The organism is Inquilinus limosus (assembly GCF_002195995.1).
Classification (GTDB): Bacteria; Pseudomonadota; Alphaproteobacteria; order DSM-16000; family Inquilinaceae; genus Inquilinus; species Inquilinus limosus_C.
In genome coordinates this window covers 55,775-98,487 of sequence record NZ_NHON01000013.1, presented here as the reverse complement: position 1 = coordinate 98,487, position 42,713 = coordinate 55,775, and the positions used below count along the sequence as shown (strand labels likewise).

Below are 42,713 nucleotides of genomic sequence, written 5' to 3'. Positions count from 1 at the left end.
GGGCAGGGGGAGGGGGTTGTCGATGACGAGCACCCGAACCAGCCAACCCATGACCGATCGTTCGGTCAATTTCCAGCCGGCAGTTCCAACGGCGCGCGCCCCCTCCCCCTGCCCCCCTCCCGCAAGGGGAGGGGGGACTCAGAGAGCACGCTCCACCTTGTCCCGCATCCCCCTGCTCCGCACGCTGCGGGACGGCAGCGGCTTCGATGTGGTGCTGGTGCTGTGCGCGGTCGGCTACCTGTTGGTCTTCGCCGCCTTCCCGCTGCTCTACACGCTGGTGATGTCGCTGCAGCAGGTCGACATGTTCTCGCTGGCATCGTTCGACCGGCCCTTCGCCGGGCTGGACAACTACCGTGACGTGTTCGCACGGCCGGAGGCGCTGCAGATCCTGAAGAACACGGTGATCTTCGTGGTGCTATCGATCACCTTCCAGCTCAGCATCGGCTTCGGCCTGGCGCTGTTCTTCCAGCAGCCCTTCCCGGGCGCGACCTATATCCGGGGCGTGTTCCTGGCCGGCTGGATCATGCCAGCGCTGGTGGTCGGCGCGATCTGGAAATGGATCCTCGCCGGCGATTTCGGCGTGCTGAACTACGCCTTGACCAGCCTGCACCTGACCGGCGGCAAGATCTTCTGGCTGTCGGACCCGGACGTGGCCCTGTTCGCGGTGATCATCGCCAATATCTGGCTCGGCATCCCGTTCAACATGATCCTGCTGTCGGTCGGCTTGGCGGCCATCCCGCGCGACCTGTACGAGGCGGCGGAGATCGACGGCGCCCGCGCCGGCCGGCGCTTCCTGCACATCACTTTGCCGATGATGCGGTCGACCCTGGGCGCCGTGGTGTCGCTGGGGATCATCTTCACGCTGCAGCAGTTCGACCTGATCGCGGCGCTGACGAAGGGCGGTCCGGCCAACGCCTCGAACGTCGCCCAGTACTGGTCCTGGCAGATGTCGTTCGAGACCTATGAGATCTCGGCCGGCAGCGTCGTCGCCGTGCTGATGATCGCGCTGGTGATCCTGGTCGCGGCGCTCTATGTCCGGTCGACCGAGCGGGAGCACGCGGCATGATCCGCGCGGATCGGATCGCAGCCTCAGGCCGCCTTGTCGGCATGCGGCTCGATCGCCGCCAGTGTGTCGGCCAACTGGTCGCGCGTCGTCTCGAGGTCCCATTTCGACTGCATATTCATGAACCACTGCGGGTCCACGCCGAAGAAGCGGCCGAGCCGCAGGGCGATGTTGGCGGTGATGCCCTGCCGGCCGTGGCAGATCTCGTTGATCCGGCTGCGCGGCACGCCGATCGCCCTGGCCAGCGCATAGACGGACAGACCCATGGGATCGAGGAACTCCTCCTTCAGGATCTCCCCCGGATGGGGCAGCGGAATGTCGCGCGGCATGGTGAACGGTCCTCAGTGATAATCGACGAACTCGACGTCGTAGGCGTCGCCGTCGCGCCAGGCGAAACAGATCCGGAACTGGTCGTTGACCCGGATCGAGTGCTGGCCCTTGCGATCTCCCTTCAGAGCCTCCAGCCGGTTGCCGGGCGGCACGCGCAGATCGTCGAGCCGGGTCACGGTGTCGAGCAGGAACAGCTTCGTCACGGCGCGGCGGAGGCTGTCGGCCGGAACGCCCTTCACCGCGATGCTCCGGGCGATCTTCTCGGTCCGGGCGTTGGCGAAGGATTTGATCATCGATGCAGAAGCGTACAGGTTTTTTGTACGCTCCGCAAGCTCGAGGGAGTCGGGCCATGAAGCCGGCGAAGCCCTTCATCCTGCTCGGCCTGGCCCTGCTGTTCGCCGCGATCTACCTGTTCCCGCTGTACTGGATGTACGTCACCGCCCTGAAGTCGGGCAGCGAGATCTTCGCCTTCCCGCCGAGCTTCTGGCCCAGCGACCCGCAATGGCAGTTCGGCCGGATCTTCGCCGAGCATGCGATGGATCGCTACCTGTGGAACTCGCTGCTGATCGCGGTCGGCACCACGGTGGTGGCGACCCTGATCGGCACCGGCGCTGCCTATGCCCTGTCGCGCCACCGCAACGCCTGGACCGCGGTGGCGCTGTTCCTGGTGCTGATGCTGCAGGTGCTGCCGCCGTCGCTGATGGTCACGCCGATCTTCGTCGCCTTCAGCCAGGTCGGCCTCCTGGAGACGCCCCGTGCGGCCGTGGTGCTGGCCCAGACGGCCAAGGTGCTGCCGCTCTACATCGTGCTGTGCCGGTCGACCTTCCTGCAGGTGCCGCGCGAACTGGAGGATGCGGCGCGGGTCGACGGCGCCTCGCGCATCGGCGCCTTCCTGCGGATCATGATCCCCCTGGCCCGCAACGGCATCCTGGTGGTGTCGGTGCTGATCTTCCTGCAGTCCTTCGGCGAATACGTCTATTCCCGGTCGCTGATCGCGGCGGAGACCCTGCAGACCGCGACGGTCGGCCTGTCCTCCTTCATGGGCCCGAACACCAATGACTGGGGCGGGATCATGACCTATGCCGCGATCTATGTGACGCCGATCCTGATCGTCTTCGCCCTGCTGCAGCGCCGGATCGTCAGCGGGCTGACGGCCGGGGCGCTGAAGTAAGGGCCCGGCGGAGCCCGGCCAGCAGGACCAGCGCCCAGATCGCCACCGCGAGGATCCCCAGCGTGCCGGCGATCGGCCGCTCGAAGAAGGCCAGCAGGCTGCCGTCTGCCTTGATCATCGAGGTGAAGAAATGATCCTCGAGCATCGGCCCGAGGATCAGGCCCAGGATCATCGGCGCCACCGGAAAGCCGTTCTCCTCCATGACGAAGCCGATCACGCCGAAGACCAGGATCACCAGCACGCCGAGCAGCGAGTTCTCGATCGCGAAGGCGCCGACGATGCAGAACATCAGGATCAGCGGGCTCAGCAGGCTGCGCGGCAGCAGCAGGATCTGCCGGGCCGCCCGGATGGTGGCGAGGCCGAGCGGGATCATCACGATGTTCGCCAGGATGAAGATCAGGAAGATGGCGTACATCTGCGGCGCCTGCTCGAGGAACAGGGTCGGGCCGGGATTCAGCCCCTTCAGGTACAGGACGCCGATGGCGATCGCGGTGATCGAATCCCCAGGGATGCCGAAGACCAGCGCCGGCACCCAGGCGCCGGCCAGGGCCGAGTTGTTGGCCGAGCCGCTTTCGATGATGCCCTCGACATGGCCGGTGCCGAACTTCTCCGGCGTCTTCGAGAAGCGCTTGGACACGGCGTAGGACATCCAGGCGGCGATATCGGCCCCGGCGCCCGGCAGGATGCCGATCACGGTGCCGAGCACGCTGCCGCGCAGGAAGCTTTTCGGATAGGTGAACAGCAGCTTGAACTGGCCGGCCAGCACGTTGCCGGCCGGCTGGCGCGCCACCTCGACCGGCTGGCGGACGGCCAGGACGGCGCGCATCACCTCCGACACCGCGAACAGACCGACCATGACGTTGATGGCGTTGATGCCGCCCATAAGGTCGACGCTGCCGAAGGTGAAGCGCGGCACGCCGGCCGGGTTCTGAAGCCCGATGCAGGAGATGAAGAGGCCGAGCAGCAGCGCCGCGATCCCCTTCGTCACCTGGGCGCCGGAGATGAAGACGGCGCAGGACAGGCCCAGCAGCACCAGCCAGAAATACTCGAAGGAGCTGAAGTTCAGCGCGAAATCGGCCAGGGCCGGCGCCGCCACGATCAGCACCGCCGTGCCGAACAGCCCGCCGAGCGCCGAGAAGAACAGCCCGGCGCCGAGCGCCACCTCCGCCCGCCCCTTGCGGGTCATGGCGTAGGCCTCATCGGTGTAGGCGGCCGAGGCCGGGGTGCCGGGCATGCGCAGGAGGCAGCCCGGGATGTCGCCGGAGAAGATCGCCATCGCCGTGGCGGTGACGATCGCCGCCACCGCCGGGATCGGCGGCATGAAGAAGGTGACCGGGATCAGCAGCGCGGTCGCCATGGTCGCGGTCAGCCCCGGAATGGCGCCGACCAGCATGCCGTAGACGGCCGAGCCGGCGATCACCATCAGGACATAGGGGTCGAAGACCAGTTCGAGGGCCAGCAGCAGGTCGGTCATCGCATCACCCCAGGAGCAGGCCAAGCCAGCCGCGGGGCAGCGGCACGCGCAGCCCCTGGGCGAAGCCGAGATAGAGACCGACGGCCATGACCGCGGCGAAGACCGTCGCGGTCACGATGCGGGCGCCGAGCGTCGCCGCCAGCACCAGCAGGATCGCGAAGGTCACCGGCACGAAGCCGATATGGTCGGCCGCGACGATATAGACGGCCGGCGCTGCCAGGGTCAGGGCGAGGTCGCGCCAGCAGCGGGGCGACCGCGCCCAGTCGCCGAGGCTGAGCGCCGGGCTGCGCTGGCGCAGCCCGGACAGGATCAGCGGCAGGGCGGTGACCGCCAGCGCCACGCCGATGACGAGCGGGAACGACCCCGCCCCGAAGGCCTGGCCCGGCATGGGCGGCTGCCCCGCCGCGGCCCAGGCGATGGCGATGCCGGCCAGCAGCAGGACGGCACCGAAGATCGCGTCGTTGAAGCGCACGGGATGGCTACTGCTTGGCGAGGCCGGTGGCCTTCATCACCTCGCCGAGCGCGTCGTTCGAGGACTTCATATAGGCCGCGAACTCGCCGCCCAGCGCCACCTTGGTGCCGAAGCCGCGGGACTTGACCATGTCCTGGTACTCGGCGCTCTGGACGATCTTGCCGATCGCCTCGGTCAGCTTCCTGGTCACGTCCTCGGGCATGCCCTTGGGCCCGCCGACGCCGCGCCAGGCGCCCATGGTCCAGCCGCTGCCGGTCACGCTCTTCAGCGTCGGCACGTCCGGGTAGAGGGCGCTCGGCTCGGCATCCATGATCGCCAGCGCCTTGACCTTGCCGGCATCGATCAGCGAGCGCGCCTCCGGCAGCGACACCGGGGTGAGCTCGACGCCGCCGGCGACCAGGTCCTGCAGCCCCGGCGCCGCGCCCTGGCTGGGCACCCAGGTCACCGCCGCCGGGTCCAGCCCGGCATCGCGCAGCATGCCGGCCAGCGCCAGGTGCCAGATGCCGCCCTGGCCGGTGCCGGAGGCCTTGAACTTGCCGGGATTGGCCTTGATCGCCTCCAGCAGCGCCTTGACGTCGGCATGCGGGGAGTCGGCCGCCACCTCGATCGCCGCCGGATCGGCGTTGACCAGGGCCAGCGGCGTGTAGCTCTCCCAGGTCAGGTCGGTCAGGCCCTGCCAGTGCATCATGTTGATCTCGACCGTCAGCGTGCCGATGGTGTAGCCGTCGGCCGCGGCGGTCGCGATCGCGGTGTGGCCGACCACGCCGCTGCCGCCGGTGCGGTTCACCACATTGACCGGCTGCCCCAGCTCCTTCTCCAGGAAGGAGGCGAGGATGCGGGAGACGGCGTCGGTGCCGCCGCCGGCCGCCCAGGGCACGATGTAGGTGATCGGCCGCTCCGGCCATTCGGCCTGGGCAGCGGGCGCCGCCACGGCGGCCAGCAGGACGCCGGCCAGGCCGGCGATCACGGTCTTGAGCATGGTTTCCCCCTTCTGTTTGTCGTGAAGTCTGATACGTCCCGGTCTTGGCGCCGGGTTCAGCGCAGGGTGCCGGTCAGTAGCCGCCGCCCTTGGCGTCCTTCCTCGCTCCTTCGCGATAGGCCGTGTACGCGGCCACCGAATCCGAGGCCGCCTGGCGCAGATAGGGCACGTCGCCCCCGCCGGTGACCATCTGGTAGCCGCGGTCGAACAGCTCGGCCCAGGTCGAGGCGCTGCTGGGCACGGTGCCGAGCGGCGTGCCGGTCGGCCGCACCGCATCCTCGATCTGCTTCACCAGCTCCTGCACCCGCGGGTCGTGCAGCTGCTCCAGGAGGCCGATCGAGCCGCCGAGGTCGTTGACGCCGATGAACACCATGTCGATGCCGTCGACCCGGGCAATCGCCGCGGCCTCTGGCACCGCGTCCTTCGACTCGATCTGGGCCAACAGCAGCAGGTTGTCGTTGGCCTTGCGCATGTAGTCCGGCTCGAAGCCGTAGGTCGAGGCGCGTACCGCGCCGGCGGCATAGCCGCGGCGGCCGGCCGGCGGATAGCGGCAGGCGCGGACCAGCGCCTCGGCCTCGGCCGCGCTCTCGATCATCGGCACCATCAGGCTGTCGGCGCCGGCGTCCAGCACCCGCTTCAGCCACACCGGGTCATGCGCCGGCACCCGCACCACCGCCGGGGTGTCCGACGCCTGCACCGCACGCAGCAGGCCAATGGTGTCGTCGATGCCGCCGGGCCCGTGCTCGGTGTCCAGGATGACGAAGTCGAAGCCGGCATGGGCCATGATCTCGGCCACGGTGGGCGAGCCGCTGCCGACCCAGGCGCCGAACAGCTGGTCGCCGCGGCGCAGGCGTTCCTTCAACCGGTTGGGGCGAAACATTCCGGGCTTTCCTCCTCGCTTTGCCGTGAGTGTACGCATCCCGCGTTATGTCCGACAACAGGCCAGCATGGCCGACCCGACCATCCGCCGGTTTTCCCGGCGCCGCTCCGCCCCTATATTCTGCCCGCCATGAACTCACTCGGTTTCGACAAGCCTCCGGCCGCGACGCGGGTCGTGGTCGCCATGTCCGGCGGCGTGGACAGCTCCGTCGTCGCGGCCCAGCTCGCCGAGCAGGGCTACGACGTGGTCGGCATCACGCTGCAGCTGTACGACCACGGCATCGCCATCCAGCGGAAGGGCGCCTGCTGCGCCGGGGCCGACATCTACGACGCCCGCACCGTGGCCGACCGCATCGGCTTCCCGCATTACGTGCTGGATTACGAGAGCCGCTTCGGCCAGGCGGTGATGGATGATTTCGCCGACAGCTATCTGCGCGGCGAGACGCCGATCCCCTGCATCCGCTGCAACCAGAAGGTCAAGTTCCGCGACCTGATGGAGACGGCGCGCGACCTGGGCGCCGACTGCCTGGCCACCGGCCACTATGTCCGCCGGATCGAGGGGCCGCAGGGGCCGGAGCTGCACCGCGCCGTCGACCCGGCCAAGGACCAGAGCTACTTCCTGTTCGCGACCACGCCCGAGCAGCTGGCCTTCCTGCGCTTCCCGCTGGGCGGCAACGCCAAGGCCGCGACCCGGGCCGAGGCGGCGCGGCTGGGGCTGGTCGTGGCCGACAAGCCGGACAGCCAGGACATCTGCTTCGTGCCCGAGGGCCGCTATGGCGAGGTGGTGGCGCGGCTGCGCCCCGGCGCCGTGGGGCCGGGCGAGATCGTGCATCTCGACGGCACCGTGCTGGGCCGGCACCAGGGCATCGTCCACTACACCATCGGCCAGCGGAAGGGCCTGGGCATCGGCGGCCGCAAGTCCAACGACGACCCGCTCTATGTCGTCAGGCTCGACCCCGAGGCCCGGCGGGTGATCGTCGGCCCCTGGTCGGCGCTGGCGCGGCACAGCGTCGCCCTGACCGAGCTGAACTGGCTGGATCGGACGCCGGGCCGCGAGGGCCGGCTGGTCGAGGCCAAGCTGCGCTCCGCCCAGTCGCCGGTGCCGGCCACGGTGCGGCTGACCGGCGCGGGGGAGGCGGTGCTGGAGCTGCATGCGCCGCAGCACGGGGTGGCGCCGGGACAGGCCGCCGTGCTTTATGACGGCGACCGCGTGCTCGGCGGCGGCTTCATCGCCCGGGCCGAGCGCGCCGCCGCCTGATCACAGCATTTCGCGGACAGAAAGGACCCTTTGCCCATGTCGCTCGACGCCCTCGCCGAAGCCGTGCGCGGCCGCGCTGCCGGCGGCCCCGCGCTCGACGCCCGCGTCAAGTTCGACCTCGGCGCCGACGGCTTCATCGTGCTCGACGGCACCGGCCCGGCCCCGGCTGTGTCGATCGGCGACGCCCCGGCCGATGTCACCCTGACGATGAAGGCGGAGACGCTGCGGCGGATGGTCGATGGGTCGCTGAGCCCGACCATGGCCTACATGACCGGCAAGATCAAAGCCAACGGCTCGCTGACCGTAGGAATGAAGCTGGCGGCGCTGCTGGACGACTGAGCGGCCGACGGTAGAGGATCGTTCCTCCGCTTTCTCTTTCCTGTCATGCCCGGGCTTGACCCGGGCATCCAGAGAGCGTCGACACCTTCTGGATTGCCGGGTCAAGCCGGCAATGACAGAGGAGGAAGGCTGCCTCGCCACCAGCCGCCACATTTCGACGGCAGCCGCAGCGTCCGCGCACGACAGGCGCCCGCGCGCAGGGCATGGTCGGGGCACTCATCGAGGAGCCTCCCATGTCCGCCCACCGCCCGCCCGTCACCGACTATCTGCTGCTGGCGCTGCTGGCCACCGTCTGGGGCGCGTCCTACAGCTTCATCAAGCTCGGCGTCGCCACCATCCCGCCGGTGACGCTGATCGCCGCGCGCACCCTGATCGCCGGCGGCATCCTGCTGCTGGTGCTGCGGCTGCGCGGCATCCGCATGCCGACGGACGGGCGGACCTGGCGGCTGTTCGCGGTGCAGGCGCTGGTCAACAGCACCATCCCCTTCGTCATGATCGCCTGGGCCGAGACCGAGGTCGATGCCGGGCTGGCGGCGATCCTGAACTCGACCTCGCCGATCTTCACCTTCCTGTTCACCTGGGCGATCACCCGGCATGAGGCGGTGAGCGGCCGCAAGCTGGTCGGCGTGGCCGCCGGGGTCGCCGGCATCACCCTGGTGATCGGCCTGGACGCCCTGTCGGGCGCCGGCCGGCAGATGCTGCCGCAGCTGGCGATCGTGGCGGCCACCGTGTGCTACGGCGTCGCCGCCATCTTCGGCCGCAACTTCAAGGGGCTGGACCCGATGGTGCCGGCCGCGGGGTCGATGCTGTCCGGCGCCGCCATGCTGATCCCGCTGAGCCTGGTGCTGGACCGGCCCTGGACGCTGACGCCCTCCGCCGCGTCGCTCGGCGCGCTGGCCGGCCTCGCCGTGGTCTCGACCGCCCTGGCCTTCGTGCTCTATTTCCGGCTGATCGCCTCGCTCGGCTCGGTCGCCACCATGGCGCAGGCCTATCTGCGGGTGCCAGTGGGCGTGGCGATCGGCGTGCTGGCCCTGGGCGAGACACCGGCCCCGACCGCGCTGTACGGGCTGGTGCTGGTGGTGATCGGCGTCGCCGCCATGACCTTGCCCGGCCGGGCGCGGAAGGCCCAGGCCGCGTAGCAAGATTTCGTTACAAAACAGCCTCTTCCGGCCCATGGGCCAGGCCATCTATGGTCGACCCGTCCCGACCCGACGACAGATCCTCTCGTGCCTCAGGTCGGGACGCATGGATCGGCCACGGCCTTCCCACAGGCCAGGAGAAGTTTGTGATCCGCCTTGCGACCCTGATCTTGGCCCTGACCCTGGGGCTCGCGGCCTGCGCGCCGCCTCCGCCGCCCCTTCCGGGACCGCCGCCACCGCCCGGCCCCGGCCTCCGTCCCTAGGCGGCCTCACAGCCGGCGCCTCCCCGGCGCCGGCTGTTCGCGTCAGCTGGCCGGCGTGCCCGCCACCACCGCGGTCGGGTCCTTGATCTGCAGCACCCGGGCGGCCACGGCCTTCACCTGGGCGGGCGTCACCGCCTCGATCAGGCCGGGATACTTGTCGATGAAGTCGCGGCCGCGGCCGGCCAGCTGCAGCGACAGCACGTAGGACGCCAGCGCGTCATGCGAGGCGAAGCCCAGCGGATAGCTGCCGATCAGATAGCTCTTCGCCTCCGCCACCTCCTGGTCGGTCGGGCCGTCCTTGGCCAGCCGCGCGATCTCGTCCTGGATCACCGACAGGCTCTCCCCCGCCTTGTCGGCCCGGGTGCCGGCGGTGATCAGCAACAGGCCGGTGTGCTGGAACTGCAGGGTGTTGCTGTCGACCGAATAGGCCAGGCCGCGCTGCTCGCGCACCGCGCGGTACAGCCGCGAGGTGAAGGTCGATCCGCCGAGGATGTGGTTCATCACGATCGCCGGGAAATAGTCCGGGTCGTCGCGCCGCGGCGAGGGGAAGCCGAGCTGGATCGAGGCCTGCGACACCGCCATCGGCACTGTCGCGGTGCCCTTGGCGGCGGGCACGATGTCCGGCACCGGCGTCAGCTCGCCCTTGGCCGGCAGGCCGCCGAAGACCCGGTCCAGCGCCGGGCCCAGCGTGGCGGCGTCGATGTCGCCGACCACGGCCAGGCGCAGCCCGTCGCGGGCGAACATCCGGCGGCGCAGATCCTGCAGGTCGGCGGTGGCGATGGTGGCGACGCTGTCCTTGGTGCCGATCGACGGCCGGCCATAGGGATGGCCGGGGAAGGCGGCGGCGGACCAGCGGTCGTCGGCGATGGTGCCGGGGTCGTTCTCCTGGAAGTTCAGCTCGGCCAGGCGACCGGCCTTGATCCGGTCCAGGTCGCCCTGCGCCAGCTTCGGCTCGGCCAGGGCCAGGCGCAGCAGCTCGAAGGCGGCGTCGCGCTCGGTGGTCAGCGTCTTCAGCCGGCCGCCATTGTAGTCCTGCGAGGTGGAGAAGCCGAGCTGGATCGACCGGTCGGCCAGGGCGGTCTTGAAGCCCGGCGCGTCATAGGGACCGGCGCCCTCGGTCAGCATTTCGCTGAGCAGCGAGGCCAGCCCGGCCTTGCCCTCCGGGTCCTGGGCGGCGCCGCCGTCGAAGGAGAAGGAGACGGTGACGGCCGGGACGGTGTGGTCCTCGACCAGCCAGGCCTCGATGCCGCCGGGGCTGACCACGCGGTCGATCGTGGTCGCGGCGGCGGGCAGCGTGGCGGCGGCGAGCAGAAGGCCGGCTCCGGCGAGAGCGGCACGCAGCGGGGAAAGAATCGGCTTCATAGCGTTTTTCCTTGGCTCGTGCCGGAGGCCATCCCTTCCCCCAACGTGTCATCGCCGGGCTTGACCCGGCAATCCAGGGGCCACCCGGAGCGACATCGAGAGTCCCTGGCTGCCCGGGTCAAGCCCGGGCATGACAGTGAGGAGAAGGGCAGGACCATTCCAGGCATCCCGAGACGGTCAGGGCTGCTTGGCCTGGGTCGCGTCCGCCGGCCGGGTCAGGAACCCGGTGACGGAGCGCTGCGGCTGCAGGTAGGTCTGCGCGGCCTTCTGCACGTCGGCGGCCTTCACTGCGGCGATGGTGCCGGGCCAGTCCTGCACGTCGGCGACGCTGCGGCCCAGCGCCGCCGCCTCGCCGAAGGCCCGGGCCAGCGCGCCCGGATCGTCCTGGCCGTAGATCGCGCCGGCCAGCAGGCGGCGCTTGGCGCGCGCCAGTTCCTCCTCCGGCACCGGCCGGTCGCGCACCTCGGCCAGCACCGCATCCATCGCCGCCTCGAGATCCGGCAGGGCGACATCGCCGCGCGGCACGGCGTAGACGGCAAAGGGGCTGTAGTCGAGCGCGTCGGCGTCATAGCCGGCGCCGGCCATGGCCGCCTTGCCCTGCCCGGTCACCAGGGCGCGGTAGAGCCGCCCGGTCTCGCCGGTCAGCACCGCCGACAGCACCTGCAGCGCCGCGGCCTCGCCCGGCGCCGCGGTCACCACCGAGGGCGCCAGGTAGTTGCGGCGCAGATAGGGCTGGCCGGCGCGGGCGTCGGTCAGCTCCAGCCGTCGCGGGGCGATCGGCTCCGGCTCCTTCGGCCGGACCCGCGGCGGCGGCTCGGCCCGGCGCTTGACCGGCCCGTAGATCTCCTCCGCCTGCGCCTTCACTGCGGCGGGGTCGACATCGCCGGCGATGATCACGGTGGCGTTGTTCGGTGTGTAGAACCGGTCATAGAAGGCCAGCGCCGTCTCGCGCCGCAGCGCCTCGATCTCCGACGGCCAGCCGATCACCGGCGCGCGATAGGGGTGGTTGAGATAGAGCACGGCGTTCATCACCTCGCCCAGGCGCGACGACGGCTCGTTCTCGATCCGCATCCGCCGCTCCTCCAGCACCACGTCACGCTCGGCGTTGACGCGCTTCTCCTCGAGCACGAGGTTCTGCATCCGGTCGGCCTCGTAACGCATCACCAGCGGCAGGTTCTGCTTGGCGACGGACTGGTAGTAGGCGGTGTAATCGGCGGTGGTGAAGGCGTTCTCGACCCCGCCGATCGCCGCCAGCTCCTGCGAGTAGCCCTGCGGGTGCGAGGTGGTGCCATGGAACATCAGATGTTCCAGGAAATGGGCGATGCCCGACTGGCCTGGCGCCTCGTCGGCGGCGCCGACGCGGTACCACACCATCTGCGTCACCACCGGGGCGGTGCCGGCCGGGATGACGATGAACTGCAGCCCGTTCTCGAGGGTGAAGCTCTGCGCCTGCGGCGCGATGCGCAGGTTGTCCGGCAGCGGCGCCGGCGCCGCCAGCGGAGGCCCGCCGGTCGGTGAGACGGGGGGCGCCGCGTCCTGGGCGAAGGACGGCGCGGCGACGGCGGCGCTCAGCACGAAGGCGGCGGCCAGCCGGCGGACGGAGAGGGGCATCGCGGTCATGTCTCTAGGTACCGGAAGCGCCGCCGCCGCGGCAAGCGATGCGGCGATAGTGCGACACTGTCCCGGGCGGCTTGACACGGGCCGCGGCGGGCGCGTATACGCTCGGCCCCGATGGCTGGGTAGCTCAGTGGTAGAGCAGGGGAATCATAATCCCTTGGTCGGGGGTTCAAATCCCTCCCCAGCTACCATCGAATTTCCCGAACGTCCCCGCGGTTTTCCGTGTCGGGACAAGGGCTTGGAAGGTGGAGAGACCGGTCGCGGTTCTCCGCCTTTTTCGTTCGCATCCGTTCTTTTTCGGCAATTCTGGCAATTCCACGCCAGACGATACGCCAGACGGGTTCGCTGAATGTTCCAGAGCGTCGACTCGATTCAATAGCATTGGCCGCAGCCGTGATGGGCCTCACTCTCAGGCATGTCTGGTCGTCATCTTCCTTGCCTGGCTCGCCTCGTCGGCGCCGAGGCCGCAACAGACTGATGGGCTGCCCCTTCCGAAGCGTCCTTTCCCCCCTTCGTAGGCAACAGCATCTCTCTCTGGCGAGGGTCAGGGATTTTGCGGCGCTTGATGGCTTTCTTCTCGCGTGCAGCGGCCGCGGCCGGCTGCATCGGCTCGCCCCAGCTAACCGGAAGGTCGAATCCATTGCGATCAAGAAGTTGGGCAACCGTCCGGATTTGAATTCTAGCGACCGGCCGGCCGGGCAAATCGGTCATTCCAGCAGCTGCCGCCTCACGCTCCATCTCTCGCGTTGGCGGCCGGAGCAGGATCAATAGTCCGCAAGCTGCCCCCTCTCGCTCGATCGTACCACGCAAATCGCGCACCATCGCCGGATTGAGATGATCGCCGCCCTTCACTGACATAAGGGCTTGGGCGACGTCGCCCGAGCCGGTTGGGAAAAAGCGTTGGCCGTCCACTCCCCGGTCTCGCCCCTTCTTACCATCCTGGTATGGGGTGCCTTGCGCCAACCATATGGCCCAGATCTGGAACTGATGCTTGTTCCTGCGGGCCAGCTCTACTGCCCCTTCGAAGTCAGTCGGCCGCCCGATCACGTCGAACTCGGCCCGATCGAACGCCTTGACGATCCTGCCCTCGATTACCTCGATTGCAAGGTGAGTCACGTCGATACCAATCCAGCGTCTATCTAGCTTCTGAGCAGCATGAACTGCAGTGCCACAGCCGCAGAAGGGGTCCAGAACCAAATCGCCGGGCCTAGATGCCGCGGAAACGATGCGTTCGAGAAGGGCGAGAGGCTTCTGCGTGGGATAACCAATTCGTTCTTGCGCCTGAGAGTTGACCGGAGGGATGTCGACCCACACGTCGCCCACTGCTACGCCGCGGCTGCACTCCAGATAGCGCTTTTCTCTCGGTACGGCTCCAGGGCGTGACTGCAAAACCCTACCGTCTCTGATCATCTGGTCCATGCGCTCTTTCGAGTAGCGCCAATAACGTGTAACCCCAAGAACCTCGTAGCTGGGGTTCCCTTTAGCGGCCCCTCCTGGTCCGGTCATGTCCCACAGACCATAGCGGCGCCCTTCTTCATCAAGGTATGGATATTTACTTTTGATATAGCTCTCTTCATGATCAATGAAAATTGGAGCAAATATTGCATTCGACGTCTTTCCATAGAATAAAATCGAATCATGTACTCTCGGAAAATAATCCGTACCCTGACTATAGTTGCTCTTTGAACTCGTTCTCTTCCAAATGATCTCGTTTTTGAAGCCGGCCGATCCGAATATAGAATCCAGAATGATTTTCAGATAATGACTTGAGGTCGGGTCGCAATGCAGACAGAGCGATGCTGTCGGGCGCAGGCATCGATGCAGCTCCATAAGGCGAACTGTCATCATTGCAAGATAGGCCATTACGTCGCTTTCGCCGAGAAAACTCCTTAGTGATCGGAGAAGACCTGCGGCGTCAGAACCCATCCGAATCACATCGTGATAGGCCCCAGCCGCAGCATCCCCCCAATGCCAGGTGTCGTCGAAAGCCTCGATTTGGGCATCCGCTTGCCGGCCAGACGCAGACCGAAACAATAGGTTGTATGTGGCGTTGCTGTTGAAGGGCGGATCTAGGTAGACAAGATCAACCGTTTCGTCCTTGATGTGCTCCCTCAGGACATCAAGATTGTCACCAAAATAGAGGTGATTCATGTGAATGCCTCCAGAATATTCTGGAAGCTTGCTCATGCATTGTTACGCGATGCAAGAGGGGGTGAAGCAGGGATTCAACCTGCGTCCCCTCCCGTGTGAAGGGAGTGCTCGCGGACATGGAGTTCGAATCCCGAGCGGCTGAGTTCGAATCCCGAATAGGGAGCCGCGTGTTTTCAGGCGCTTACCTCGGCGCCTCACCTACCGTTCCGCTGCGCCTTGCCGCCGGAGGGCGTCCCGCCTACGCTATCCGCCTGGGGATCGTCACCACAGCCGGGATGGGCATCCATGGCGACCCCAGAGCGCAAATTCGCGGTCCGCTACTACTTCATTGATCCGAAGGACGGCCAGATCCTGGTGGCCAGCAAGGCGTTGCTCGACGCCTTCCTGACGCGGCGCCGGTTTATCCCGAATTGGGCTGGGATGAGGATCCGCATGGTACAGGTGATTGCCAGGGTCGCCGGCGACCGATTGCACATCGCCGATATCAAGGGAAGCTACATGCACTTCGATGGCGAGGGTCACTGGGATCGATCCAGGGAGGCGGCGACGGCAATGGCCCATTTCGAGCTCGCATACCCCGGCGACCTCCCGGACGATCATCACCGCCGTCGCTTCATCCAGAGACGGGTTGCCGCGAGCCGATGGCACGTGGGCGGCCACGTCTTGGCGGCGATCCTGGATGACGTCGAAGGTGGCAAGCGGGTGAAAGGTAAGGCGCCATGGCGATGGGCGCCTCTGTCAGAAGCTGATGCCGACTTCGAATAGGCCCGCAATGCCTCTCCCCTCCGATATCGACCTCTGGCGGTCGGCCGGCATCATGGTCCGCAAGCATGGATCGCAGGCGCCGACCGCATCGAACGACCGGGCGAAGCACCTTGAGGCGGCGGGGAATCGGGACGGCGCTGCGGCCTGGCGCCTGATCGCGCAGCGGTGCGAGCAGCTGTTGAACCAGGAAGGGACGAGGCAGTAGACATCGGCCCATGCGCGCCGTGATAGCCCTCCTCCTCGCCCTCTCCTCCCCTGCCCTCGCCGCGGTCGAAGTCGTCGACGGCGACACCATCCGTGTCGACGGCCAGCGGGTTCGGCTGTGGGGCTATGACGCGCCCGAGCGCCGGCAGACCTGCATGATCAATGGCGTCGAGCGCGCGATCGGAGAGGAGGCCACAGAGGGGCTGAAGGCGATCCTTGCCGGCGGCGAGCTGCAGTGCGTGACCAAGGACCGCGACCGCTACGGCCGGACGGTCGCCGACTGCCAGGCCGGCGGCCAGAGCATCGGCGACGCCATGGTCCGGTCGGGCTGGGCCTGGGCCTTGCCGCGGTACAGCCGAGAGCGATTTCTACCGGCGCAGGAGGAGGCAGAGAGGACTGGTCGCGGGGTCTGGGCAGGGCACGCCAACTGTGAGGCGCCGGCGCGGTTCAGGCAGGAACATCGCCGATAGATCAGCGGCTTGGGTCACGGTCGGCCTTGCGTCATGGCTGTGTCGCCTTCAGTCGCAATGGCACTTTGATATACAATTCATCTTTATTTTCGCAAAACTACACTATATTAAACGACCCATCCCGGTGAAAATCGGTAATTATTAAATAATATGGCGATTATATATTTCATGCTGCTGATAACATTATAATGACCACTCCAAACAAAATTCCAAAATGCCTGTTTTCCACAATTGTGCGTTGAGAAGGCCACAAAGAAATGCTCTGAATTTGGCGTTACCAACCTTCATTTGGAGCTAGCCATGGCGACCTTCACCGGCACTGAAGGTGCAGATATTCTTCCATCACTCCTTCTTGGTCCCGTTCAGGCCCTCGGCAACGACACGATTAACGGGCTGGGCGGCGACGACATCATTGCCGGATATTCCGGCAATGACATTATCAACGGAGGGGCCGGCGCCGACGTCCTGATCGGCGGCATCCTCAACGTTGTCGGCGGTATCGGTGGTATCCAGCTCTCGGGCGTCGATACGGCGGATTATTCGACATCGACGTCTGCCGTCTTTGTCAACCTCGCCGCCACGGGCAATCTCGACATCGACATCCTTGGCATCCACCTCGGGCTGACGGGCGTCACCACCGGCCGCGGCGGCGAAGCCGAAGGCGACAGCCTGATCGGCTTCACCAACCTGTCGGGGTCCAGCTTCGACGACTATCTGGGCGGCAACTCCGACGAGAACACCCTGACCGGCGGCGCAGGCAATGATAACCTGGCGGGGAACGGGGGCGCCGATGTGCTGGATGGCGGTGCCGGCACCCAGGACATGGCCGACTACATCGCTTCCAGTGCGGGGGTCACGGTCAGCCTCGTCACTGGCACCGGCACTGGCGGCGACGCGGCCGGCGACACGCTGACGGGCATCGAATGGCTGCGTGGCAGCGCCTTCAGCGATTCCCTGACAGGCGATGGTGGTGCCAACCGTCTGTCCGCGCACCGGCACTGGCGGCGACGCGGCCGGCGACACGCTGACGGGCATCGAATGGCTGCGTGGCAGCGCCTTCAGCGATTCCCTGACAGGCGATGGTGGTGCCAACCGTCTGTCCGGCCTGGCCGGCACGGACACGCTCGACGGCGGTGACGGGAACGATCAGTTGATCGGTGGTGCCGGGGCCGACGTTCTGACCGGTGGCGCGGGATTCGACACCGCTCTCTACGACAACGCATCCGTCGGCGTGACCGCGAACCTGGCCAATCCGTCAGCGAATACGGGCGATGCCGCCGGCGACACGTACAGCAGCATCGAGAACCTCGTCGGCAGCGCCTTCGCGGACACTCTGACCGGCGACAGCGGTTCCAACTATCTCCAAGGATGGAACGGTGACGACGTGCTGAACGGCGGAGGCGGTGCCGACATCCTGAACGGTGGGCTTGGTGCGGACACCTTCGTCTTCTCCTCCATCGCGGACTCCACCGCCAAGGCGCCGGACCGCATCAACGACTTCTCCCAGAGCCAGGGAGACAAGATCGACCTGTCAGGCATCACCCATGGCAGCGGCACTTTCATCGGCACGGAGGATTTCACCCATCACGCCGGTGAGGTCCGCATCGTCGAGGGAACAACCCAGACTGCCGTGTATATCGACGCCAATGGCGACGGCACGGCCGACGCACAGATTCGCTTGTTCACAGCGGTCGCTCTGACGGCGAGCGATTTCACGCTCTAATCGAACCGCGCCGTCGGAAAAGGGGCTGTCTGTTCGCTCGGGCAGCCCCGAAGCCTAGGAGCGGGGCATGCCAATCGCGAGACGCCAGCGTGGCTCGGATGGGAGCATGGCGGCAGATTCCTGCTGGGCATAGAACTTCCAAACGGAACAAGTTCCTGCCGTTGTGCGTCAATAGGATGGGGTGCCCGCAAGCGCCCCAGACTCCCCTCGGCCCCGCCCAGTTTCGGCGGGGTTCTTTTTGAGGGGCGTCGACCCGATTGCAAGGGAGGTCCTTACGAAGCGGGTCGACGCCGGGCGCCGGTTGTCGGTGACGTGCGCCCGAGACATAAAAACCTATTCCTGCGATGCGTTCCATCAGCAGGAGGAACCTAGCCAATTGCTGCCCGTTTAGGCGTAAGAGAATTTCGGGTTTTGAACGCCATGGCGACCACAAATTACGAGGACCCGGCTGCCTGGAGGGTCGAAATTTACGACAACCGCGGCGTTGCATCCTGCGGTCGTTATCGCGCTGTTGTCCGGTTTCGTGGCGGCGGTCCCTTGTGCCTGGTTTGGACAGAAGCGCCTGACGCGGAGCTTGGCAGTGCGAGGCTGCAGGCCGTGGTTCGCGAGGCCTGCTATCGGGCGCTGGGCGAGGGCAAATAGCGTGAGTTGGAGACGACACAACGCCCGACTGCCGCGAGCATCCCGGCTGCACGGCTTGGGGAGCGTTCGGGTCGCCCGGTCCGCGTGGGGAGGCCGTCTGGCACTGCCAGGAGCGTGACCCGTTCGGCGGGAGGGGAGCGAGGGGAGAGCGCAGCAACGCGTCGTCAGATGACCCGGATCGCGATCCGCTGTATTCTGGTCCGCTGCATCCCGATATCCCAGATGATTTCCGAGCGAGATTTTGATTGTCTGCAGAGTTGCGGCGCGCCAAAGAGCGCTACGAACGCGATCGTGACACAGCCAGGCGGGAAGCCGCCCTCAACCTCAGGCCGCATTTGGCGGTCGATTTTCGCTTGTCCGGATGGACAGGGAAAACCCTGGGCGCCTACTTCGACCAGTGGGGGCCGGCCGACCGCCATCCCGATGGGGATTGGGATTGGCCTGAAATCATCCGCAGGCACAATGACGCAGACCGGTTAGATATCGCCATTTGGGGGCCCGACGATAGGTTATGCGGTTTGGCTCTGGGCCTCACAAAAGGTCGTGCCATCGAGATCCGATATGTGGAAGGTGACCCAAGGGCCGATTGCCCCCTAACCGGAAGGCGGATTTTGATCGTCCTTGAATGTGCCGCAATTTATGCGCAGGCTATGGGCAAGGCAGAATTGCATGTGCAGCCAGTGAATGCGTCGCTTGTCGATCTATATCAGGTGAAGTACGGGTTCACGCTCGCGTCGCCGAGAAAGCAGAGCCCATATTACTGGAAGAAGGTGTGAAATGAAAGCGCTTCAGTGGGCGAAACGGGCTGCGGCCAGAGTTTCGCTGTCCCAGAAGCCGCTGCCTGAGCCCGAGGCCGTCAATGCTCAGCCTCGGGATCGCACTGGCTTCTTCGCCGGCCTTACGGCTGAGCAAAGGAAGATGGCCTTGGATTATCGAGGCCCCGAAAATCATGGCGATATCCAGTTTCGCCGCAACCGCCCAGCCAAGGCTTAGGCGACCAGATGGCAGCAGAGCCCCGCTTCGGCGGGGCTCTTTCGTTTCACCGCAGGCTGTAGAACAGCAAGACGGCATTCATCGCGACCCTGAGCGCCGCATTGATCTTGTCCTGGGTCGAGCCGTCGATCGGATAGCTCTTCGCCTCCGCGATGGCTTGGTCGGCGACGGCGGATGCCTTGGCCACACCATCGGCGAAGGCCGGGCTCGAACACACCGGCAGCTTCAGGGCGATGCAGGTGGCGGCCGCGGCCTTCCCGACCGCGACGTACCCCTCCGCATAGGCGATGTTCTTCTGGATGCCGCTCGTATCTGCAGGCGCAGCGCCGCCAGCAGCAGGAGCGCAGCCAGACAGAAACCCGATCACCGCCAGTGCGGCGAGGAAGGCCACGCCGGTGGCGACGGGCGGGCTGCGGAGTACGGAATTGCTGGACGGCGTTACCTTGGCGTCGGCGGCCAGCTTCTCCTTCGGCAGGTAGCCGCCGATCAGGGCGCCAAGCGCGGTGCCGATCACGGCCGCCACTGTCGCCGGCATCTCCGCGCCGGTGCCGGCCAGGCCGAACACGCCATTCCAGAGCCACAGGATGACACTGTCCAGGCCGCTGACGGTCGCGGTGCCAGCGGCGATTGCGCCGACCACGGCGCCGAGCACCTTGCGGCTGAGGTCGCTCCAGTTGCGGGTCACGGTCTCCATGGTCACTTCTCCTCAGCAGGAAGGGCGACGCGAGCCGGCTGGAAGATGGCCCTGTTGACGGCCATGAAGCCCTGCTCGATGTGGGCGCGGCCGATGGCGTACCAGCGCTGATCGACGACGCCCGGCGCCGCAGTGGCAGCGAGGTCGTCGAGAAGCCGGAGCACGCGCTCCTCCATCTCCTTGTTGCGGTTCACGAGCGCGACCTTGTCGTCGCTCTGCGGGCGGTAGCCGGCGACCGGCAGGCCCTGATGTTCAGCCATGCTGATGCCCCTCCTCCGGGCATAAAAAAGCCCGCTCGAAGGCGGGCGGGTTGATCTGGCAGGTATCTACGGCAATGCCGCATATTCGCTTGCGCTCGATACGGCATTGCCGTATATCATGTGCGCATGAAGACCGTCGTCGAAACCCCCGCCTACCTCGCCGCCGCCAAGGATGCCGGCATGACCGAGGCGGAGCGTACCGCCGCAGTCCTGACCCTCGCGGCGAACCCGGAAGCCGGCGACCTGATCCAAGGGACCGGCGGCTGCCGCAAGGTTCGCGTCGCCGGTCGCGGCAAGGGCAAGAGCGGCGGGTATCGGGTGATCACCTATTTCGCGCTGGGCGCGGGCCGGGTGTTCCTGCTGACGGTCTTCAGCAAGGGCGAACGGTCGGACTTGTCGCCGAAGGAGAAAGCGGCCCTCGCCGCCGTGGCGAAGACGATCGATAGATAGGAGGACAGCAATGGCGAAGAAGGCTTTCGACAAGATCATGGCCGGGCTGAAGGATGCCCAGGCCATCGCCGCCGGGACGGCCGACCCGGCGACCTACCGCGTTCACGTCCCGGCCACGATCGACGTCAGGACGATTCGCCGCCGGCGCGGACTGTCGCAGCAGGCATTCGCCGATCGCTACGGCTTCAGCGCTGCCGCAGTGCGAGATTGGGAGCAGGGCCGCAGGGCGCCCGAAGCCGCAGCGAGGTCGTTCCTGCTGGTGATCGACCGTGAGCCGGATGCCGTCGACCGGGCGCTGGCAGGCTGATCACGCCTCCAGCTCCGCAATCGCATCGTCGACCGCCGCCCAGGTCTTCGGGCCTGCGTTGCCGTCCGTGACCAGTCCGTGCGCCGCCTGGAACTGCCGCACCGCCTCCGCAGTCAGCGGGCCAAGCGCGCCATCGGTCGCCAGCTTGGGCGCCGCGCCCAGGCGGTTCAGGGCGCGCTGGAGGGCCACGGTCGAGCGGGAGCCGATAGACGGCGCGGTCGCGCCCCAAATCGCCTTGGCCTTCGCCGTCAGCGCGATGCGCTCGGCCTCATGGTTCGCCGGCTTGTCGCTGCTGGCCGAGCCACGGTTGATGGCCCGGCTCACGGAAGCCGCGTCGTCCGCGTCCGCCCAGCGGTTCAGGTTGTGCTCTGACCAGTACATGCAGGCGACGATGGCCCCAAGCGCCGGCGTCGCTACCAGATCGGGCTTCGCCAGAAGCGGCAGCCCGAGGGCCTGGCCGGCCTTGGCGTAGTTCGTGTCCCAGGTGAGTTGGATGCAGCCGCGGCCGAAGTACGGGGCGTAGCGGGCCTGGGAGCCGCCATACTCGCGCAGCGTCCGGAAGTGGTCGGTCTCCAGGCACGTCTGGGCGACGAAGTGCGCGACCCGAAGCGGCGTGTCGATCTGCCAGACAGGCAGCAGCAGCGCATAGGCCGGCGCGAGCGCATCCACCAGCGGCACGTCGGCACCGGGCGCGAGCGCCAGCATCTGGTCGGCGGTGATCATGGTCTCTCCTATCTGGGGGCGCCGCGGCGCCGGCTGTGCTGGACGGCCTTCGCGCGCCGGCTGTCGCATTCCTCGATGGCGCGATCGGCCAGTTCGCGGTCGGCCTTGCGCCCCGCCGCCATCTCCTCGGCCGTCGCCGGCAGCTCGATCGGCCGCCAGTCGATGCTGCACGTCACCGTCACGCCCTTGGGAAGCCGAGGCTCGCGCGGCGTGTCGACCGGCGCCATGACGGGCTTCTCCACGACGGTCGTGCCGCAGCCGGCCAGCAGCAGCGCGACCAGCAGGAACGCCCTCATTTCGGCCTCAGCGCCTCGATGACGCCGACCCGCTGCTCGAGCTGGCCGAGCCGGCCTTCGGTCTCCCGCTGAAAGCTCTGCCGCTCCTGGCGGCCCTCCTTGGCGGCCGATTCTGCCGCCTGCTGGCGCTGGTCTAGGAGGTCGACGCGGTTCGAGAGCGCGTTCAGCGAGGCGCTATAGGCCTCCAGCTTGCCGTCCAGCTTCGACAGGTACGCCGTAACGCCCGCGATCTGCTCAGTTGTCGCCTTCCCCTGCGCAGCGGTCGCCAGAGCCTGCGCGTCGATCTTGGCCGACAGGTCGACGTCATTCCGATCCTTGGTCGCGATCCAGGCCCCTCCTCCGAGGATCGCGGCCAGCAGCACGGACGTCATGATCTGGCCGATGTTGATCTCGGGCAGCACCCGCGGTCTCGATATCGCCATGCTGGTCCCCTCCAGGCATGAAAAAGCCCGCGCGAGGCGGGCGTGGCAGATCGCAGGGATTGCGGAAGCGCCTAGACGGCGGGGGCCTCGGCTTCGGCCTCTGGGTCAGGCTCGGGCACCGGAACCGGTGTCAAAGCAACCACCTGCGTCGCCAACTGATCGCGCTGCGTCAGGAGGTCGGCGTTCTCGGTCTCCAGATCGGTGACCCTGCGCAGTGCCGCGGCGGTCGCATCGGACATGATCTCCGACACTGCGAGCCCATCGAGCGACAGCGGCGCAGCCGGCAGGACGTCGTCCTTCAGAATCTCGCCGTCGAGCATGACGATGCGCCGCCACTGGACATGCGCACCTTTCGGCGTTCCGGCTTCGTCGAAGCGGATCAGGATTTCATAGGGGACGGTGGTATCGGAAAGGGCCATGTCTCTTCCTCACGAAACGGTCGTAGCTGTGTTGAGCCACTGCCAAACGGTGCCGTTCGACGTGGCAACGCGGTTAGATCCGGTGCCGTCTGAGACCCAGATCAACTGCGTCGCCGTCGCGGCGCTCGGCACGGTCGCAACGGTGTAGGATCGGAGCTGGAAGTGTCGGGCCGCGCTGATGACCGTGTCCGGCGTCGTGCCCATCTGGAGCGCGCCAGTGTGAGCAACACGGAGGCGCTCAAGAGGGGCTCCGGTGCCATCTGATGTAAAGATCCTGACCGACCCGGAGGGATAGGTGCCGGAGGCCAAGGTTGCGACGAAATTGATCGCAACGCCCTCGCGGACGGAGCCACCGACCACGCCCGCCGCGCTGATCGTGGCCATGGTGTCTTCGGCGCTCATGTTCGCCAGGCTGTTCACGGTTGCGCCGCGCGACTTGGCGAACAGCAGTCGCGGCGCTGTCGCATCCGCGCTGAAACGCGCAATCAAGGCCGATGCTTCGTCGCTCGTCAGGCCGAGTACCTGCAGCAACGGCGTGACGTTGGCGGCATTGCCGATGGTGGTGGTGAAGTTCGACGTCGGCGCCGACTGCGAGAAGGCGGTCGGGCCGTTGATGACGCCGCCTGCGGTTGAGGAAAAAGCGCGGGTGACTGCCATTTAGCCGTCCCTCAGGATGGTGCGGCGCATGGTCACCGAAGCAGCGATATCGGTCTGCATGGCCTGCAGCTTGTTGTCGACGGTGATCTGGAAGGAGAGGTTCGTAGAGCCCATGTCGGAGAAGGCGACGTTGCCGGCGCTGTCGACATGCACCTTCAACTCCGCGTTGTGCGTTGCCGCGGCGGCTTTCCGCCGGAGGCCGATGAGGAAGGTCCGGCCGAAAGGGGTCGCCCCGACCGTGCTCTGGTCAAGAACCGTGACCCAGGTGTTCTGCGGGAAGAGGATGTCGCTGTCGCTGTTGTAGATCCGCGCATTCGCGGCGCCGAGATAGACGTCCGGCAGCCGCGGGACGAACAGATCGCCATTGGACTCCAGGAAGAGCCGCGGCGAGCCGCTGGTCAGGTCGTATAGCAATGCCTGGGTGGGCGACGACAGGATGCGAACGCCCATGATGTCGTTGTACATGGTTGTGTTCTCACCGCCGTTGGCTCCCTGGTTGCCGCCGAAGATGGTCATCGAGTTGAGGCACAGGTCGTGCCCCCGAACGCCGCCGATCCACGGGCCCTTGACGCTGCTGCGCTGGAATGGCGTCTCGAAATCGCCCGGGATCACGTCGAAGAAGAAGCGATTGGCCGCGATGCCCGGGCGAGGATGGTCCGGGGTGATGGCGGGGTTGCCATCGTCCGCCGTCACAATGGCGGCGATCGTCGTCGTGTCGGTGCCGTTGGAGATCGTCTCTCCGACCTGAAACGGAGAGCCATTGTTGTAGACCGGGGTGTCGTGCATCACCAGGATGCGCTCCAGCCCGGCGAACCTGTATTTCGTCAGGATCTGCGCGACCGCGCTGCTCGTCTGGCCGGTGATGTTCTGATATGGGCTGAAATTGGCGTTATCGGCGACCTGCAGCTCGGACAGGTACTGGCCGCCCGTGTCCAGATCCGCGATGATGTCGCTATAGCGCGACTTGCGGAGCAGCGCGACGTTGCCCCACCGATTGCCGGCGATCCGGTCGAAATGGATGTACTGCGCCTCGACGATCGGAATGCCCGCGGCGCCCACAGTCGTCGGGCCGTCTGCCAAGAAGCCGACGTTGTTGCCGGTGATGAAGCCGCCGGTCCACCAGTTGTCCGACACCCCGAAATTGGTCGCTGTGTTCCGGATGCCGATGTTGCAGTCGAAGATGCCCCCGATTTCGAACCGGCACTGCGAGGCGCCGTTCTGCTGAGACAGCGGCGCGGTCGGGTGCCCGGAGCCATTGCCGATGCCATCGGCCAGGCGGCCATTGCCGTCCAGGTAGCCGAAGCGCCCGCGGATGTTGACCAGGTTGCCGGTCGACCCGACGCGCCCGAGCCCGATCAGCGGCTGCTTGCCCAGCACGCCGGCAACGCCGGGGGTGAAGCTGTCGTGCGCCTTGATCCGGGCATCGTAGAAATCCAGGGTGAAGCCCTGCCGGTTCTCGGCGACGGTGCTGTATAGCCCGCTGATTTCCCAGGTAGACCCGAACGCAAACCGCCCCTTCCCCGTCACACCGTTGCGGCTGTTCGCCTTGGCATAGGTCACCGCATCGCGGAACGCCTGCACACTGTCGGCGACGCCTGTCGGGTCGGCGCCAAACATCATCACATCCACATTGCCGCCGCCGGCCCCGTTCTGCAGGGCCGTGATCTCCGTCGCCGCGATCGTGAAGTTGTCCCTGGAGCCACTGAAGTTGTTGCGCACGCTCGTCGTGGTCGGGCGGCCGGTTGCCGGCTTCGTGGCATCGATCAGGTTGGGGTCGATATTCGAAGGCATATCGGTGATCCCTAAAGAATTCGAGAAATCTGGACGGAAACGCGTGCCGGATCGAATGGAGCGGGCGAGCTATTTCCGTTGTTTGTGACGATTTGGACGCCTGTCGCTGTCCGGGTGCCTGCGACAACGTAGGATTGCGCATTCTCGCCAGTCGGCGAGTGGTCAATGGTGATTGAGACGTGCGCGTGGCCGCCGCCAATACTCGGGAAACTGATCGTGTAGAGACCAGGCCCGTTGCGGACGACAGCCGCGCCGCCGAAGGTCGCGATCGTGTTGCCCGCGCCTCCAAAGGCGATCGATGCCCAGGTTGTCCTGCGCACGCCGTCGCCGCTCAGGTTGTCCAGCGTCTTGTGGGCGGCATCGACCGCAGCATTGAACTGCCCGCTGCCGTTGGCGATCTCCGGCAGGTTGCCGGAGGCGGTGCCGACGTCGCGGAGCGCGGCGCTGCCGCGGTCCGCGCCCCATGGCGAGAGCATCCGGAACGACGTCCCGATATCAACGACCTCGTAGGTCGTGCCGGTGCGGAGATCACCGATCTCCAGCAGCCCGCCATCAGTCTTCCGGATCGGCTTGGCGCCCTTCCCGTCGATGTTCAGCAGGCAGCTCGGCGAGTTATCGACATGGACGTTGAAGGTATAGATGCGCCCCGTCGTATAGGCAGCGATAGGGGGCGTCATGGCGAGGGTGTAGCTGCTTGACGTCCCGGCCGTGGTCCCACCGTATGTGGCCGCGCCTCCGATGGAGCCGTCGCCCAATTGTCGGATGACGGACATCATGTCCCGCATCGTGTCGTTGACGGTCGACGGCGCCATTCCTTCCGGGGCCCCTTTGGGCGGCGTCGCGTTGTTGTTCGCCGGAGTGGCGCTGTAATCGAGGTACGTCGTCATCCCGGCCGGGCCCCCAAACGAAGCGACCCGCTACGACGAGCGGGCCGGATGTGCTAAACTGGCGGTATGCAGGAAAATCAGGACGAGCCGCCGAAGCTCTACAGCCTCGCGGTATTCGCAAAGCCTCGTGAAGAGCAGCCCCAACAGTGGGTCGTCGACATAGACGACAACCTCCGGGACGATTGGGCCTTCAACGGCTGGCACCTTCTCCCAATCGCGACCCAAGCAGCCCTGGTACTGATACTCGCCCTGCTGCTCCGAGCAGCCCTGCGATAGGCTTCGGCTGTTTCGGCGTGAACATCAGGCGCTGAAGCTCGTCCATCACTTGGGCACGAGACTGCGGGTCATTGGCGAGCAGGCGCCGTCCGATCTCACGGGCGACATTTTCATCCATGCCTTGTGCACGTCGTGCCGCAATGCCGATACCGGCTCGCGCCATCCGTATCGGGGAGCCCGACAGGACAGCCTCTCCGGCCTGCGCCATCTCGCCGAGATTGGAAATCTGGTCTGCGTCCTCGGCCAGCCGCTCCGCCGTCTGTGAGCCGCTGCGCGCCACCCGATCGGTGCCGACCATCTGGCTTTCGCGGCGCACGGCGTCTTCAAGCGCCTCATAGCTCTGCCGATCCGGGAACAGCGGCTCAAGCCGACCCCGCATCTGCGGCGACAGCAGCCCGAGCGCCTGATTGCGCGTTTCGGTGCCGCGAGAGATCATCTCGGCAAGCTGGCGTGCGACGCCCAGCCGAGCCATGTCCTTGTCACCAGCGGACAGGCCGTTGAAGCGCCTGAGCAGCGGCTCCAGATCCGATCCGCCGCGAGCGATGGAACGGCCGAGCCACAGCGCTTCCTTGCTCTGCGCCGGGCCGGCCCAGGCAGCGCGGGCCTGCTGGTATTCAGCCGGCGCCACGTCGTCTAGCGTCTTCACATAGGCCTTGCGGACCATCTCGATGGCGCGCCCGCGCTCGTCCAGCGCCAGCTTGCCGGTGGTCGTGTCGCGATAGCCCTCCAGAATGTCATCCAGCCCACGCTTCGCAGCGTCGAGCAGACGCATATTCGGCACCGCGCCGATGACCGGGTCTCCGGCCTCGTTGAAGCCGGTGATGGCGTAGTCGCTCGGATTGAAGGACTTGTTCTGCGCCAGGGCCTCCAGGCGCTGGATCTCCAGTCCCTTCCGGATGCCCTGCTGCATGATCGGGTCCTGCAGGAAGCCCTGGATCCGGTCATTGGTGATGGCCTGGTTCTCGGCAAAGGCCTTCTCGTAGAGCGGCGCGGCCTTGGCCTTTTGAACCTGCGTCAGGTCGTCGATGGTCGTGTAGAAATCCTCCGGGGCGCCGAAGCTGCGACGGATCACGTCGCCGAGACGCTGCGGGCGCAGGGCACCCCGTGCGTCCAGAACCTCGCTGATGACCGCCCTACCCTCCCCCGGAGCCCGATAGGCCGAGCCCAGCAACCGCTGCATGTTGGGGCCCAGGTCGGCCGGTGTCATTGGCTGGCTGCCAGCGGCGTCCATTGCCTGCGTCGCGGTCTCCGGCGTCAGGCTGTCACGCCGCATGGCGCCGGCAATGAGCCGATTGGCCTGTTCGTCGGCCGGGCGCGTCCTGAACAGCGTCTTGAACATGTCCGAGCTGCGGCGGATGAGAGCCCCGGTCGCCGGGATCGCGCCGCCGAGAAGGCCGCCGACGGCGCCTCCTGTGGCCGCGCCTTCAAGCCTGTTCTCTGCGCCGCCCTCGCCGCTCAGGAAGCCGCCAGCGGCGCCCGCGCCTGTCCCCAGCCCAACGCCCTGCGCGACACGCCCAAGAAGCGATGGCGCAGCCTTGACGAGGCCGGCAACCGGAGCAGCGAGCATCGCGCCGCCGCCAAGCTGCGCAAGCATTGACATGCCGGGGTTATCGGAGGCGAAGTCGGCGTTGTCCTGCCGCGCCGTATCAACGCCCGCCTGATAGCCGCGGCCCGTTACCATGCCCGCGAGGCCGCCAAGAGCCTCATCGGCGCCGCCGAGCGTCAGGCCCTGGGCGATCTGCCCCGTGATGCGCGGGTCAAAGAGGGCGCGCATCTGCTGACGCCCATTCTCGCGGCGCCGATGAAGCTGCTCGCGGACATTAGCAAGGCCCGCGATATAGCGTTCATGCGCCGTAGGCTCGGCGGCGGGGGGCCCGTTGGTGGGTGGCGCGCTACCGTAGCGAGCCCACGGCCCGTCTGCCGGTGCCTGCTGCTGATACTTTTCCCAGGGGCCGGCCATCTACTGAACCTTCTCCCAGGAGTTCGGATCGGCAGGATTGCCGCCCTTGAAACGGTAGCCGGACTCGACTGCGCCGACCGGCGGAGCGCTCTGGATCTGCTGCTGGGACTGCTGAACTCGCGCCTCTCCCGCCATCGCCGAAAGCTGCTGACGCTCCTGGTCAGACAGGACCTGCACCCCGGCGATCTGTTTCTGGGCATCGACAGGACTGATTTCACCGGAAAGCGCCCGGTTGGCAATCTCGCTGATCTGCCGCTGCGCCCTCACCGATCGCGACAGGATCGACAGGATGGTCTGGTTCGCTCCCGGCGTGTTCGAGAGCTGCGGCAGCGTCGACTTGAACAGCTCGACGTCGCGGTCAGACATGGTGCCGGATCCGGCCATGCGCAGCGTCGGCACGATCTGGTTCGCGATGGCCTGGATGGCCTGTGCCTTATCGGCAACCTGGCCTTCGCCGAGGCCAAGGGTGCGGCCGACGTTGCTCAACCACGCCGTCGTCTCCGCGCCCGTGCCCTGCGGAGCGCTCTGCAGCAGTGTCCCGAGCTGAGATAGCTGTAGTTCACGCTGCCCGATCTGCGGAAGCTGCCCGGCGAGGTCGGCGAAGCCCTTTGCCTGCACCTCGCCGGCCGTCTTGGCGAACTGCGTCTCTCCGGCGTTGTTGACGTTGACCGTCGTGCCATTGCCGCCGATCTGGGACACCTTGCCGGTGGCGTCGATTTGGAACGGGACGCCTGCGGGCAGGCCATACTGCTGGCGTTCCGCCTCGGTAACGGGGCGTGAGCCAGGAGGCATGCCGGCAGGCGTGATGTCCTGCGCAGACCCCTGCGGCGACACGGCGACAAGGCGCCCGTTCAGCTCACGCACCTCCGGCCGCTGCGGCGTGATGCCGGCAGCCTGGAGGCGCTGATCCGGCGTGAGAGTGGACGGATCGACGCCGAGCAGGTTGAAGTTGCGGCCAAGCTCGGTCTGCTTCTGCTGCGGGGAGCCGATGGCCGAGAACTGCGTCGGGTCGTTCTTGTTGACCGCGATCGGGTTGCCATTGGCGTCCTGTGTGATCTGGTAATCCGGCACCTGTGGCGTGATGAACTGCCGTGAATTGGGGTCATATGCCCGGCCGCCGATGTTCATGACGTCCTGCGGCGTCATGCCGGCGGCCAAGACGCGCCCCACTGCCTCGGGACCGCCAAGGGCATAGAGCGATGCCAATTGCGGATTGCTCTTGGCGAGCCCCTGGAGTGCCGTCTGCTGGCGTTCCTGCTGCGCATCCTGCTTCCGCTGACGCACGGCGCCCTGGATGGCCTGACCGCCCAGCAGTCCCCAATCCTGCCGCCCCGAGCCGGCAGCGGCCAGCGCCGCGCCGATACCAGACAGCCCGGCCCCCAGCTTGTCCTGCCAAGTGGGCTGTGCGGTCGCCAGAAGCCCCTGCGTGACCTCCGGAGGCAGATTGAGCAATCCCTGACCGGCCATTCCATTACCCCCAATCGGCTGCGCTGGCGCCGGGTTGCTCGCTGCGGCCGAGATGACATCGCTCCCGGCGCCCCCATATAGCGTGTCGGCACCCTGCCCTCCGGCGATCTGGTTGGCGTACCGCACACGGTTCTCATAACCGCTGGCCTGCGTCGGGTCGCCGCCGGGGGACCATCCAGAAGGGCGCTCAAAGCCCAGGAAAGCGGTAGCGGCTTCTGCCGGCGTCTTCGCCGTCTGCAGGAGCGCCCCCGTCTTCCCCTCGCTGGTGCGCAGCTCCTGGTTCAGGAAGTCCAGCTGCGTGTATGGGTCGTTGACATCCTTGCCGACCCTGCGGGCATAGTCACGAAGGGCCGTCATGCGCCCCTGTCCCGGCTGCGGATCGCGCCAGCCAGCTAGGCCAAATCCGGTGCCATTGTCATGAACGGCGGTCGGATTGAAACTGCTTTCCTGCTGCAGGTTCCCCAGGATGCCGGCAGCAGCCGCTGGTGACCATCCGAGCTTTTGCAGATGGAGCAGCCCGCGGCCAGGAGTGAAGGGGGTCATGTCGCGGCCTCAGAGGAACATAGAGGCGCCCTGGAGGCCGAGCCCCAGCGCCTGCAGCCAGGGGCTCTGACCGCCGCCGCTGGTCCGTGTCGTGCCACCAATGCCCTGCATTCCGGACAGCGCAGAGTTATACTTGCCTGCCAGATCCAGCAGATACTGATTGGCGGAAAGCTGCTGCCCCTGGCGCTCCTGACCGACCTGCCCCAGGATACCGCCCGGCAGCGTTGCCAGCCCGGGCGCCGACGTCATGGCGGCATTCTGACGGGCGCGCTCGTCGCTGTAGTTCTGATAGGCCAGGCTGCCGGCGGTGTCGCTCAGGGCGCCGGCAAGCGTCTTCTCGGCGCTGTTGCGGGCGTTGGCGTAGAGACCAGACCCCGCGCGGCCCGCCTGCAGGAACGTGGCGTCGATGCCAGGCGCAATCTGCTGGTTGAACTGGTCAACCATCGGCTGCGTCGCCTTGGAATACATCTGCTGGAAATACGGGTTGCCCGCCGACAGGAAATTGCCCTGTACCGTCTGGTTCGCCAGCCCGAGCGAGTTGTTCAGCAGCGAATTCGGATCGGTCGCCTGGCTCGTCAGCGCCCCCCAGCCCTGCTGCGTCGCCGGGTCGATGCCGGGGAAGCCAGCACTCCGCGCGGCATTGTAGCCGTGGTCGGCCGCCACTGCGGCGTTGTGCAGTTGGTCGGCGACGCCGCTCCACGGCTCGCTCTTCGTCTTCTGGGTGCCGCCGCCGTTCATAGGTCCCTCACCAAGTACGAGCCGACCGCTCGGATGCCCCGTTCAGTCCTCAACCAGCCGGGCCGCCCCCGGACCTCAAGTCTCGTGCACCCGCGGGCCTTGGCTCCCGTCGCGATATGTCGCTGGATCTCCACGACCTCTTCCAGGTCACCGCCGGCCAACCAGATCACGCAGGCCTTCACGCGCGGGTAATTCAGGATCTCCGTCACCAGCGCGCTCTTTTCTCCCAGCCAGAGCTGAGAAGAGCCCGTTGCCAAGCAGTCCAGCACATCGGCTGGCCAATGAGTGCCGGCCATCTCGATTGCTGGCTTGAGCCGCGGGAGTGCCTTTTCCCAGGCCATAGCCAAAGCCCGCCGATTGGCGTGATCGACCGGTTCAGCCGAGAACGACATACCGGAACGTCTGGTCGGTGAAGGCCGCAGACGGATGCACGATCAGGATTTCGCCATTCTGGTTAATCTGGACCAGCATGCCGCCCGCCTGTGCCGCATATGCCGACGCCGTCAGCGGCATCAGGCCGATGAAGCTGGACGTCGACGCAAGCGGATCGATCACGGTCGTCACGACCACGTTCGGCGTCAGCGTGAACTCGCGCACCGAGTTGAGCTTCCCGTCGCGGACCTCATTGACCACCTGGTTGACGTCCCGCTGCCCGGAGGTCGGATAGAGCTTGCGAAACGTGGTCATGTCAGGCCGCTCGGCTGCGCCATCACGTCAACGCCGGTCGCCTGGGACCAATTGCCGGCGATCTGCATGCGAACCCGATGGAATCGGGCATCGATGATCGGATCGAATTTGCAATCTCCGGCACGGGTTGGAGACTCCGCGGCGCTGAGCGACACGTCTTCCCACTGGTTGTCGCGATAGCCGACCTGAACCGTGGGCGATCCATCGCATAGCGGGCGCACCGACTGCAGCAACGCACGCAGATCGCCCCCAAGCGTCGCCTCGCCAGTTTCGATCGCCGCCGGCAGAGGAGCGCCGTTGAACAGGCCGAACTCATTGGCGATGGTGAAGGCGCCGAAGTAGACGGAGCCCCCGGCCCAGCGCTGGCTGTCCAGCGAAGCCGGAAGGGCGTCGATCGACGTAGAGACGGTGTCAAGCTGGTCCAGCGAGAGAGGCTGGGACAGGAAGGTCACCAGAGAACGCAGCGACTGGCGGATGATGCTCCATCGATCGGTCACCCAATTGTAGAGCAACAGCGTGTCCGGATTTCCGTCCGGCGTGTCGACCGACACGAAAGAGAGCGCATAGATCTGCCGGGTCGGATCCATCGACGCCGACATGTTCAGGAAATTCGAGGGCTGCGCATTGACCTTGAACCACCTGTCGATCTTGCCGGCGCCGATCGGCGTCACGGCCGCGCCGTCGCAGGCGTAGAAGCCATCCTCCGAATAGAAGATCGTCATCTGCCCGTCAGTCGCCACGCTCCCCGGCGCGATCGTGCCGCGATTGCGAACGATCTCGTCGAACTGGAACACGACCGGCGGCCCGACATAGGTCATGCGGTAGATCGATTTCCGGCAGATCACCAGGCCGTATTCGCCCCCGACGCCGCCAAGGATTTCCTCACCTGTCAGCAGATCCTGGAAATCGCTTTGCGTGGTCGGGTCCGGCGTCCAATCGCCTGCCGGGCCGCCAGCAGCCGAAGACGGTGACCAACGCACCCGCAGCGGCCTCTGACCGTCAATATCGAACGTGTTCAGCGCAACCAAAAACTCACGCACCACCATCAGATACTTGGCCCTGGGCGCTGTTGCCGACACGTCGGCGAAGTCGGTCGATGTCCCCATCGTGTATGTCTGGATGGGATCGGCGTAGTTCGTGGCCAGAATATCATAGCCGTACTGCGTGAACTTCCAGAACGTCTCGGCCGGGGTGTTGTAGCCACCGGATTTCGACACGTCGTCCCAGCCGGCCGCGCCCTGCCGATAGAGCTTGCCGGCCGTGCCGGCGAATGAGAACGCGATGCCCGTCACCGACTTGCCGGAGATCCCGCCGAGAGCCGCGCCGTCCAAGGCGGTCGTCAGCGGAGACAGGGCCTGCCAGGAGCCGTAGTGACTGTCCGCCGTCGACTGCGGGACGACGTTGGTCGCCACCGTCAACCCGCTGCTATCGAGAGGTTGCGTGTCTGGCGTCCAGGCGCCGAAGGGGATCCTCATGATTCAGGATACGGCAACCGCGGCGTCCACACCTCGCCGCCGGGCGAGACATCCCACTTCGATTGCGGGCTCAGGGCGAAATTTACGGCGGTGACATCCCAAAGCGAGATGCCGTCGTCCCAGATCGACTCGAACGCCTCGTCCTCGCGCTTGACCCACTCTTCGTAGGGCATCAGGAAACCCTCGTCTGAAGCGGCGAACCGTTGAATTCGATCGTCTGCTCGGATGCGCGCAGATCATCCAGCTTCTGCTGCAGCAGCGGCTGATATCGAGCCAGCAACGCATCGTTCTGGTAGAAGAGCGCACACTGCACGAGCGCGCCGAAGAGGTAGATGTCCGGATTGCGGTCCAGCAACCAGTTCGACGTCGCCAGCGACGTCAGGGCCGGAATGCGCTCGTAGTAGATCGCCTCGAAATCGTAATCCTGGTCAGGCAGCGGCCCGAGCTGGAATTCCGAGCCGAATTGCGCATAGAACTTCGGCCGCCCCATGTTCAAGCGCATCAGCCGCGTACGCATCCAATCGGAGGTCACATACTGCAGCTCTTCGAACGGCGTGGTGTCGTGCGTCAGCACGCGCAGTCCCAGGCAGTTCGTTGGCATCGACAGATAGGCGTCGCCCGCTTCAATGGTCGTGGCGGCGCGTTTTTCCATGCTGGTGACGCGCAGGACCCGGTTGAAGTCCGCCTCAGCCAGGGCAATGAAGTCGTTAGCCCGATCGGCATTGATGCTGTTGCGCGCCATCCAGTCAGCGACGGCGGAGATCAGGTCTGCATAGGCCGCGAGCGCCATCAGATCGTGCCCTCCGAGGTCCGCAGCAGCGACCATTCCCCGTCGTTCAGAAGCCGCAGCACAGCCGGCCAGTGATCCTTGTCCCAGGCGCGGATGCCGTACTTTTCCAGCCAGATCATCTGAACCACGGGCGGGATGCTGGCGACGTGCTGCCATTCGCGCGTGACGCCCATGCCGGACGGGTTGTCCGCGCGAAGGCGCTTGTTCGCCTCCAGCGTCGGTTCGACGTCCTGCGCCGTTTCGACGGCAAAGCTATCGTCGGACGCGAAGTGAAGCCGCTCAACAACGGCTCCGTCCGCATCGAGCAGCTTCGTCATCACCGCGCCTTACGGCTTGGTATTGGCGACGGTGACACCATCCGCCGTCGCGTTCGGGTAGATGTAGGTCAGGACGCCAGTGGCATTGCGAAGCGCAAGCCAGGTGATGTCCGTGTCGGTGGCGCCGCGGCCGAAAATGACCGCGTCGTCAGGCTTGCCGGCGGCTCCGTCCACAAGCGAGACGGTCCCATCGGCATTCTGCTTGATGTTCCAGCCCATGAAGGCCCTCCAAAAGAAAAGGGCGCCCGAAGGCGCCCTCAGTCAGTCCGTGTCGCCCGTCTTACGAGGTGAGCAGATCGGCGACGATGCCGCTGGCCGCCTCGTTGCGGGCCTCCAGGGTGTACTCGGTGATGATGTGCGCCTTGGTCGCGTCGCCGGTCTTGGCCAGATCCTCGGTGAAGGGCGCGCGCAGGGTCGCCAGTGCCCACATGCTGGTGTCCAGGAAGTGAGCATCGCGAGCGCGCTGGAAGCGGTTGGCCTTGATCTGGTGCGTGCCGAAGTCGCTCCGGTACACGTCGATGTTGGCCGACAGCTTCTGGTTGGACGTGTCCTGCATCTTGGTCACGTTGCCCGTGAAGCCGGAGATGACGGTCTTGTTGAACGACCCGACCATGATGAGGTCGACGTCGCCGCCCTGGTCCCAGGTCGCCTGCAGCACGCCCTTGGCCAGCGCCTCCGTCAGCGCCCGCTGGGTGCCATCAGTCGCCGCCGCGGAGGCGGTGCCATCGGCCCCGCCGGCGCCGCGATTGTCGTTGGTGGCGTACCAGCCACACAGCGGACGAAGCTGGCGGGCGGTTGTGGTGTTGCCGGTGACAGGCGCCTGGTTGTTGGTCAGAACGCGCTCCATGTCGCGCCGCAGCGACTTGGACTTCAGCATCATCTGGTAGACCATTTCCCGGCCGCGACCCGCCTTGTCGACGGCATCCTGGGTCCCGGAAACAACCACCGACTTCTTGCTGATCTGGCACCGATTGCCGAGACGGACGGTCGGGGTGACGGCCGCGAAGGCGGTCTCATCGCCTTCGAGCTGTGCATTGTCGGCCGGCGGATCCAGCGCGTCCGTCTGCCACTCGTGCAGAACCGCGGTCGCCTTGTTCTTGCCGATGGCCGCCATGAACGGCGTGTCGGTCGGCGAGATGTTGTAGATCTTGTCCGCCAGGTCTTCCCGATTGCCGATCGCCGAGAAGGTGGTGAAGGTGTTGGCAACAATGGCCATTTCGTAGCTACCTCACGTTGAGAGCAGCCCACACCAGGTCCGCTTTCTCGCGGAGGTTGTCGGTGCTGGCTGCGCGTTTCGTCAGGGCAGCGACCTTTGCGTTGGGCGCACTGGCGTTTGATGCTGGGCCGGGCTTGAGGGTCGGGGCCGCGACGGGCGGCGCCTTCTTCGCAGCCGGTTTCTGGGCCATCAGGCGGTCGTACAGCATCGCCTTGCGGGCGATCTGGACGGCGCGAGCATCCGCGACGGCGGCGATCTCTTCCTGGCTGTAGCCAGTCGTGCGGAGGAACGTGGCGATGTCCGCCTGATCCTTGGTCCGCTTGCCTTCGTCCCGCCACTCGGGGATGCGCTCGTCCAGGATCTTGGCCTGTGCGGCCATGTGTTCCCTGAACGCCGTCTCCTGCTGCTGCGCTTCCTGCTCCTGGACATGCTGCATCTCTGCGTGCATGGCCTGATAGTCGCGTGCCGCCTTGTCGTACCGCGCCTGCTCGACGATGTACCTGTTCGGGTCGGTCACGGCCAACTGCGGGTCAGGCGGCCTGGGGGCCGATGCCTGAGCCTGCTGCATCAAAGCGCCAAGGGCCTGCGCATAGCGCTGCCGCTCGGCTGTGGCCGCCTGGCGCTCGGCATCTGCTGCCCTGCGCTGTTCGGCGGCTTCCTGCTGGGTCCGGCCGTAGTGGCTGTTCCGCTCGCTCTCCCGCGTCGCGATATACTCGCGCAGTTCGGGTGGGAGCTGCTTGAACGCCTCGGCTTTGTCAGCACTCCAACCAAGCGGCAACACGATGGCAGGCTCTTCAGCCTGTTCGGTTGTGAGCTCGGTCTCTTCACCGCTGGCCGGCTCTCCCGGTGCGGCTTCGGTCTCCTCGACCGAATTCTCGGCTGCGCCCTCTTCGGGCTGCGGCTGTTCCTGCGTGGATGCGAACCGGCCGCGGTCATCGCGTGACGGTCCGGAAGCTGCATCGAGCAGCCCCATGATCTCATCCGTCTTGGCGTGCAGATCCGCGTCAAAGCCATTGTCGGTGTCGTCAGCCACGCGCTTTTCTCTCCAGTTCGGCCGCAGCAACCTTGCCGTCGCCGATCATCGCGGCGAACTCGTCACGGAATTGCTGAATGGCCTTGAACATGCGGTATGCCAGCTCGCGCCCATCCGCGTCGGCGACCGGGCTGGCCGTGATGGCGTCGAGCCATTTGCGCTCCAGCGCATCAAGCGTTTCGACGACCAATGGGTCGTTGGTGATCTGCTCGGCGTGCCGAGCGCGGGCGACGATGTCCTCGGGGGTCATTCGGGCTTCGGCACGTTGGTGGCCTGGGCCGTCTCAGCCTGCTTTTCGATCTGGTAGCGCTTCAACGCGATCTCCGCGTCCATCTCCATCCGCCGCAGCTCATAGTCCTGCGCCGCCTTCTCGCGCTCCATTTGCCGCCGGGCTGCCAACTCCTCGCGCTTCAGCGCAAGCTCCTGCTCCGCGAGCTGCCGGCGCATCTCGATCTCAGCAGCGCCCTGCTGCATCTGAAGCTGAATCTGCGTCTGGGCCTTCTGCTGCTCGAGCTGCAGCTTGCCCTGTGCCTCCAGCATCTTCGGATCGGGCGGCGGCGGAGATGGAGGCGGCTGATTGGCCGGATCGCTCGGATCCCCGAAATACAGCTCGGGCGATTTCAGGCCGCCGAACTCCACCAGCTTCCTCGCCGTGTTGTACAAGTGGTCCATCTTGACCATCGGCCCCTGCACGCCGCCCTGCAGCTGCACGGTGGCCTGCTGCGCCGGCACCACGCTCTGCAGGATGGCCGCAAGCTGCTCCTGCCGATCTCCCGTCCCCAAGCCAACGGAGACCTTCAGGTCCATCTTGTCGGCCCAGCCGCGCGGGTCCATCGGCACCCACTTGTTGCGAAGTCGGATCACCTTCGGCCGCTGCTGGTACTTCTTCACCGCGGCGTAGATCAGCTCGAAGGCACGCTTCACTCCGGTCTCGGCGAAGATCCGGGCAATCATCTTCAGGCGGCGCTGGCCGGCGCTGTTCATGATCCGCGCCGCGGTCGCCGTCTTGTTGATGACGTCGGGGTCCATTCCCTGCGCCTGGCGGATCAGGCCAGTCCGGCGCTCGATCACCTGATCCAGATACTCGATCATCGGGAACGAGGACTGCCCGACGAACGGCGTCACCTGGGCCTGATAGGCATCGGCCAGAGGTCCGGCATTGTCGGCAACGCGGATCACGCCACCCGGGCGGCTGTTTAGGACGTCGTCGAGATTGACCTTGCCATTGCGGACGAGCTGCCGCGGATTGTTCGAGAGGTACAGGCTGTCCAGGCTGCCGCGGGTGACGGCGGTCTTGATGTCCTGGATGTCCATCGTCTCGTCGGCGATGCTGCGCCCTTCCCAGGTGTGCGGCATCGGATTGGGCGACAGGCCGGCGAACCAATGATCATCGACCTTCGTGTCGTCCAGGATCGTGTCGTTGACCTTGGTGATCTTGCGCAGCTCGGCAATGCCGTCGCCATCCCGGTCGACCCGGATGAACACCTCTTCCGCCCAAACCATCCGCATGGACTCGTCCAGCGTCGGCGAGTTCATCGGGATCTGCGTCAGATCCTTGAAGCGCTCCAGCTTCTCACCGTGCAGATCGTCGCCCTGATCATCGCTAGGCAGCCCTTCGACGATCTCACGGTCAAAACCCTCCTCGATCAGGTCGCTCTTTCGCTTCTGCAGCCGCTGGCCGATGAACGGTGTGTCGGCAAAGCCCTTCGACCGGCTCCAGATCAGGAACTCCTCGGGTGGCACGCACTCGATGCAGATCTTCCCGCCCGGCACCGTCACGCGGGTCTGGACATCGTACAGCGGCGCCTGCATTTCGGCCGACGCGGCCTCGGACATCTGCGACGGCTTCTTCTCGACAATCTCCGTCGCCGGGTCGGTCTCCAGCAGCGCCAGCTCGTCGTCGGTCAGGCCGCAATAGCGTTCGTCCTTGGTGTGCTTTTCGTCCCGCCACCAGACCTTGACCACGCCGTTCTTGTTCAGCAGCGCGTCCTTGAACCAAGTGTACAGGATCTCGAACCCAGGATTGTCCTGGCTGAAGATCCAGTTCACATAGTCGGTCGCCTGCTCGGCCCCCTCCTCGTCCTCCGGCCCCATCGGATCGAACCGCACGAGCTGGTCGCCGGAGACGAAGATCTCCAGCAGGTCCGGCAGCATGCCGTCTACCGCCTCGGCGACGTCGCGGCTGACAACCTGCGACCGGCCATCGACTTCATCGCCCCGAGGATCGCCGCGGTAGTAGCGCAGCGCGCGCTCCCGGTAGGCGTCCAGCGGCTGATCCCAGATGCCGCCGCTGTCGGCAACGTACTGGTCGATCAGGGCCGCCAGCTCGCTATCGGACATGGCTTCGCCCTCGCCCGCCGTCGTTTCGGGGGCGTCGTCGGCGTAGTCAGCCATTCAGATGGGCCTCAGTCGACCTTGCGGGGACGGCCAGGGGCGCGCTTGACGGGCTCGGTCGCGTCGGCGGTGGCAGAGGGAGCGTCCTCGGCATCGCGACTGGCGACGTTCACGCCGGTCACCACCTGAAGCCCCTGCGCCATCGCCAGTGCCGCCGCCTCATCGCCGGAGGCAGCCTCAACCGTGACAGTCTGTGCGACCGCCTTCTTGGTGTCGGCGATGCCGTCGCCGTTCAGGTCTAGCAGCTCGAAGGTCGCGCCGGTCACGTCATAGAGCATCACACGATCCCGCGGTTGTCGTACTTGATCGGCTTGGACCAGCTCTGCGCCACGTCCACAGGCTCGGCGAACGTCAGCGCCATCGCGTCGCCCTCATCAGGACTGCGGACGCCGCGCTTGCGCATGTCCTCTTTCTTCTCCAGCACGACCCGCGTGTTGCTGTCGTACTTGTAGCCAGGCCCTGTCAGATCGGCATGCAGGCTGTCCAGGTCCGGGATATCGGTCCCGGCCGGGTCCTGCAGCCACTCCTTCATGCCCATCCACATCTCGGCACGGCGATTGAGCGGGCCGCCGCCCTCATTCGGCTCCGGCGCCAATGGCTTCTCGCCGAAGTTCACAGCCCGGGCCGTATCCCCGAAGCCCATCTCGCGCAGCCGGTCGATGACGCCCGCGCCTACTCCGCCGACGTCCACGAACATGCGCGCCGGCCTCTCCTTCTCCAGGATCTGCTTGCACCAGCCGGCCGTCGCCATCGTGTCGATACCGCTGCGGCTCTCGACCCTCAGAACCTTGCGGCCCCGACGCCAGCAGATCGCCGTGCGATCCTCACCCGTCCACGCCGGGTCGACACCCACGACCAGCGGGCCGGACGCTTCCACAGTGCGTCTACGGGCCGCCGTAACGAGCGCGCCAGGGATGAGGCTGTCGTGCCCGCTGTTCTGGAACGCCTCGGCCGCCGTGGCCGGGTATTCCTGCTTGAACAGCCAATCATCCTTCAGTTCGGCGATCTTGGAACGGCGCCAAGCCATCTGCTCCAGGTCAAGCCCGTGCGCATTGGCGTATTCGCTCTCCTCGTCATTGAGCCCGAAGCCCTCCGGCGCCGGCTTGCGGTACTCCGGCGACCAGAACCACGGGATGAAGATCGCCTGGTACTCGGACTGCCCAGCCTCGGCCTTCTGCCATTGCTCGTGAAAATATCCGCCGATGCCGTTCGCCGTGGACTCTAGAATGACCTCGGTGCCTGGCATGTCGGGAATGGCCTGCATGACACCCGCAGCATGCGTCTCCGCGAACGGCCAGAACGCCACTTCCGAGCCATGAAACCGCTGGATCGTCGACGAACGCCCCGCACCCTTCGTCCCTGCGGTCCCGATCTTGTAGCCGCTGTCGAGCCGATCGAACGTCAGCTCCTTCGCATTCGCCGCGCCCGTGCTGGGCTTGACCAGCGCCGGCATGTGTTCGTGATAGCGCGTCACCATCTCAAACAGGTTTGCCGTCGCAGCATCCTCGTGGGTCAGGATGAACACCCGCACGCCGCGGCTGTGGGTGACCTGGTGATAGAACCGGCCGCCGACATAGGTGCTGCATCCCTGCTGACGGCCTTTCAGGATGATCGCCCGGACCTTCCCGGTGCGCCCCAGCTGCTCCTCTAGCCGCTTATGCAGGTACTGCTGCGGTTCGTTCAGATTCAGCGGCTCAACCGTGCCGGCCTTGGTCCGAATGCGTAGGCACTTGGCCGCGTAGTGCGCGAAATCATCCTTGAGCCGCTGGCGTATCCCACGCTCGCGGTCGGACATCTGCGCTACGGTCATTCCAGGTCGGATAGCGCGTCTTCGTGCTTGAACGTCATCTCGCCGCTATGCTCGACGGCAGCCAAGCGCGGGTGGATAAACGGCGCCGCGGCTTTTGCCGCGTCCATGCGTACTTCGTGATCAAGTCCATCGTCACGCAGAACGCTCAGCATGTACTCCAACGGCGTCAGGCCGTTTTCTAGGGCCTTGTCTGCGATCTCTCGCGTCTTCGCCGTGGTCGAGCCCGGCTTACGGCCTGCGCCCGGCCTACGGCCGCCATGACCGTCGACCATCTTGATTTGCCTTGATTGATTTCAAGAAAAAACCCGCCTCGGACTACCGGGGCGGGCTCTCTTCGGGCGCACGACGTCACCCTGCATTTCGGTAATGAAACACATCTCAGTCGAGAGCGCAACACCCATTTGCGATGCTCAACTCATGATGCCGATGCCGAGATTCACCGACACCAGAACTGCGAGGACGAAGAGGAAGAGCAGGGCCAACTGCCTCTTGGTAGGCCGTTTCGAAATCATACGATTTAGCCTAGCCTGCGCTTTGCTGACGTCATCCACCTTCGACACCAGGCTGCCCACATCCAACACCAAGCGCTGCGTATCGCGCTTGATGTCGGCCAACACGTCCACCGGCAAGCCACGCCCTTCCGTCATGCCGCCTCCTTCATCGCTTCGACTGCAGATCGCCCTACAGCTTTGATCCTTGGTGCGGAACGCACCAGCGCGTCCAGCGCCTCCCGGACCAGCGGCGCCGCGGCGACTGCCTTCGGCAGCAGTGCATCGACATCCGCCGCCGGATCCGGGCAGGCCAGCGAGAGCGCGATGCGGCAGCGGAAGTCGAGCCGGCCGAGAGCATCGAGCGTCTCGCGGTACTGCGCCATCGTCCGGGCGAAGCCCTCGGCATTCTCGGCCGAAAGCGAACGCCCCTGAGGCTTCTGCGCCATGCCGCGCGGCGCTGCGATCTGCCGGCCGACGCGATCCATCAGGTCGGCATAGTCGAGCCCGGCGAGATACCGGCCGGTGGCGAGGCCAGGCGCCTCCTTCTCGTGATGCGCCAGCAGACCGCGCCGGTAGAGCGCACCGAGCACAGTGCCGCCGACTTGGTCGCGCCAGGCATCGACACCTCCGCCGGTCGCGCTCGCCCGCTTCGCCGCGAGCTCCGGCGTCACGGGTTCGCCCCTCTCCCGCACCACCTGGCCGCTCGGGTGCCGCTGCGCCGCGACCTTCCGCGGCCGCCCTGCCCTTCTGCGATGCTTCGGCATCATCCGTTCCCCAGTGTCTCGCGATGCGTCCGGTCAGAACTCGGCCGCCAGAGCGCCCTTGACCTTGAGCAGCGTGATCGCCCAGCGCTGCTCGCTGATCTTGGCCATCTCCGCCAGAGCCCTGATCTCGACCTCCGGTGAGTGGAACCGGTCGACCGTCGACATCCAGAGGAAGACGCCCATCGGAGAGTTGAGCGGGTCGCCATCGAGCCAGGACCAATCGCAGACGCCGCGGGAACAGCCGAAGCGGTGTCGGTCGTGGTTTTCCCGATCCTCCTGCCGGCAGACAGCGACATCGGTGATCCCGACGCCCTGTCGGTCGTCCCACAGGATCATCGCCTGGGGCGCCGGGATGCACCCGAACGTGCTCGGGTCGACCGTCATCGGGCCGCCCTGCCGGGCCCGCGCCGCGTTCCTCTGAGCCTCGTCCCAGCTCATCAGCCGGAACGGGCCGCGGGTGATGCCTTCCATGTCGGTCATGCTGCTTCTCCGAGGTAGGTCGTTGCCATGCGTTCGGCGTCCGCCAATGACCGGCGGGCCGCCTTGAAGATC

Annotated in this window: 51 protein-coding genes and 1 tRNA gene (1 of these 52 cut by a window edge); 14 read left to right on the top strand and 38 right to left on the bottom strand. The window is 66.2% G+C overall.

Annotated elements, in window-relative coordinates; genetic code table 11:
* Positions 1-157: 157 nt before the first annotated feature.
* Complete coding sequence (locus BWR60_RS09760) at positions 158-1,066, top strand: carbohydrate ABC transporter permease (RefSeq protein WP_179221704.1); 909 nt, start codon at positions 158-160, stop codon at positions 1,064-1,066.
* 23 nt (positions 1,067-1,089) lie between these two features.
* Here the strand turns inward: BWR60_RS09760 and BWR60_RS09755 are convergent, their stop codons facing one another.
* Complete coding sequence (locus tag BWR60_RS09755) at positions 1,090-1,392, bottom strand: HigA family addiction module antitoxin (RefSeq protein ID WP_088150820.1); 303 nt, start codon at positions 1,390-1,392, stop codon at positions 1,090-1,092.
* A 12-nt stretch (positions 1,393-1,404) separates the two neighbouring features.
* Positions 1,405-1,686: a type II toxin-antitoxin system RelE/ParE family toxin gene (locus tag BWR60_RS09750; RefSeq protein ID WP_088150819.1), complete on the bottom strand. Its 282-nt coding sequence runs from the start codon at positions 1,684-1,686 to the stop codon at positions 1,405-1,407.
* A 56-nt stretch (positions 1,687-1,742) separates the two neighbouring features.
* Here BWR60_RS09750 and BWR60_RS09745 point away from each other — a divergent pair, with 56 nt between their 5' ends.
* Positions 1,743-2,564: a carbohydrate ABC transporter permease gene (locus BWR60_RS09745; RefSeq protein WP_088150818.1), complete on the top strand. Its 822-nt coding sequence runs from the start codon at positions 1,743-1,745 to the stop codon at positions 2,562-2,564.
* On the opposite strand, the gene BWR60_RS09740 is transcribed toward BWR60_RS09745, so the two are convergent.
* From BWR60_RS09740 to BWR60_RS09725, 4 genes are all read right to left on the bottom strand, one after another.
* Entirely contained in the window at positions 2,533-4,038 is a 1,506-nt protein-coding gene (locus BWR60_RS09740; protein WP_088150817.1) for a tripartite tricarboxylate transporter permease, read from the bottom strand. The two genes, BWR60_RS09745 and BWR60_RS09740, sit on opposite strands and share 32 nt — an antisense overlap.
* Positions 4,039-4,042: 4 nt before the next feature.
* Complete coding sequence (locus tag BWR60_RS09735) at positions 4,043-4,510, bottom strand: tripartite tricarboxylate transporter TctB family protein (RefSeq protein ID WP_088150816.1); 468 nt, start codon at positions 4,508-4,510, stop codon at positions 4,043-4,045.
* A 7-nt stretch (positions 4,511-4,517) separates the two neighbouring features.
* The gene (locus BWR60_RS09730; RefSeq protein ID WP_088150815.1) at positions 4,518-5,489 is read right to left on the bottom strand and encodes a tripartite tricarboxylate transporter substrate binding protein; all 972 of its coding nucleotides are present in this window, start codon (positions 5,487-5,489) and stop codon (positions 4,518-4,520) included.
* A gap of 73 nt (positions 5,490-5,562) precedes the next feature.
* Positions 5,563-6,369 (bottom strand): HpcH/HpaI aldolase family protein, encoded by an 807-nt coding sequence (locus BWR60_RS09725; RefSeq protein ID WP_088150814.1) that lies wholly within the window; start codon positions 6,367-6,369, stop codon positions 5,563-5,565.
* Positions 6,370-6,498: 129 nt separating this feature from the next.
* On the opposite strand from BWR60_RS09725, the gene mnmA reads away from it, so the two are divergent.
* The 3 genes from mnmA to BWR60_RS09710 all read left to right on the top strand — a co-directional run bounded on the left by mnmA (position 6,499) and on the right by BWR60_RS09710 (position 9,104).
* Positions 6,499-7,626 carry a tRNA 2-thiouridine(34) synthase MnmA gene (mnmA, locus tag BWR60_RS09720; protein ID WP_088150813.1) on the top strand — a complete coding sequence of 376 codons (1,128 nt, stop codon included), beginning with the start codon at positions 6,499-6,501 and terminating at the stop codon, positions 7,624-7,626.
* Between the two features lie 36 nt (positions 7,627-7,662).
* Positions 7,663-7,965 (top strand): SCP2 sterol-binding domain-containing protein, encoded by a 303-nt coding sequence (locus tag BWR60_RS09715; protein WP_088150812.1) that lies wholly within the window; start codon positions 7,663-7,665, stop codon positions 7,963-7,965.
* A 233-nt stretch (positions 7,966-8,198) separates the two neighbouring features.
* The gene (locus BWR60_RS09710; RefSeq protein ID WP_088150811.1) at positions 8,199-9,104 is read left to right on the top strand and encodes a DMT family transporter; all 906 of its coding nucleotides are present in this window, start codon (positions 8,199-8,201) and stop codon (positions 9,102-9,104) included.
* A gap of 305 nt (positions 9,105-9,409) precedes the next feature.
* On the opposite strand, the gene BWR60_RS09705 is transcribed toward BWR60_RS09710, so the two are convergent.
* Both BWR60_RS09705 and BWR60_RS09700 read right to left on the bottom strand, forming a co-directional pair.
* Positions 9,410-10,729, bottom strand: coding sequence for a M16 family metallopeptidase (locus BWR60_RS09705; protein ID WP_088150810.1), 1,320 nt, complete (start codon positions 10,727-10,729; stop codon positions 9,410-9,412).
* Positions 10,730-10,906: 177 nt separating this feature from the next.
* Positions 10,907-12,349, bottom strand: coding sequence for a M16 family metallopeptidase (locus BWR60_RS09700; RefSeq protein WP_088150809.1), 1,443 nt, complete (start codon positions 12,347-12,349; stop codon positions 10,907-10,909).
* A gap of 113 nt (positions 12,350-12,462) precedes the next feature.
* On the opposite strand from BWR60_RS09700, the gene BWR60_RS09695 reads away from it, so the two are divergent.
* A tRNA-Met gene (locus tag BWR60_RS09695) sits at positions 12,463-12,537 on the top strand.
* A gap of 235 nt (positions 12,538-12,772) precedes the next feature.
* On the opposite strand, the gene BWR60_RS09690 is transcribed toward BWR60_RS09695, so the two are convergent.
* A complete protein-coding gene (locus BWR60_RS09690) occupies positions 12,773-14,497 on the bottom strand; it encodes a site-specific DNA-methyltransferase (RefSeq protein ID WP_088150808.1) in 1,725 nt (574 codons plus the stop codon).
* Between the two features lie 285 nt (positions 14,498-14,782).
* On the opposite strand from BWR60_RS09690, the gene BWR60_RS09685 reads away from it, so the two are divergent.
* The 6 genes from BWR60_RS09685 (at position 14,783) to BWR60_RS36290 (ending at position 19,077) form a co-directional block, all read left to right on the top strand.
* Positions 14,783-15,262 carry a hypothetical protein gene (locus BWR60_RS09685; RefSeq protein ID WP_088150807.1) on the top strand — a complete coding sequence of 160 codons (480 nt, stop codon included), beginning with the start codon at positions 14,783-14,785 and terminating at the stop codon, positions 15,260-15,262.
* A complete protein-coding gene (locus BWR60_RS38975; protein ID WP_429913019.1) occupies positions 15,246-15,467 on the top strand; it encodes a DUF6961 family protein in 222 nt (73 codons plus the stop codon). Before BWR60_RS09685 ends, BWR60_RS38975 begins: the two co-directional genes overlap by 17 nt.
* 10 nt (positions 15,468-15,477) lie before the next feature.
* Positions 15,478-15,936, top strand: coding sequence for a thermonuclease family protein (locus BWR60_RS09675; protein WP_088150805.1), 459 nt, complete (start codon positions 15,478-15,480; stop codon positions 15,934-15,936).
* 300 nt (positions 15,937-16,236) lie between these two features.
* The gene (locus BWR60_RS38090; RefSeq protein WP_144445575.1) at positions 16,237-17,073 is read left to right on the top strand and encodes a calcium-binding protein; all 837 of its coding nucleotides are present in this window, start codon (positions 16,237-16,239) and stop codon (positions 17,071-17,073) included.
* Positions 16,961-17,659, top strand: a complete 699-nt coding sequence (locus BWR60_RS09670) for a calcium-binding protein (RefSeq protein WP_429913020.1) — start codon at positions 16,961-16,963, stop codon at positions 17,657-17,659. Before BWR60_RS38090 ends, BWR60_RS09670 begins: the two co-directional genes overlap by 113 nt.
* An 887-nt stretch (positions 17,660-18,546) precedes the next feature.
* The gene (locus BWR60_RS36290) at positions 18,547-19,077 is read left to right on the top strand and encodes a hypothetical protein (protein ID WP_144445574.1); all 531 of its coding nucleotides are present in this window, start codon (positions 18,547-18,549) and stop codon (positions 19,075-19,077) included.
* Between the two features lie 263 nt (positions 19,078-19,340).
* Here BWR60_RS36290 and BWR60_RS09665 read toward each other — a convergent pair whose 3' ends face one another.
* Together BWR60_RS09665 and BWR60_RS09660 are read right to left on the bottom strand one after the other, a co-directional pair.
* Entirely contained in the window at positions 19,341-19,988 is a 648-nt protein-coding gene (locus tag BWR60_RS09665; RefSeq protein WP_088150803.1) for a hypothetical protein, read from the bottom strand.
* Between the two features lie 2 nt (positions 19,989-19,990).
* Positions 19,991-20,248, bottom strand: a complete 258-nt coding sequence (locus BWR60_RS09660) for a DUF7681 family protein (protein ID WP_088150802.1) — start codon at positions 20,246-20,248, stop codon at positions 19,991-19,993.
* A gap of 126 nt (positions 20,249-20,374) precedes the next feature.
* Between BWR60_RS09660 and BWR60_RS09655 the strand changes: the two genes are divergently transcribed.
* Together BWR60_RS09655 and BWR60_RS09650 are read left to right on the top strand one after the other, a co-directional pair.
* Positions 20,375-20,698 (top strand): type II toxin-antitoxin system RelE/ParE family toxin, encoded by a 324-nt coding sequence (locus BWR60_RS09655; RefSeq protein WP_088150801.1) that lies wholly within the window; start codon positions 20,375-20,377, stop codon positions 20,696-20,698.
* Positions 20,699-20,708: 10 nt separating this feature from the next.
* Positions 20,709-21,005, top strand: a complete 297-nt coding sequence (locus tag BWR60_RS09650; protein WP_088150800.1) for a helix-turn-helix domain-containing protein — start codon at positions 20,709-20,711, stop codon at positions 21,003-21,005.
* Here the strand turns inward: BWR60_RS09650 and BWR60_RS09645 are convergent, their stop codons facing one another.
* The 27 genes from BWR60_RS09645 to BWR60_RS36285 form a co-directional block, all read right to left on the bottom strand.
* The gene (locus BWR60_RS09645) at positions 21,006-21,728 is read right to left on the bottom strand and encodes a peptidoglycan-binding protein (protein ID WP_144445573.1); all 723 of its coding nucleotides are present in this window, start codon (positions 21,726-21,728) and stop codon (positions 21,006-21,008) included.
* Between the two features lie 8 nt (positions 21,729-21,736).
* Positions 21,737-22,024, bottom strand: coding sequence for a hypothetical protein (locus BWR60_RS09640; protein ID WP_088150798.1), 288 nt, complete (start codon positions 22,022-22,024; stop codon positions 21,737-21,739).
* The gene (locus BWR60_RS09635) at positions 22,021-22,425 is read right to left on the bottom strand and encodes a hypothetical protein (RefSeq protein ID WP_088150797.1); all 405 of its coding nucleotides are present in this window, start codon (positions 22,423-22,425) and stop codon (positions 22,021-22,023) included. Before BWR60_RS09635 ends, BWR60_RS09640 begins: the two co-directional genes overlap by 4 nt.
* 92 nt (positions 22,426-22,517) lie before the next feature.
* Complete coding sequence (locus BWR60_RS09630; RefSeq protein ID WP_088150796.1) at positions 22,518-22,865, bottom strand: hypothetical protein; 348 nt, start codon at positions 22,863-22,865, stop codon at positions 22,518-22,520.
* A gap of 9 nt (positions 22,866-22,874) precedes the next feature.
* On the bottom strand, positions 22,875-23,522 hold the full coding sequence (locus tag BWR60_RS09625) for a hypothetical protein (RefSeq protein ID WP_088150795.1): 648 nt from the start codon (positions 23,520-23,522) through the stop codon (positions 22,875-22,877).
* Complete coding sequence (locus tag BWR60_RS09620) at positions 23,523-25,313, bottom strand: hypothetical protein (RefSeq protein ID WP_088150794.1); 1,791 nt, start codon at positions 25,311-25,313, stop codon at positions 23,523-23,525.
* A gap of 11 nt (positions 25,314-25,324) precedes the next feature.
* Positions 25,325-26,200 (bottom strand): hypothetical protein, encoded by an 876-nt coding sequence (locus BWR60_RS09615; protein ID WP_144445572.1) that lies wholly within the window; start codon positions 26,198-26,200, stop codon positions 25,325-25,327.
* A 190-nt stretch (positions 26,201-26,390) separates the two neighbouring features.
* Complete coding sequence (locus BWR60_RS09610; RefSeq protein ID WP_144445571.1) at positions 26,391-28,436, bottom strand: hypothetical protein; 2,046 nt, start codon at positions 28,434-28,436, stop codon at positions 26,391-26,393.
* Positions 28,437-30,446: a phage tail tip lysozyme gene (locus tag BWR60_RS09605; protein WP_144445570.1), complete on the bottom strand. Its 2,010-nt coding sequence runs from the start codon at positions 30,444-30,446 to the stop codon at positions 28,437-28,439.
* A 9-nt stretch (positions 30,447-30,455) separates the two neighbouring features.
* On the bottom strand, positions 30,456-31,184 hold the full coding sequence (locus BWR60_RS09600) for a hypothetical protein (RefSeq protein WP_088150790.1): 729 nt from the start codon (positions 31,182-31,184) through the stop codon (positions 30,456-30,458).
* 375 nt (positions 31,185-31,559) lie between these two features.
* Positions 31,560-31,871, bottom strand: a complete 312-nt coding sequence (locus BWR60_RS09590; protein ID WP_088150788.1) for a hypothetical protein — start codon at positions 31,869-31,871, stop codon at positions 31,560-31,562.
* On the bottom strand, positions 31,868-33,283 hold the full coding sequence (locus tag BWR60_RS09585; RefSeq protein WP_144445569.1) for a hypothetical protein: 1,416 nt from the start codon (positions 33,281-33,283) through the stop codon (positions 31,868-31,870). The genes BWR60_RS09590 and BWR60_RS09585 overlap by 4 nt, the downstream gene beginning before the upstream one ends.
* Positions 33,284-33,342: 59 nt before the next feature.
* Positions 33,343-33,519, bottom strand: coding sequence for a hypothetical protein (locus BWR60_RS36940; protein ID WP_179221703.1), 177 nt, complete (start codon positions 33,517-33,519; stop codon positions 33,343-33,345).
* Positions 33,519-34,136: a phage adaptor protein gene (locus BWR60_RS09580; protein ID WP_088150786.1), complete on the bottom strand. Its 618-nt coding sequence runs from the start codon at positions 34,134-34,136 to the stop codon at positions 33,519-33,521. The genes BWR60_RS36940 and BWR60_RS09580 overlap by 1 nt, the downstream gene beginning before the upstream one ends.
* The gene (locus tag BWR60_RS09575; protein WP_218823421.1) at positions 34,136-34,453 is read right to left on the bottom strand and encodes a hypothetical protein; all 318 of its coding nucleotides are present in this window, start codon (positions 34,451-34,453) and stop codon (positions 34,136-34,138) included. The genes BWR60_RS09580 and BWR60_RS09575 overlap by 1 nt, the downstream gene beginning before the upstream one ends.
* A gap of 9 nt (positions 34,454-34,462) precedes the next feature.
* Positions 34,463-34,672, bottom strand: coding sequence for a hypothetical protein (locus tag BWR60_RS09570; protein ID WP_088150785.1), 210 nt, complete (start codon positions 34,670-34,672; stop codon positions 34,463-34,465).
* A gap of 61 nt (positions 34,673-34,733) precedes the next feature.
* The gene (locus tag BWR60_RS09565) at positions 34,734-35,669 is read right to left on the bottom strand and encodes a DUF5309 domain-containing protein (protein WP_088150784.1); all 936 of its coding nucleotides are present in this window, start codon (positions 35,667-35,669) and stop codon (positions 34,734-34,736) included.
* A gap of 7 nt (positions 35,670-35,676) precedes the next feature.
* The gene (locus tag BWR60_RS09560; protein ID WP_088150783.1) at positions 35,677-36,702 is read right to left on the bottom strand and encodes a hypothetical protein; all 1,026 of its coding nucleotides are present in this window, start codon (positions 36,700-36,702) and stop codon (positions 35,677-35,679) included.
* Complete coding sequence (locus tag BWR60_RS09555) at positions 36,695-36,952, bottom strand: hypothetical protein (protein WP_088150782.1); 258 nt, start codon at positions 36,950-36,952, stop codon at positions 36,695-36,697. The genes BWR60_RS09560 and BWR60_RS09555 overlap by 8 nt, the downstream gene beginning before the upstream one ends.
* Positions 36,949-39,096, bottom strand: coding sequence for a portal protein (locus BWR60_RS09550; RefSeq protein WP_088150781.1), 2,148 nt, complete (start codon positions 39,094-39,096; stop codon positions 36,949-36,951). Before BWR60_RS09550 ends, BWR60_RS09555 begins: the two co-directional genes overlap by 4 nt.
* A gap of 11 nt (positions 39,097-39,107) precedes the next feature.
* Positions 39,108-39,374 carry a hypothetical protein gene (locus tag BWR60_RS09545; RefSeq protein ID WP_088150780.1) on the bottom strand — a complete coding sequence of 89 codons (267 nt, stop codon included), beginning with the start codon at positions 39,372-39,374 and terminating at the stop codon, positions 39,108-39,110.
* Positions 39,374-40,891, bottom strand: a complete 1,518-nt coding sequence (locus BWR60_RS09540) for a hypothetical protein (protein ID WP_088150823.1) — start codon at positions 40,889-40,891, stop codon at positions 39,374-39,376. Before BWR60_RS09540 ends, BWR60_RS09545 begins: the two co-directional genes overlap by 1 nt.
* An 11-nt stretch (positions 40,892-40,902) precedes the next feature.
* Positions 40,903-41,178: a hypothetical protein gene (locus BWR60_RS09535; protein ID WP_088150779.1), complete on the bottom strand. Its 276-nt coding sequence runs from the start codon at positions 41,176-41,178 to the stop codon at positions 40,903-40,905.
* A gap of 138 nt (positions 41,179-41,316) precedes the next feature.
* Positions 41,317-41,553, bottom strand: a complete 237-nt coding sequence (locus BWR60_RS09530) for a hypothetical protein (protein ID WP_088150778.1) — start codon at positions 41,551-41,553, stop codon at positions 41,317-41,319.
* Positions 41,550-42,068, bottom strand: a complete 519-nt coding sequence (locus BWR60_RS09525) for a hypothetical protein (protein ID WP_088150777.1) — start codon at positions 42,066-42,068, stop codon at positions 41,550-41,552. Before BWR60_RS09525 ends, BWR60_RS09530 begins: the two co-directional genes overlap by 4 nt.
* Before the next feature lie 126 nt (positions 42,069-42,194).
* Complete coding sequence (locus BWR60_RS09520; RefSeq protein ID WP_088150776.1) at positions 42,195-42,641, bottom strand: hypothetical protein; 447 nt, start codon at positions 42,639-42,641, stop codon at positions 42,195-42,197.
* Positions 42,638-42,713, bottom strand: partial view of a hypothetical protein gene (locus tag BWR60_RS36285; RefSeq protein ID WP_144445568.1) — the final stretch only. It continues 812 nt past the right edge of the window; only the last 76 of its 888 coding nucleotides appear in the window; the start codon falls outside the window, past its right edge; its stop codon occupies positions 42,638-42,640. Before BWR60_RS36285 ends, BWR60_RS09520 begins: the two co-directional genes overlap by 4 nt.

Bases quoted from the DNA above. Each gene is read 5' to 3' on its own strand.
- BWR60_RS38090 (WP_144445575.1), top strand. From the start codon at position 16,237: ATGGCGACCTTCACCGGCACTGAAGGTGCAGATATTCTTCCATCACTC.
- BWR60_RS09625 (WP_088150795.1), bottom strand. From the start codon at position 23,522: ATGGCAGTCACCCGCGCTTTTTCCTCAACCGCAGGCGGCGTCATCAAC.
- BWR60_RS09520 (WP_088150776.1), bottom strand. From the start codon at position 42,641: ATGACCGACATGGAAGGCATCACCCGCGGCCCGTTCCGGCTGATGAGC.
- BWR60_RS09725 (WP_088150814.1), bottom strand. From the start codon at position 6,369: ATGTTTCGCCCCAACCGGTTGAAGGAACGCCTGCGCCGCGGCGACCAG.
- BWR60_RS09640 (WP_088150798.1), bottom strand. From the start codon at position 22,024: ATGAGGGCGTTCCTGCTGGTCGCGCTGCTGCTGGCCGGCTGCGGCACG.
- BWR60_RS09690 (WP_088150808.1), bottom strand. From the start codon at position 14,497: ATGAATCACCTCTATTTTGGTGACAATCTTGATGTCCTGAGGGAGCAC.
- BWR60_RS09590 (WP_088150788.1), bottom strand. From the start codon at position 31,871: ATGACCACGTTTCGCAAGCTCTATCCGACCTCCGGGCAGCGGGACGTC.
- BWR60_RS09675 (WP_088150805.1), top strand. From the start codon at position 15,478: ATGCGCGCCGTGATAGCCCTCCTCCTCGCCCTCTCCTCCCCTGCCCTC.
- BWR60_RS09565 (WP_088150784.1), bottom strand. From the start codon at position 35,669: ATGGCCATTGTTGCCAACACCTTCACCACCTTCTCGGCGATCGGCAAT.
- BWR60_RS09535 (WP_088150779.1), bottom strand. From the start codon at position 41,178: ATGGTCGACGGTCATGGCGGCCGTAGGCCGGGCGCAGGCCGTAAGCCG.
- BWR60_RS09755 (WP_088150820.1), bottom strand. From the start codon at position 1,392: ATGCCGCGCGACATTCCGCTGCCCCATCCGGGGGAGATCCTGAAGGAG.
- BWR60_RS09600 (WP_088150790.1), bottom strand. From the start codon at position 31,184: ATGAACGGCGGCGGCACCCAGAAGACGAAGAGCGAGCCGTGGAGCGGC.
- BWR60_RS09715 (WP_088150812.1), top strand. From the start codon at position 7,663: ATGTCGCTCGACGCCCTCGCCGAAGCCGTGCGCGGCCGCGCTGCCGGC.
- mnmA (WP_088150813.1), top strand. From the start codon at position 6,499: ATGAACTCACTCGGTTTCGACAAGCCTCCGGCCGCGACGCGGGTCGTG.
- BWR60_RS09540 (WP_088150823.1), bottom strand. From the start codon at position 40,891: ATGTCCGACCGCGAGCGTGGGATACGCCAGCGGCTCAAGGATGATTTC.
- BWR60_RS09620 (WP_088150794.1), bottom strand. From the start codon at position 25,313: ATGCCTTCGAATATCGACCCCAACCTGATCGATGCCACGAAGCCGGCA.
- BWR60_RS38975 (WP_429913019.1), top strand. From the start codon at position 15,246: ATGCCGACTTCGAATAGGCCCGCAATGCCTCTCCCCTCCGATATCGAC.
- BWR60_RS09610 (WP_144445571.1), bottom strand. From the start codon at position 28,436: ATGGCCGGCCCCTGGGAAAAGTATCAGCAGCAGGCACCGGCAGACGGG.
- BWR60_RS09630 (WP_088150796.1), bottom strand. From the start codon at position 22,865: ATGGCCCTTTCCGATACCACCGTCCCCTATGAAATCCTGATCCGCTTC.
- BWR60_RS09615 (WP_144445572.1), bottom strand. From the start codon at position 26,200: ATGACGACGTACCTCGATTACAGCGCCACTCCGGCGAACAACAACGCG.
- BWR60_RS09575 (WP_218823421.1), bottom strand. From the start codon at position 34,453: ATGACGAAGCTGCTCGATGCGGACGGAGCCGTTGTTGAGCGGCTTCAC.
- BWR60_RS09550 (WP_088150781.1), bottom strand. From the start codon at position 39,096: ATGGCTGACTACGCCGACGACGCCCCCGAAACGACGGCGGGCGAGGGC.
- BWR60_RS09700 (WP_088150809.1), bottom strand. From the start codon at position 12,349: ATGACCGCGATGCCCCTCTCCGTCCGCCGGCTGGCCGCCGCCTTCGTG.
- BWR60_RS09530 (WP_088150778.1), bottom strand. From the start codon at position 41,553: ATGACGGAAGGGCGTGGCTTGCCGGTGGACGTGTTGGCCGACATCAAG.
- BWR60_RS09660 (WP_088150802.1), bottom strand. From the start codon at position 20,248: ATGGCTGAACATCAGGGCCTGCCGGTCGCCGGCTACCGCCCGCAGAGC.
- BWR60_RS09710 (WP_088150811.1), top strand. From the start codon at position 8,199: ATGTCCGCCCACCGCCCGCCCGTCACCGACTATCTGCTGCTGGCGCTG.
- BWR60_RS09605 (WP_144445570.1), bottom strand. From the start codon at position 30,446: ATGACCCCCTTCACTCCTGGCCGCGGGCTGCTCCATCTGCAAAAGCTC.
- BWR60_RS09745 (WP_088150818.1), top strand. From the start codon at position 1,743: ATGAAGCCGGCGAAGCCCTTCATCCTGCTCGGCCTGGCCCTGCTGTTC.
- BWR60_RS09740 (WP_088150817.1), bottom strand. From the start codon at position 4,038: ATGACCGACCTGCTGCTGGCCCTCGAACTGGTCTTCGACCCCTATGTC.
- BWR60_RS36940 (WP_179221703.1), bottom strand. From the start codon at position 33,519: ATGCCCTACGAAGAGTGGGTCAAGCGCGAGGACGAGGCGTTCGAGTCG.
- BWR60_RS09645 (WP_144445573.1), bottom strand. From the start codon at position 21,728: ATGATCACCGCCGACCAGATGCTGGCGCTCGCGCCCGGTGCCGACGTG.
- BWR60_RS09705 (WP_088150810.1), bottom strand. From the start codon at position 10,729: ATGAAGCCGATTCTTTCCCCGCTGCGTGCCGCTCTCGCCGGAGCCGGC.
- BWR60_RS09655 (WP_088150801.1), top strand. From the start codon at position 20,375: ATGAAGACCGTCGTCGAAACCCCCGCCTACCTCGCCGCCGCCAAGGAT.
- BWR60_RS09750 (WP_088150819.1), bottom strand. From the start codon at position 1,686: ATGATCAAATCCTTCGCCAACGCCCGGACCGAGAAGATCGCCCGGAGC.
- BWR60_RS09570 (WP_088150785.1), bottom strand. From the start codon at position 34,672: ATGGGCTGGAACATCAAGCAGAATGCCGATGGGACCGTCTCGCTTGTG.
- BWR60_RS09555 (WP_088150782.1), bottom strand. From the start codon at position 36,952: ATGACCCCCGAGGACATCGTCGCCCGCGCTCGGCACGCCGAGCAGATC.
- BWR60_RS09650 (WP_088150800.1), top strand. From the start codon at position 20,709: ATGGCGAAGAAGGCTTTCGACAAGATCATGGCCGGGCTGAAGGATGCC.
- BWR60_RS09665 (WP_088150803.1), bottom strand. From the start codon at position 19,988: ATGGAGACCGTGACCCGCAACTGGAGCGACCTCAGCCGCAAGGTGCTC.
- BWR60_RS09545 (WP_088150780.1), bottom strand. From the start codon at position 39,374: ATGCTCTATGACGTGACCGGCGCGACCTTCGAGCTGCTAGACCTGAAC.
- BWR60_RS09730 (WP_088150815.1), bottom strand. From the start codon at position 5,489: ATGCTCAAGACCGTGATCGCCGGCCTGGCCGGCGTCCTGCTGGCCGCC.
- BWR60_RS09685 (WP_088150807.1), top strand. From the start codon at position 14,783: ATGGCGACCCCAGAGCGCAAATTCGCGGTCCGCTACTACTTCATTGAT.
- BWR60_RS09580 (WP_088150786.1), bottom strand. From the start codon at position 34,136: ATGGCGCTCGCGGCCTATGCAGACCTGATCTCCGCCGTCGCTGACTGG.